This window comes from Trinickia sp., from assembly GCF_051961175.1.
Taxonomy (GTDB): domain Bacteria; phylum Pseudomonadota; class Gammaproteobacteria; order Burkholderiales; family Burkholderiaceae; genus Trinickia.
Genome location: NZ_JBQCDN010000152.1, coordinates 1 through 43,312 on the forward strand (window position 1 = coordinate 1; position 43,312 = coordinate 43,312).

Below are 43,312 nucleotides of genomic sequence, written 5' to 3' on the forward strand. Positions count from 1 at the left end.
AAATCCTGATGCAGGAAGCGGTACGTGAAGGCATCCCGAACCGCGCCGACGTGAAGGCGCAAATCGCCGTGGCTCAGCAAAGCGTCGTGCTGCACACGCTGATCGAAGATTACGCCGCCAAGGCCAAGCCGACCGACGCCGAAGTGAAGGCGCGCTACGACGAACTCATCAAGCAAGCAGGCGGCAAGGAATATCATCTGCACCACATCCTCGTCGACAACGAACAGCAGGCGAAGGATCTGATCGCGAAGATCAAGGGCGGCGCAAAGTTCGAGGATCTGGCCAAGCAATTCTCGAAGGATCCGGGCTCCGGCAAGAACGGCGGCGATCTCGACTGGGCGAATCCGCATACCTACGTGCCCGAATTTGCCGCTGCCGCCGAGAAGCTGCAGAAAGGCCAGATGACGGATACGCCGGTGCACACACAGTTCGGCTGGCACATCATCCGCGTCGACGACATCCGCAACATCACGCCGCCGGGGCTCGACCAGGTCAAGGCGCAGATCGTTCAGCAGATCCAGCAGGAAAAGGTGCAGGCGTTTGAACAGAGCTTGCGCGCGAAAGCAAAGATCCAGTAAATCCCGCGAGTCGTCAGCGCCGCTTGGCGCTGACTTTGGGGTGCTCTTCAAGCACTTCGACGCAAATAACAATGCCACCCTCGGGTGGCATTGTCGTTTCCGGGTTTCGCCAGCGCCGGGCTGGCTCCTTACGTGGCTTAGCCCAGCCAGCGCCGCGCATTGCGGAACACGCGCATCCACGGGCTCGCCTCGCCCCAACCTTCCGGATGCCAGCTCATCTGCACCGTACGATGCACGCGCTCCATGTGCGGCATCAGCACCGAGAAGCGGCCGTCCGGCGTCGTGACCGAGGTGATCCCGGCCGGCGAGCCGTTCGGGTTGAAGGGATAGCGCTCCGTCGCTTCGCCATGATGGTCGATATAGCGCATCGATACCGCCACGCGCGAGGCGTCGCCCTGCTGAGAGAAATCGGCGAAGCCTTCGCCGTGCGCGATAGCCACCGGAATACGCGAGCCTTCCATCCCCGCGAAGAAAATCGACGGCGACGATTCGACGCCAACGAACGAGAACCGTGCTTCGAATTTCTCCGACTTGTTACGCGTGAACTTCGGCCACGCATCGGCACCGGGGATCATCGATGCCAAGCTGCTCATCATCTGGCAGCCGTTGCAGATGCCCAATGCGAACGTGTCGGCACGCCCGAAGAAGGCCGCGAACATATCGGCCAGCTGCGGGTTGAAGCGGATCGTCTTGGCCCAGCCCTCGCCCGCGCCGAGCACATCGCCGTACGAGAAGCCGCCACAGGCCACCGCGCCCTTGAAATCCGCGAGGGTCGCGCGCCCCGAAAGCAAATCGCTCATGTGAACGTCATACGCTTCGAAGCCGGCCCGATCGAACGCGTAGGCCGTTTCCAAATGCGAGTTGACGCCCTGCTCGCGCAAGATCGCCACGCGCGGACGCGCATTGACGTTCAGGAACGGCGCCGCGATATCCTCGCTCGGATCGAACGTCAGATGCGGCGAGAGGCCGGGATCGGCTGCGTCGAGCAAACCGTCGTATTCGGCATCGGCGCAAGCCGGGTTGTCGCGCAGGCGCGCGATACGCCAGCTCACTTCGCTCCACGCGCGTTGCAACTCGGCACGCGGCGCCTCGTAGATCTTTTTCGCGTCGCGATAGATCTCGACGACATCGCGCTCGTTGAGCTTGCCGATGACGTGCGAACACGCACCGAGCCCGTGCTCGCGCAGCGCGCCCAGCACCGTGTCGCGATCGGCCGCCCGTACCTGAATGACTGCGCCCAATTCTTCGGAAAACAGCGCGCGCAGCGTGCGATCGTCACGCCGGCCGCTCGTCTGCTTCGCCCAATCCTTGGCATCGCCGTAGTCGGACTCGTGCGCGCCGTCGAGCGTGAGCATGTCCACGTTCAGCGATACGCCTGCATGACCCGCGAACGCCATCTCGCAAACGGTCGCCCACAGGCCACCGTCCGAGCGATCGTGATACGCCAGCAATTGGCCCGCCGCATTGAGTGCCTGGATGGCCGCGAAAAAGCGCTTCAGGTCTTCCGGATCGTCGACGTCCGGCACGCTATCGCCCACTTGCTGCGTGACTTGCGCGAGGATGCTGCCGCCGAGGCGGTGCTTGCCACGGCCAAGATCGATCGCGATCAGCACCGAATCGCCTGCTTCGTCGTGGCGGCGCAGTTGCGGCGTCAAATGCCGGCGCACGTCTTCCACTGGCGCAAACGCGGAAATGATCAGCGAGACGGGCGCGACAACTTCCTTGGCCACACCGCGCTCGTCCCACTTTGTCTTCATCGACAACGAATCCTTACCGACCGGGATGCTGATTCCCAGCGCGGGGCACAGCTCCATGCCGATTGCCTTGACCGTGTCGAACAATGCGGCATCTTCGCCAGCCGTGCCGCACGCGGCCATCCAGTTCGCCGACAACTTCAGCTTGTCGAGCGAGGCGATCGGCGCACTGGCGATGTTCGTCACGGCTTCGCCCACCGCCATGCGGCCCGAAGCCGGGGCATCGATGACGGCCAGCGGCGTGCGCTCGGCCATCGTCATCGCCTCGCCGCGGAAGCCCGCATAATCGGCTGCGGTAATCGCGCAGTCGGCAACCGGCACTTGCCACGGGCCGACGAGCTGATCGCGCACAGTCGTGCCGCCGACCGAGCGATCGCCGATCGTGATCAGGAACGACTTGCTGGCCACCGTCGGGTGCTTGAGCACCGATACCGCGAGTTCGGACAGCGATAGCCCCGTGACGTCGACTTCCGCGCGCTCGGCCGTCACGCGCTCGACATTCCGGTGCATACGCGGCGCCTTGCCGAGCAGCACGTCCATCGGCATATCGACGGGATACGCTGCCTCGCCTTCGGCGTGCGCATCGATCAATTGCAGCTGACGCTCCTGCGTGGCAACACCCACCACGGCAACCGGGCAACGCTCGCGCGAACAGATCGCCTCGAACGCCGGCAAATCGGCCGGTGCGATCGCCAGGACATAGCGCTCTTGCGCTTCGTTCGACCAGATCTCGCGCGGCGAAAGCCCGCTTTCCTCGAGCTGAACCTGACGCAGCTCGAAGCGCGCGCCTTTGTCTGCGCCGTCGACGAGTTCGGGGAATGCATTCGAAAGGCCGCCCGCACCAACGTCATGGATGCTCAGAATCGGGTTTTTATCGCCAAGCTGCCAGCAGGCATTGATGACTTCCTGCGCCCGCCGCTCGATTTCCGGATTGCCGCGCTGAACCGAGTCGAAATCGAGTTCGGCCGAGTTCGCCCCCGTCGCCATCGAGCTGGCCGCACCGCCGCCCATGCCGATCCGCATGCCGGGGCCGCCGATCTGGATCAGCAGCGTGCCGGCCGGCAGGTCGTGCTTGTGCGTATGCGCATCGGAGATGTTGCCGATCCCGCCGGCGATCATGATCGGCTTGTGATAGCCGCGCACCTGGCCGCCGACGTTTTGTTCGTAGACGCGGAAATAGCCGCCCAGATTGGGCCGGCCGAATTCGTTGTTGAACGCGGCGCCGCCGAGCGGGCCGTCGATCATGATTTGCAGCGGCGAGGCGATCCGGTCCGGACGGCCGTAGGGCGCATGCTGCTCGTTCGGGTTGCGCAGGGACAGCGGTTGAGCGGCGTCGCGCGCGTTTTCCCAGGCCTGCACGGCACCGGGCAGCTCGAGGTTCGACACCGTGAAGCCCGTCAGGCCGGCCTTGGGCCGTGCCCCGCGCCCGGTCGCGCCTTCGTCCCGGATCTCGCCGCCCGCGCCCGTCGCCGCGCCGGCGAACGGGGAAATCGCCGTCGGGTGGTTGTGCGTCTCCACCTTCATCAGCGTGTGCGTGAGCTCGACGTGGCGGCCATAGCGCTCATCGAGCGCGCCGCTCTCGCCCGCCTGGGCCGGACGCGGGAACCAGCGTTCCGCCGGGCCGCCCTCCATGATCGCGGAGTTGTCCGAATAGGCGACGATCGTGCCTTGCGAATGCAGCTTCTCCGTGTTCTTGATCATCTGGAACAGCGAGATGTCCTGCGGCTGCCCATCGATCGTCCATTGTGCATTGAAGATCTTGTGGCGGCAGTGCTCGCTGTTGGCTTGCGCGAACATCATCAGTTCGACATCGGTCGGGTTGCGGCCGAGCTTCGTGAACGCATCGACGAGGTAATCGATTTCGTCGTCGGCCAGCGCCAAGCCGAGTTCGCCGTTCGCGCGCTCGAGCGCCGCGCGACCGTGCGTCCGCACGTCGACACTCGTCAGCGGCTTGGCCGGCAGCTCGTCGAACAAATGCAGCGCGTCGTCGCGCGAGCCGACGACACTTTCGGTCATCCGGTCATGCAACGCGGCCGCCACGGCGGCACGGGCTTCGTCGGAGAGCGCCTTCTTGCCGCCCAGCAAACCTGTCAAACCCGTTTTCAACGTGACCGTGAATTCGATGCCGCGCTCGATCCGGCGCAGATGCTCGAGCCCGCAATGGTGGGCGATGTCGGTTGCCTTGCTCGCCCACGGCGAGACGGTACCGATGCGCGGGACCACGAGGAACGTCTCCTGGGCGCCCCGGGCTTCGCCGGCTGCGAACGGCTCACCGTAGTGCAACAGCGCTTCAATGCGCGCGTTGTCCTGCGCCGAGAGCGGTGTGAGCGCATTGACGAAGTGCAGATACTGGCCGCGCACGCCGACGATGTTGGCGTCGATGCGGGCAAGCGTTTCGAGCAGGCGGGTTTGACGGAAGTCGGAAAGCGCCGAAGCACCGGGGAAGCACGAGAAGTGGGCCATGGAAGGACGTAGGCGTCGATGAGTCGCGCATCGCGCGGGTCGCGCGCGTATGCCACAACGTGAGGCGAAAGGAAGACCGGGATTATACCCGGAACTGGGTCCCCCTCGGTCCCCCATAGGCGGCTGGGCAGCGCGAACCGGACGTCTGCCACGCGTATGCCCCGCCGCCGTGTATTTTGCGCTGCAACGCGAGCCATCCCAATCCGTTTGGCGCTATCATGCGCGGTTTGCCTCATCGGCGCGGTTTGCCATACCGGCGCGGGGCGGCGAGTGGGCAGGACGTCTCGCGCCCGGCGCTTCGCATCCGGCAAGGCGCTTGCCCTGCTCTTGCGCCGTGGCGGCCCGTACGTAGTGCATTACCAGCGCATGACCAGCTCATTCATGGATGTCATCGTCATCGGCGGCGGAATCGTCGGCGTCGCCACCGCCTACCAGCTTCGTGCCGCCGGCCACCGCGTGTGCGTCATCGAACGCCATGCGACGGTTGCCCAGGGGGCGACCTACGGCCACGGCGGCATCGTGTTGCCGACGCCGCTCGACGCCTGGTTCGGCCCTACGTTCCTCGGTAGCCGCCGCGGGGTCGTCTATCGCCCCGGCTTCAATTCGAGCGCGCGCCGTTTCGCCCGCCGTCTCGCCCTGCTGCAAAGCCCCGATGCGTTCCGCCAGCAGTGGCTGCGCCTGCGTCCGCTCGTCGAACTGTCGCGCGAAGCGATTGCGTCGATCGAAGCCGGCTTTCATCTTGAGTTCGAACAGCGGGAAGGCGTGCTGCATGTCACGCGCCAGCCGCGCGAATGGGTGCAGGCACACAGTGCGCTCGAGCTGCTCGGCGAATTCGACATGCTTCATCACGTGCTGTCGGCCGCCGAATGCGCCGAAGCCGAACGTTCCGTGCCGGCCGAGCCGGGGTTTGCCGGCGGCGTCCTGTTCCCGGAGGAACGCACGGCCAACTGCCCGTTGTTCACGAAGCTCGTCAAGCAAGTGCTCGACGAGCAAGGCGACGTCCAATTCCTGTTCGGGCGCGCAGTCGAAGCCATCCGTCTGGAGAACCAGCGCGCGGCCGTCGAACTCGCGCCTGCCGAGGGAGAGCGCAAGCGCCATCGGGAGGTCGACGTCGTCTCCTGCGATGCGATCGTCGTCGCGGCCGGCGCCGGCAGCCAGCCACTGCTCGCGCAACTGGGGCTGTCGCTGCCGCTCCATCCGATCCGGATGCTTTCGCTGACGGCACCGATCGCGTATGAGGAATGCGCGCCGCATTTGACCGTCGTCGATTCGGTGCGGCGCGTCTCGATGACGCGGATGAACCAGCGCATTCGCATGGCCGGCGCCGCCGTGCTGCAACCGGAGCGCGAACTGGCCAAGCCGCTGGCCGAACCAGTTCTGGAAGCCGGTACGGCGCTGCTGGCGCAGTCGACGCACGATTGGATACCCGGCGCGGCAAAAATCTCGGCCGCCCACGCCTGGGAAGGGCTGCGTCTGCTTTCGCCCGACGGCCTGCCCGTCGTCGGCAATGTGCTGCATCCGCGCCTGTTCACGAACTTTGGCCACGGCCCGGCCGGTTGGGGCCTCGCCTGCGGGTCTGCTAAAGTGATTGCGGAACTCGTCTCGGGCGAAACGCCGAGCGTGCCGCCCGACACGCTCGCCGCGCTGCGCGCCGAGCGCTTCGCGAGCTGATTGGCCGGCGTAGTCCGGTGCATCGCGGGGCCACCATCGCGCCCCGCTTCTCATCGTTTCGCCCGCGCCCGCGCCCGCCCGCCCCCCGCCCGCTATCGGGCCGGTGGTCACCGAGGGTTCGATATCGTCCCTGAAAGCGCTCGCCATGACCGATCTCTCCGCCTCTCCTGCGCACTTGCCGCTGCTTGTTTCGCCGGCCGAGCGCCCGTTGCCGGTACTCACCGGCGCCCAATTGCGCTCGCTGGAACAGCAGGGCGGCGCCGGCCTGCCGGAGCACACGCTGATGGCGCGGGCCGGTGCTGCCGCCGCACAGTATCTTCTCGACCGGGGAGCGCACGACGGCTCGCTGGCGAGCGAGCGTCCAGTCTGGATCGCCGCCGGGCCCGGCAACAACGGCGGCGACGCGCTGATCGTCGCCACGCGACTCAGGCAGGCCGGCACAGCCGTCGAAGTGTGCATGCCGATCGAGCCCAAGGCGGCGGACGCTCGCTGGGCGCTCTCGGAAGCGCGCGCGGCCGGTGTGCCGATCTCGCATGTCGCCCCGGCCTCGCTCGACGGTTATGGATGGGTTGTCGACGGGCTGTTCGGCATCGGACTGGCTCGGCCGCTGGACGGCGTCTTCGCCGAGTTGGCGATACGGATCGCCAACCGCGCCGGCACGCACGGACGCGTGCTTGCGCTCGACGTGCCGAGCGGGCTCGACAGCGAGACGGGCAACGTCGTGGAGGGCGGCGTCGCCGTCCGTGCCACCGAAACGGTGACGTTCCTTGCCGCCAAACCAGGGCTGTATATGGCGCACGGCCGCGACCTGGCCGGCACGGTCACGGTCGCTCCGCTCGGCGTTGATCTGCCCGTCGCCGATGACGTCGCCAGGCTGAACGCGCCGTCGCTGTTCGCGGCGCACTTTCCCGCGCGCTCGTTCGCCTCGCATAAAGGGACGTTCGGCAGCCTGGCTGTCGTCGGCGGCGATACGGGCATGTGCGGGGCCCCGATCTTGGCGGCACGCGCGGCGTTGCATGCGGGCGCGGGCAAAGTCCACGTCGCGTTCGTCGGCGAAGGTGCGCCGCCCTACGATCCGCCCTACCCGGAGCTCATGTTGCATCCGCCCGGGGCGCTGGAATGGGAGACCATGGATGCGCTCGCCGTTGGCTGCGGCATGGGGCATGGGCCACAGGCCAAGTCCTCGCTCGCACGTGCGCTCGCCGGGCGCGTAGCGCTATTGCTCGACGCCGACGCGCTCAACTTGATCGCGCGGGAGCCGTCGCTGGCCGATGCACTGACGGCACGGGGCGCCCCTGCCCCTGCGGCGGAAGGCGACGGTACAGCCGGCACTGGCACTGGCACTGGCACTGGCACTGGCACTGGCAATGGCACTCGCGCTTGCGTGTTGACCCCGCACCCGCTTGAAGCGGCTCGGCTGATGGGATGCGACGCCGCGCAGGTACAGCGCAACCGCATCGGTACGGCGCGGGCGCTGGCCGCCCGTTTCGGCGCCGTAGTCGTGCTCAAGGGGGCCGGCACCGTGATCGCGTCGCCCGATGGCCGCGCGGCCGTCAATCCGACCGGAAATGCCGCGCTGGCGAGCGGAGGAACGGGCGATGTTCTGGGCGGGATCGTCGGTGCGTTGCTGGCGCAGCGGCTGCCGAGCTACGAAGCTGCGTTGGCGGGTGTCTATTTACACGGCTGGGCCGCCGACACGCTCAGCGCCAACGGCCTCGGCCCGGCGGGCCTCACAGCCGGCGAGCTCGCGCCGGCCGTCCGCGCGCTCCTGAACCGGCTGATCTACCCCGCACGCGACTGAAACCGCGCGCAGCCACCGCCCACCTCGACGGCGCAGTACCGGTGAAGCACGCTATCGCTATCGCTATCGCTATCGCTATTGCGCGGCCGCTGCGGCTGGCGGGCGCTCGAGAATCTGCTCGTTCATGTAGGCGAAATGGCGTTCGCGCGGCACCGTCGGCGGCACGACCATCGGCTCGTCGGCTTTGCGATCCAGATAGCTGACGACGAGGTCATCGCCGTTGATCGCGATACCGATGGGCTGGATGCGGTCGCCCAGTTGGAACGTCGTCCCGCGCCCGTCGTTGAACGCCAAGGCCACATAGTAGAACGTCCCGCTGCCGCCTCCTTGGCTCGACAGGAACACAGCCACGGCGCTGCGGCCGCCGAGCTTGCCGACGGCATGCGCGGGCGGCTCGATGACGCGCGTCACCTCTTGTTGCGCCGAATCGTCGGCGGCCGGCTGCGAGTGCTGTCCATCGAGAAGCGTCACGTCTTTGCCGTCGATGCGATAGATCGCGTTCTTGTAGTCGATCGACGGCCCCGACGGCTGCGCATGCACCGGCGCGGCCGTTACCGTGAGCCCGAGATGTTCGAGCGCGTTGCCGCGCAGATCTTCGATTCGATGCTGATAGGCGTCGCTCAGGCACGCGACTTGCGCGCCACAGGCGTCGCGCGTGTCGTGTTGCCATTTCTGCCGATCGGCTTGCAGGCCGTCGCGGAAATCTTGATATACCTTGCCCTGCGCGGCGGGCTTGGCCTCGAGCAGCATCGTGTAATACGTGCTCGCCCTGGCCTCGAGTGCGCGCAGTGCAGCATTGTGGCAAACCGCGCGTTCGGCTGGCACATGCGGCTTCGTGCAGTCAAGCTCGGCAACTTGCGCCGACGCGTTCATCGATATGCATGCGAGAAGCGCCGCTGCTGCAGCGCATGGGCCCATTTTTTTCATTGTTTGTCGACTTGCGAGGGGGAAAAACATCGGATGATAGCGCGCGTTGGGTGCCCTCGGCCTGGCATTTCCACCGGCGTCGGCTGCCTGTTGGCTGACTGTCGGCGGACCGTCGGATTGTTGCTTTCGCTATACTGATCCAACTCGGGCCGTGCAAGCGCGCCGCCTGCGCGTCGATGAGACGCAGCCCGCGAGCGCCGCCACCGGCTGCGCTCCGAATAATGTGACGACAGACGACGAGCTCGGCTTGTTCGGCTTGCCCAGGCATCCGAGCTCATGGATCCAAGCCCCTTCGTTAGACCCACGCCCATGACGCACAAGACGCTGAACTCGCTTCCTTCCTGGTCCGCGCTCGCCGCGCATTACGAACAGATCCGCGATGAGCGGCTGCGCGACTGGTTTGCCGCCGACACAGCCCAACCCTCGCGCGCCGAGCGGTTCACGATCGAAGGCGGCGGGCTCACGGCCGACTTCTCGAAAAACCGCATCACCGACGAAACGCTACGCCTGCTCGTTGCGCTCGCCGGCGAAGCCGGCGTCGCGCAACGGCGCGATGCCATGTTCAAGGGCGAAGTCGTCAATCCGACGGAAGGCCGGGCGGCCCTGCATACGGCGTTGCGCGCCACGCAGGCCGACGCGCCGTTTCATGCGCAAGTGGCGGCCGAGCGTGCGAAGATGGCCGAGTTCGCCGAGCGCGTGCGCAGCGGCGCATGGACGGGCCACACGGGCAAGCGCATTCGCCATGTCGTCAATATCGGCATCGGCGGCTCCGATCTCGGGCCGAAGATGGTCGTCCATGCGCTGGACCATCTCGCCCACCCCGACATCTCGACCTACTTCGTCTCGAACGTCGACGGTGCCGATCTCGCCCGCGTGATGGCCCGCATCGATCCCGAGGAAACATTGGCGATCGTCGTCTCCAAGACGTTCACGACACTGGAGACGATGACGAACGCACGTTCGTTGCGCGACTGGTTCGTGCAACAGGGCTGCCCGGAAAGCGCGCTCGCGAAGCACTTCGTTGGCGTATCGGCCAACCCGGCCGAAGTCGTGAAGTTCGGCATCGCCAAAGAGAACGTGTTCGAGATGTGGGATTGGGTGGGCGGACGCTACTCGCTGTGGTCGGCCGTGGGCTTGTCGATCATGATCGCGGTCGGTGCCGCGAACTTCGATGCCCTGCTGGCCGGCGCGCATGACATGGATCGTCATTTCCGCGAAGCCCCGCTCGAGCGCAACCTGCCTGTGCTGCTCGGCCTGATCGGCATTTGGTATCGCAACTTCTTCGGTCTGCAAAGCTACCTGGTGGCCCCGTACTCCGAGGCGTTGCACTTCTTGCCGTCGTACCTGCAACAGCTTGAAATGGAAAGCAACGGCAAGCAGGCGCGGCTCGACGGCGCGTACGTCGACTATGCCACCTCGGCCGTGACCTGGGGCGAACCCGGCACGAACGGACAGCATGCGTTCTTCCAAATGCTGCACCAGGGCCCGACGATCGTGCCGATCGATTTCATCGCCGTACTCAAGCCCGAACATCCGCTCGTCAGCCATCATCCGAAGCTGCTCGCGAATTGCTTTGCACAGAGCGAAGCGCTGATGCTCGGGCGCACCGAAGAGGAAGCACGCAAAGTGGCCGGGGCGGACAAGCCCGAACTCGTGCCCCACCTCGTCTTCCCCGGTAACCGGCCGTCCTCCACGCTGCTGCTCGATTCCCTCGACGCGCGTTCGCTCGGCGCACTGATCGCCCTCTACGAGCACAAGGTGCTTGTCCAAGCCGCGGTGTGGAACATCAACCCGTTCGACCAATGGGGCGTCGAGCTGGGCAAGATCCTGGGCAAAGTGGTAGAAGCCGATCTGACGAGCCCGACGTTCGACGCGCACAAGCACGACTCGTCGACCTCCGCTCTGATCGAGCGCGCGCGCCAGGCCGCGCAGCGCGGCTAGGTTCCGTGCGGGGCGTGTCGGGCGATGCGGCCCGCCTCGATCGTCACCGTCCGCGCGCAGCGGCGAGCCAATTCGGCATCATGTGTGACGAGGATGAGCGTTGCGCCCTGCGCCGCGTTCAGTTCGAACATGAGATCGATCACCGCGTGGCCGGTGGCGGCGTCGAGGCTGCCGGTGGGCTCGTCGGCGAACAAAATCGCCGGGCGCGTGACGAACGCCCGTGCCAAGGCGACGCGTTGCTGCTCCCCGCCCGAAAGCAGCTTGGGGTAATGCTGCATGCGCGCGCCCAGCCCAACGCGTTCAAGCAACGCACGCGCTCGCTCGCTCGCGTCATGCCCATCCACTCCGCCCTGCAATTCGAGCGGCAACCGCACGTTTTCGAGCGCGGTCAGGTGCGGCATCAGTTGAAAGGATTGGAAGACAAAGCCGATCGAGCCGTTTCGGAGCCGCGCGCGCGCGTCTTCCGAGAGCATGGAAAGATCGTGCCCGAGCAGTCGAACCGAACCGGACGTGGCGTTGTCCAAGCCCGCGAGCAAGCTGAGCAGTGTCGACTTGCCAGAACCGGATGCGCCGACGATCGCCACACTCGTGCCGGCGGCGACATCGAACTCGATTTCGTCGAGGATCGTCAGCTCGCCTGTCGCGTCCTTGACCCGCTTGCATAAACTGCGTACTTCGATAATGGCACTGGTGTTTTCTGGCATGAACAAGCGTCGCTGGATGATCGGTACGGCGGCTACGGCCGCACTGGCGGCCTCCGGCCTATTCACACTTTCGTCGTTGACGGCCACGCCCGCGCGCAGCGCGGAATCGACCCGGCCCGTGATCGTCGTGCTCGGCGATAGTATCTCGGCCGAGTACGGTCTGCCTCGCGACACGGGATGGGTCGAGCTATTGCGCAAACGGCTCGCGCAGGAGCGAATCGATTATAGCGTTGCGAACGCAAGCATCAGTGGCGATACGACAAGCGGCGGGCGGGCGCGGATGCCCGAGTTGATGCAGCGGCTGAAACCGTCGGTCGTCATCGTCGAGCTAGGGGCGAACGACGCGCTGCGCGGGGTACCGCTCTCCACGACGCAAGACAACTTGCGTACGATCATCGAGCAAGCGCAGCAAGGCCATGCAAAGGTGGTGCTCGTGGGGATGTACGTACCGTCGAACTACGGCCCTGCGTACACGCAGCGCTTTCACGCGATGTACGACACGATCGCGCACAACATGAACGTGCGCCTTGTGCCGTTCTTGCTGGCCGGTATCGAAAACCGGCCCGAGATGTTCCAGTCGGACCAGATGCATCCGACGCAGGAGGCGCAGCCGGTGCTGCTCGATAACGTCTGGCCGGTGCTGGCCCCGCTGCTGCAGAAAAAGTAGGCTGCCCGCCGGTTATGATCGGCGGGCAGCCCGTTCGTTACTGCGAATCGGCCTGCGACGCATTCAGCGAGCCGAACAGCTTCACTTTCGAGCGCTGCCGCAGCGATGCGACATACGCCTCCAGCTGCGTTTGTGCATCGACTTGCGCGAGCTCGCGCTGGGCGGCCCCAAGCCGGGCCGCGTCGATCGGCGCACCTGGGACCACCGCATTGACGCGATAGATCGCGTAACCGTCGTTGCCGAGATCGACCCCGACGTAGGCCGGCAGCTTGCTGTCGTCGGCCTTGAAGATCGCGCTGAGCGCCAGCGGCGAAACGCCTTGGGCATCCGAGCGCGAAACCTTCTGCTCCGCGCCAAAGCCAGCCGTCGATTTCGATTTTTGCAGGTCGGCCAGCTTCGCCTCACCGTCCTTGCGGGCCAGCTCGGCCGCTTGCTCCGTCACGTACTTCGCGCGCACGGCGTCTTTGATCGAGGCCAGCGGCGGCGTAGCAGCCGGCTTGTATTCAGAGACGTGCGCCGCGATCAGCGTGCTGTTGCCCACGTCGATCGCTTGCGTATTGTTGTGGTTCTTGACCGAATCGTTAGCGAAGACAGCCGCCAGGAACTTCGGATTGTTGATCGGGCTGTTCGGCGGCAACGCGGCGTTCGGCTTCGGTGTGACGGTCGCGGTCTGGATCGTCAACTTGTACTTGTCGGCCGCCGGCTTCAGGCTCTTGGCCTGCTCGTAGACGATGGACGTGAAGCCATCGGCATCGTCGCTGTATGCCTTGGCCGCAACCTGCGTTTTCAGATCCTTGAGAATCGCGTCCTTCACTTCGTCGAACGGCTTGGTCGAGGCAGGCTTGACGTCCGTCGCCTTGATGACGTGATAGCCGTATGACGAGCGCACCACGGCGCTCACTTCATCCTTGTTCAAGCCCATCGCGGCGGCATCGAACGCTTTTTCGCCCGTCAGCACGCCGTTCGTCGACCAGCCCAGATCGCCGCCCCTCGAAGCCGAGGCAGGATCTTGCGATTCCTTTTTCGCGATGTCGGCGAATTGAGCCGGATGCGCCTTGACGTCGGCCAGCACCGCCTCGGCCTTCGCTTTTGCCTTGGCGTCGTCCGCCGGGCTCGCCGACTGCGGCGACGCGATCAGGATCTGGCTCACGCGCACTTCGCGCGGCGTCGTGTAGTGCGCGATGTTATCGTCGTAGTACTTTTTGGCATCGGTGTCGCTGGCCGCGGCGAGCGTCGCCAGCGTGGCAGGCGACAAGACGAGGTAGTCGATCGTCGCCGTGGCAGGTGTCGCGAAGTCGGCGCTATGGGCCGTGTAATAGGCCGTGAGCTGGGCGTCGGACGGCTGAACCTTCGACGCGTAGTCGCTCGCATGCAGGATGAGCCCTTGCACCGTGCGCTGCGCCTCGGCCAGTTGCGCGATGTGCTCGGCCAGCGACTTCGGCGTGAAGGCCGTCGCTTCGATGCTTTGGGGGATTTGCTCCATGGCCAGCATGTAGCGCTCACGCTCGTCGTACTGCTCCGGCGTCATGCCCTGCATCGCGAGCAGTTGCTTGTAGCGCTCGATGTCGATCGAACCGTCGGGCTTGCGCAGCGAGGCGACGACCGGATCGGACAGGAGCGCGCGGCGCACGGCATCGTCCGAGGCCGTCAGATATTCGCGCTGGGTTTCGTCGGCCAGCGCACGCTGTTGAATCAGGTTGTCGAGCAAGTCCTGGCGGCGGGCCGGGGTATCGAACACCTTGGCGTCGAATTGTGCCCCGAGATATTGTCTGGCCTGGTCCACTTGCTGGCGCATCGCGCTGTCGAATTCCGCCCGGGTGATCTTGTGCCCGTTGACGCTCGCGACGTTCGCGCTATCGTCGAAAAAGCCGCGGAAACCTTGTATTCCGAGAACGCCCAGGCCCGGCACGATGACCAGGACGAGCATAAGCATCATCAGGCGCTGATGGTTGCGAAAGAAATCGAGCATGCGTGACCGGTTACGTTGGACAAAAACGTCCAATAGTACAACAGGTGGGGCTCGACTCGGCAATTTGAACCGGAAACGCGGGACCTCGCTTACTATGGGTTGCCAGCCGGTACCGACGGTACTCACAATAGATAAACGACGGCCCGCGCCGCCGTGCGGGGCCGCACTACGCTCCGCCTTATCCGATCCGGCACGCACCAGGCGTCGCCGTGGCGTCGCGAACGGCTCGCGATGCGCCCCTCGGCCGGAGGCGATCATGTTCTACCAATGGCTGGAATCGCAGCGCACGCTCATGCGCTCCCTCGATGCGTGGACGGCGCTGGCCGCTGCTCCCTGGGGGGGCTTGGTTGCCCCTGCAGCCGGCGGCGGAGCCGGGGCGCCCTATGACGGCGACGCCCGCTTGGCGAGCGTCGCGCTGCCGGGATGCGATTGGATCTACCGGCTGCTGCAGACCGCCCCCAAACCGCCGCCGTTTGGGATCGAGTCGGTGAGTATCGCCGGGCGGGCGGTACCGGTGAGCGAAGCCGTCGTCGACCGAACGCCGTTTTGCGCGCTGCGCCGATTCGTTCGGGAGTGGGAACAGGATCGGGCGGCGGGCGGAACGAGAAATGGCGGAGAGGGCGTCGCCGATCAGAATGAAATGACCGCCAAGGGTCCGGTCAGCCGAAACACCTCTCCCGCTTCGCCAGATTCGCGCCCGCTTGGGCCAGCCTGCGTGCTGCTCGTTACGCCGCTTGCCGGGCATCATGCTGTCATGCTGCGGGAGACCGTCGAAACGCTGCTGGAGGATGCCGACGTCTATGTCACCGATTGGGCGGACGCGCGCGATGTGCCGCTTGGCGAAGGACGATTCGGCCTGGACGAGTATGTGCTGACCGTCGAACGCTTCTTAGACGCGCTCGCCGAGCGCGGGGTGCATTTGTTCGCGATCTGTCAAGGCGCCCCGCCGGCGTTGGCGGCATCGGCGTTGGCTGCAGCGGCGGATGGGACACGCGCGCCACTCAGCGTGACGCTGATGGGCGGCCCTATCGATACCCGCTTGCATCCGACGACGATCGACCGCGTTGCGGCAACTCACGACATCGCGTGGTTCCGTCGCACGGTGATCGATACGGTCCCGCCGCACTACGCCGGCGCCGGTCGGCGCATTTACCCCGGTTATCTCCAGCATGCGGCGATCGTCGCCGCCCATCCGCATCGTCAACTCGCACTCGAATCACGTTATTGGATCAGCCGGATGTCGGGTGATGCCAACGCCATCGCGTCCAGCCTGCGCTCGCTCAACGAATATGCGGCGGTGCTCGACATGGATGAAGATTACTTCCTGGATATGCTGCGAATCGTTTTCCAGGAGCATCGTCTGGCACGGGGGGAATGGTCGGTCGGCGCGCGGCGCATCGCACTGGAGGCGTTGACGGCCACGGCGCTATGCACGGTGGAAGGCGACCGCGACGATATCACCGGAGCCGGACAGACGCATGCGGCGCATGACCTCTGCTGCGCTGTTCCCGACGCCACGCGTCTGCGGATGACGGTGGACGACTGCGATCACTACGATCTTTTTACGGGGCCGCGCTGGCAGGAAGCCGTGCATCCCGCGCTGCGCGCGTTTTGGGTGGCGAATACACGCGGGCAGCGGGTGGGTTCGGAACCCGGTGGTGACGGACGCTCGCAGTAGAACGGCGCGCAGGCGATGGTTGAATCGCCTTGTCAGACATGGGTCGCCTCTGCTGGCCTGGTCGTGCGCCGAGACGGGCGCGGGGTTCGCTTGACATAGATCGGCACGGCCCCTGAGGTGCCGCCGCCCGAATCGCTCCGGGATATTCGGGCGTGACGACTACGAATCGATAGCCATCCCTCAAAATCGATCCTTCTCCCCCTCCCCAGCCTCGGGGTTATACCGCACGAGCAGCACCGGCACTTGCGCGGTGCGAAGCAGCGCCTCGGCGACACTGCCCAGGAGCACACGGCGCACCCCGTGCCGGCCCTGCGTCCCCATGACGATGAGGTCGGCCTCGCATTCGTCGGCGGTGCGCGACAGCACTTCGGCGATCCGGTCGCCGTAGGCGTCGACGGCACGCGCCACGCCATTGACACCCTGCTCGCGGAAAAGCGCGCGCGCCTCGTCGAGCGCGGCTGTAGCCGCATCAACCAAGGCCGCATTGGCACCCTGCTCCGACAGATAGACGGCACCGACGTCAACGAGCTGCGGCGCATGTTCGACGACAAACACCGCGACCACCTCCCCACCCGACGCCTTGGCGATCTTGAGCGCTTCATCGAGGGCCAGACGTGCGCCGCGGCTACCGTCGACGGCGGCAAGAATTCTTTGGTACATGGATGTCCTCCTGGGCACGGCGCCCGTCGCTTCAATACGTATGGCATAAGCTTCATGCCCATTGCATCCAGTGTGCGAGCGGCGCCCCTGTTGCTTGTTGACGGCGATCAACGGCGGCCCTGGCCACGCCTTTGCAACTTCGCCATGCGTTGATGTAGGACAAACCTTACAAAGCTTCGTCAACGCTTACCGCACTTTCATACGCCGCCGATTTCTTTATAGTTTCCGGCCTCCGATACTCCAATGACCAAATTGACTTTCCGCGCCCTTGCAGTGATGCGCGGCTCCTTTCTGGGAGGTCGTATGTTCCACGAAACCACCTTCGCCGACGACATTGCAACGGCATCGGCCATCACTGTTTCTCCCTGCGCCACTAGTAAGACGTTTCAAGGCCAGAGCGCGCAGCAATGTGCGACCTGTTCGATGCGTTCGGCCTGTATGCCTCAAGCGCTGAACGACCAGGAACTCAGCCGTTTCAACGCGATCGTCAGCGCGGCTCGCTTGATTAAACGAGGCGATTCCCTGTACCGCACGAACGATACGTTTCAGAGCATCTATGCGATTCGCGCCGGTTCGTTCAAGACGGTCGTCATGCATCGCGACGGGCGGGAACAAGTGACAGGCTTCCATCTGGCCGGAGAAGTGCTCGGGCTCGACGGCGTGTGCACCGAACGCCACAGCAGCGACGCCATCGCCATCGAAGACAGCAGTGTCTGCATCATCCCCTACGCGCTGCTCGAATCGATGTGCGGGGAGTCGAAGCGGCTTCAGCAGCAAGTTCTGCGCATGATGAGCGGTGAAATCGTCCGCGAATCGTCGCTGATGATGCTACTCGGCACGATGAGCGCGGAGCAGCGCGTCGCCTCGTTCTTGCTGAACCTTTCAAGCCGGATGAAAGCGCGGGGCTATTCCCCGGCCGAGTTCAATCTGCGCATGACCCGCGAGGAGATGGGCAGCTTCCTCGGCATGAAGCTCGAGACGGTGAGTCGCATGTTTTCGAAGTTCCAGCGCGACGGCCTCGTGCAAACGCGCGGCAAACAAATTCGCATCGTCAATCTCGACGCGCTGGGGCGTGTATGATCGCCGCCCACCCGATGACCGCCCGTCCCGCCTCGCGCGTCAAGCGCTCACATGCAGCACCGCCGCGCCCGCTAACCGCCCTTCCCGCAGATCGGCCAGCGCGCGGTTCGCCTGTTCAAGCGGGTAGACCGTGGTCGCGATATCGAGCGAGAACGCATCGGCGAGTCGCATGAACGCGTGCCCGTCGTCGCGCGTGAGGTTCGCGACCGAGACGATGCGGCGTTCGCCCCACAACGTCTCGTAGGGAAAAGACGGAATGTCGCTCATGTGAATCCCACCGCATACCACCACCCCGCCTTTGACGACGGCCCGTAACGCGGCCGGCACCAATGCGCCCACCGGGGCGAAGAGGAGCGCGGCATCGAGAGGGACAGGCGCCGGCTCGTCGCTCGCGCCGGCCCATCGCGCGCCAAGTTTGCGGGCAAGCGCTTGGGCTGCCACGTCGCCCGCCCGCGTAAACGCGTAGACCTCCCGGCCTTGATGACGCGCCACCTGTGCGACGATATGCGCCGCTGCGCCGAACCCGTAGAGGCCGATCCGCTCGGCATCTCCTGCCATCGATAGACATCGATAGCCGATCAACCCCGCGCATAGCAACGGCGCCGCCTCGATATCCGTGTAGCGCCTGGGCAGACGAAAGCAATAGTGGCTATCCGCGACCGTTCGCTGCGCGTAGCCGCCGTCGATCGTGTAGCCGGTGAAGCCCGGCGCATCGCACAGGTTTTCCCGTCCGCGCCCACAAAACCTGCACTGTCCGCACGTGTGGCCCAGCCAAGGCACGCCGACGCGCTCCCCAACCACGAAATCGGTCACGCCTTCGCCCAGGCCGCTCACGGTGCCGACCACCTCGTGTCCGGGCACGAGTGGCACCTTCGGTTGCGTCAACTCACCGTCGACGATATGCAGATCGGTGCGGCACACGCCGCAAGCCCGCACGTCGATCAAGAGTTGTCCTGGCCGAGGACGAGGATCAGGAACCTCGCTCCATTGCAGCAGCGGGCTCTTTCCATCGAAAACCATCGCCTTCATGCGGCTGCCTCCTTCGAGAACCGCACACACGGATACGAGCGACGTGCGCGCACGCGCCTCGCGCGACGGCTGCCGGGAGCCGGGTTCGGGCGGCGGTTGCGGTTGCCGCTGCCGGGCAAGCCGCCCGGCTGCGCGCTATGCATCGTGGAAGCGAAAATAACCGCTGTGCAGCAGCACGGGCTTCTGGCCGATTTCGGATAGAAGCTCGCGCGCCGCGCGTTCGATCTCACGGCGATGCCGCTCGAACGCGCTGATCATGTCGCTCTCGCGCAGCGACTCGGCGCCGAAGTGATCCTCGAGCGCTTCGGCGGTGATCGCGCATTGCACCCGCTCGCCGTCGACAAGCGCGGGAAACGCCAGCACAAGATCCCGGCCGCAGTATTCGGCCTGCTCTTGCGGAAAGCTGATCTCCATAACTATCACCTCGAAGAATGGGGTCCGGTGTGCGGCCGCCGTCGAATCCAGGATAGACGATGCCGCGGCCGGGGCTGCTTGACCTGGGTCAACGGTGTCCGTATGCGGTGCGCCTGGACTCGTCTTCAGGATAGACGAGCAACGAGCGATTGGGAGAAGTCTTGATTTCGGCTGGCCGTGTCGATGAAGAACTGGCGCGGCCGGAACACGGCTGGTTCGCCGGAGACGAAGGCGGGTAAGACCGAGCGCCCGGCGCCCCGCTCGGCGGCGCCGGCATACCGTCCATGCCCACCCAATACCGTGGCGGTTACTGCGCCGCAACGGTCCGTTGACGCTGCTCGCCCAGCCCGGCAATGCCGAGCCGCACCGATTGCCCCGCCTTCAGATAGATCGGCGTCGGCTTGATACCGAGCCCAACGCCGGGCGGCGTCCCCGTCGAGATGATGTCGCCGGGCTGCAGGCTCATACAGCGGCTCAGGTAGGCCACCACCTCGGCCACGCTGAAGATCATCGTGCGGGTATTGCCGTTTTGATAGCGATGGCCGTCCACTTCGAGCCACAGATCGAGTTGCTGCGGATCCGCCACTTCGTCGCGCGTGACGAGCCACGGCCCAACCGGCCCGAACGTATCGAAGCCCTTGCCCTTGTCCCATTGCCCGCCGCGTTCGATCTGCCACTCGCGTTCCGAGACGTCGTTGACGACGCAATAGCCGGCGACATAATCGAGCGCATCGGCCGCTTCGACATACTTGCACGCCTTGCCGATGACGACCCCCAACTCGACTTCCCAATCCGTCTTGGACGAACCGCGCGGAATCTCGATGTCGTCGTTGGGCCCGACGATCGAGCTCGTCCACTTGTTGAACACCACGGGCTCGGTCGGGATGGGCAGGTTCGATTCGGCCGCGTGATCGGCGTAATTCAAGCCGATGCACACCATCTTGCCGACACGCCCCACGCAGGCGCCGATACGCACGCCCTCGGGCGCACGCGGCAGCGATGACGGATCCAAGCCCCGCAGTCGCGCAAGACCCGCATCGCCGAGCACGTCGCCTGCGATATCGTCGACCACCGACGACAAATCGCGAATCACACCGGCGGCATCGACAAGCCCGGGCTTTTCCTGGCCCTTGGGGCCGAATCGAAGAAGTTTCATCAGTATTTACTCAATTCCCAAAATAGCTAAGACAGCACCGGCCGCGCCGGTACTCGGTTCGTTCAGTTCGACCATCCACCGTCGATCAAATGAATCTGCCCGGTGGTGAATCCGGCTTCGTCCGACGCGAGGTACGCGGCCAGGGCCGCAATTTCCTCGGGCCGGCCGATGCGTCCCATCGGCTGACGCGCCACGAACGCGGCTTCGACTTCGGCGACGGATTTGCCCTGCGCCTGCGCCTGTTCGGCGATACGCGCCGTCAGCGAGGGCGAAGCCACCGTGCCGGGACAAATCGCGTTGCAGCGCACGCCGCGTGTCACGAAATCGGCCGCCACGGACTTCGTCAGACCGATCACGGCCGCCTTCGTCGTGCCATAGACGAAGCGGTTCGGAACCCCTTTGACGCTCGACGCCGCCGACGCCAGATTGACGATCGAGCCGCGCCCGCGTTCGAGCATGCCAGGGAGAAACGTCCGTATTGTGCGATACATCGACTTCACGTTCACGTCGAACGAAAACTCCCAATCGGCATCTTCGCATTCCAGCACCGTGCCGGCGTGCACGAAGCCCGCGCAGTTGACCAGGATATCGATCGCGCCGATCGTCTCGGCCAATGCAGCGATCGCGGCGCCGTCGCGCACATCGAGCTTGCGCGCCTCGAACGGCGCCTCGGCGAGCAGCTCGAGGCGGATATCGGTGGCGATGACGCGTGCGCCCTCACGCGCCAGACGTTCGGCGCAAGCGCGCCCGATACCTTGGGCGGCGGCCGTGACGAGCGCCGTCTTGCCGGCCAGGCGCGCGGCCGGCGGCTCAGGGAAGTTCGGGGCAAAGGCGGTCATGGTTCACGGGACTCCATAAGAGAGAGACAAAGAGACGAAGATGTTCAAAGCCCGTAGCAGGCGCGTGCGGTACCGGCGAAGAGCGCGGCGCGATCGTCCGGCTTTAAATGTTCGGCGAAACGCTGCGCACACGCATGCCACGCGAGATAGCCGCCATTCATATCGACGACAGGCCAATCGCTGCCCCACATCGTGCGCGCCGCGCCGAAAAGCGCCAGCAGATGCGCGAGGTAAGGCTCGAGCATCGAATCGGTACACGGCGCGGAGGATTCCGTGACCAATCCGGACATTTTGCAGAAGACGTTCGGCAATGCCGCGAGTTCGGCAACGCGCGCGGCCCATGGCTGCCAGCCGGCGGCTCCGTCGGCTATCGGCGGTTTCGCCCCGTGATCCAGCACGATGCGCAAACGTCGATGCCGCTGCGCGAACGGCGTGAAATACGGCAGATGGCGCGTCAAGACGAGCGCATCGAAGACTAGACCATGATCGATCAATGCCTCGATCGCCGGATCGAGCGTCGGGCGCGCGATCCAGTCGTCCTCGGCGAGATCCTGCAACATCGGCCGCACCCCTTTGAACTTCGGCTCGCGTGCGAATTCGGCGATGAGCGCGGGGGCCTCGGGATCGTCGAGCGGCACCCACCCGACCACGCCCGCGACCGCCGGATCGTCGCGTGTCAGATCGAGCAGGAAGCGCGTCTCGGCCAGCGTCGGCGCCGCCTGGACGACAATGCTGCGCGAAACACCGGCAGCCTGCGCCAGCGGGCGCAGGTCGCGCGGCAGGAAATCGCGATAGAGCGGCGCCATAGCAGGCGTCAGCCAGTCGTAGTCCCCGCGTGAAAGCTGCCAGAAGTGCTGATGTGCGTCAATTGTGTCCATCGTATCCATCGTGGGACGTCCTAGGCGATTGGGCGTGGTGAAGGTGAATATCGGTCAGGCATCCGGTGTCGGTGCACGCGAATCGAGCAACCCCTCGCCCCGCAAGTTCTCCCAGAATGCAGCGGGCGCCCGTTCGACGAAGGCAGCGATATTCTGCGAAAGCTCGCTCGCACTGCTTGCGCCTGTCAATACGCTCGCCACCGCGGGGTGCGCATAGGGAAACCGTAAAGCGGCGCTCGGCAGCGGCACGCCGTGCGCATCGCATACCGCTTCGATTCGTTCGACGCGCGCGACGACTTCCGCGGGTGCGTCGCCATAGTTGAACTTCAATCCGCTCGATTGCGCGCCGGGCGCCGCTCGCAAGTGACGGACGCCGCGCGCTAGGATGCCGGAATTGAAGGCTCCGCCGACGAGAATCGACACGCCGCGCCGTTCGCATTCGGGCAGCAGCGCATCGAGCGTGGCCTGTTCGAGCAGCGTATAGCGGCCGGCCAACAGCGCGCAGTCGATCTCGAACTCGCGCATGGCATCGAGCACCACGGCTTCCTCGTTGACGCCGAGCCCCACGGCCCGCACCGCCCCCGAGGCGCGCAATGCATCGAGCGCCTTGAAACCGCCCTCGCTCAACTGGCGCCAGTAGTGCGCGTGGCGCTCCCCATGCGTAAACGTGCCGATGTCATGCACGAGCACGATATCGATGCGGGCGACGCCGAGCCGCTGCAGGCTGTCGTCGAACGAACGCATGATGCCGTCGTAGGTGTAGTCATAGACCGGCGCGAACGGCAACGGATGGGCCCACCCGTCGCGCGGCGCGCGGGCCTGCTCGCCGCGTTCGGGCCGCATGATGCGGCCGGCTTTCGTCGAGAGCACGTACGCATCACGGTCGCGCTCGCGCAGCGCCGCGCCGAGGTAATGCTCGCTTTTCGTATAGCCGTAGTAAGGTGCCGTATCGAATAGCCGGATGCCCGCTTCCCACGCAAGATCGATCGTGGCGCGCGCGTCTTTTTCGTCGACATCGCGGTACAAGCCCCCTAGGCCAGCACCGCCCAGCCCCAGCGCAGTGACTTCGAGCGACGTGCGCCCGACGCGACGACGCACGGCGATGCCGGCGCTCATGCGCCTACCCGCGCCGGCGTTACCGTCACCGGCACGACCGGCAGACAGCCAGGGCCGATCGGATCGAACGCTTTGTAAGTCAAGATGAACTCCTGATGGCCGAGCATTTCCGATTTCGACCGCACGCCCCGCCCGAGCGCGACCGTGAGATCGAAGATTTCCTGACCGACCTCGTCGAGCGTTGCCCCGCCCTCCAGGATTCGGCCAGCGTCGACGTCCATGTCACCCGAGAGATTACGGTAAGTGGCCGGGTTCGCACAGATCTTGACCACCGGCGACACGGCCGATCCCACCACCGACCCGCGTCCCGTCGTAAACAAGATCAGATGGCAGCCGCATGCGATCAGCTCGCCGATTTCGGCGTTGTCGCTGATGTTCGGGAAACCGAAGCGCGGCTCGCCGTCGGGCACGACGTCCAGCAGGTAGAGCCCGCCCGTCGGCGGAATGTCGCCCGGTTTGACGATGCCGACGATCGGCGAGGCACCGCTTTTCGCGTAGGCGCCGAGCGATTTCTCCTCCTGCGTCGTGAGCCCGCCATCGGCGTTGCCGACCGCGAAACTGCCGTGTCCCATGATCGTGTAGTAGCGGGCCGCCTTTTCGACACACGCGACGATCGCCGCACCGAGCTCGGGCCGTGCCGCGCGCGTCCGCATATGATGCTCGCAGCCGACAAGCTCGCCCGTCTCTTCGAAAACGCAAGCGGCGCCCTGCTCGATCAGCGTATCGAAGGCGCGACCGACGGCGGGATTCGCCGTAATCCCGCTCGTACTGTCGGAGCCGCCGCATACGGTGCCGACGATGAGTTCGTCGAGGCGCATCGGGACGGGCCGCATCGCGGCAAGCGTGGCCCGTGCCTGCGCGACCCATTCGACGCCGCGCGCGATCGTACTGCGGGTGCCGCCGCGCTCCTGAATCGTCAGCACTTCCACGGGCCGCCCGCTCTCGCGGACCACATCGACGAGATGATGCTTGTTCATGCTCTCGCAGCCCAGCGAAACGAACAGCACCGCGCCGACATTCGGATGCGTGGCGATGCGGGCCAGCATCTTTTGCGCGTAGGCGTTCGGATAGCAGCCTGGAAACCCGATCAAATGCACTTCGGGCGCGACGTCGTGGGCATTGGGCGCATCGAAGGCGTCGTCGGTCAGACGCGCCGCGAACTGCTGCACGATCGCGCTGGCAACGTGATGCGCGCACTCGACCAGATAGGCCACGGCGACAACGTTACGGATTCCCTTGCGCCCGTCGCGGCGCGGATAGCCGAGCAGCGGCGCGGAATCGGAGTGGATCTCGTTCATGAGCGTTTCGGCGATAAAGTCAGGATTCGTCGCGTTCGACGTAGGCATGGCCCGCATCGAGCGTGTAGGTGGGCAGATAGTCGCTTTCGAGGTTATGCGTATGCAAATGCTCGCCCCTGGCCACGTCGCGGGTGACGTGCCCGATCGGCGCGCCATAGCGGAAGATTTTGTCACCGGCCGAAAGCGCATGCCGGGCCAGCTTGTGGCCGAGCACGACGGTCGCGGTCAGCACCACGCGCTCGCCTTCGAGCGTGAGCGCGGTACCGGCGGCGAGCGTCGTCGTCGCGATGACGCAGTTATCCTCGGGAGACAGCAGCAGCAATCTGGGATCGAGCGGCAAATCGAGCGTCATCTCACATCACTCCTGACTGCCGGCCACGCGCGCGATCATCAGCGAGCCGAGAATGATGGCGCCGTAAATCGCCTGAATCCAGAACGATGGCACCTGAGCCAGCGTCAGCAGGTTCTGCACGACGCCGAGCAGCAGCACGCCGGTGAGCGCACCGAGCATCGTTCCCTTGCCGCCGTCCAACGAAATGCCGCCGATCACGGCTGCCGCGAACACAGTAAAGATCATCCCGTTGCCTTGATTGGCATTGATGGCGCCGACATACCCGGTCACGATGAGTCCGCCGATCGAGGCCAGCGCGCTGCCGAGCACGAATACGCCCCAGACAACGCGCTCGACGCGAATACCGGCCGCCCGCGCCGCCTGTGCGTTACCGCCGATCGCATAGAGCGCGCGGCCGAGGCGGTGATAGCGCAGCATGAAGGCGGCGAACGCGAACGCGGCCGCGGCCAGCCAAACCGACAGCGGCAACCCGAGCACGGTCACGGTAGCGAGCGCGAAGAACGACGGCGGCATGTCGAACAGCGTGCCGCCCTTCGTCGCGCCGACGAGCATGCCGCGCAGCACGATCAGCATCGCCAGCGTGACGATGAACGCGTTCAGGCGCAGCCGCACGACGAGCAGCCCATTGACCCAGCCGATCAGCGCCCCGACGGCGACGATCGCAGCGAGCCCGGCCACCGGCGGCCACTGCCAGCCGAAACCGGCCGACGCCGCCGGCATCACGAGCATGGCACCGAGCGCCGGTGCGAAGCCCACCGTCGATTCGAGCGATAGGTCAAACTTGCCGACGATGACGATCAGCGATTCGGCCAGCACGACGAGTGCGAGCGCGGCCGATGCGCCGAGCACGCTGACGAGATTGGCGCGCGTGAGAAAGCTTGGGCTGACCCAGGCGCCGACGGCGATCAGCAGTGCGAGCGCGGGCAACAGCGCCAGATCGCGCCAGCGGGCCAGATCGAGACGTGCGCCACGCGTGCGGCCGCCGTTCATGACGGCGAAGCCGGCCGCGCGAGCCTGCGGCGCGGGACTGGACAAACTAGGCTTCATTGAGATCGACTCCTTCTATCGATGCGATCAATTCATGGTCAAGCCATCCGGCCGCAAACTCGCGGACGATGCGGCCTCGGAACATGACGAGCACGCGATCGCAGCCGCGCAAATCGTCGAGTTCGCCGCTGGCGACGACAACGGCGCGCCCTTCTTCGCGGGCGCGTTCCGCCATCGCGAGCAGGGCTTCCTTTGATTTGACGTCGACGCCGGCGGTCGGATCGATCAGCACGAGCACATGCGGATCGGTCGCGAGCGCCCGCGCCATCACAACCTTTTGCTGATTGCCGCCCGATAGCCCCGATACCGGCGCGAGCGGCCCTGGTGCGACGATGCCGAGCGAATCGATTGCCTCGTGCGCGAGCCGGGCCTTGGCCGAGGGGCGGACGAACCCGAACCGGGCCAGCTTGCGCACGAGCGTCATCGTGGCGTTTTCGGCGATCGATTGCGTGAGAACGAGCCCTTCGCGATGCCGATCCTTCGGCACACAGCCGACGCCCGCATCGAGCGCGGCAGGCACATCGCCATAGGGCAGCGTCGCCTTCGCTTCCCGGCCCCTTGCCGATACGCGCACAGCACCGGCATTCGGACGACGCAGCCCCGCGATCGCTTCGGCCACACTCGTGCGCCCGCTGCTCGTCGCACCGGTCAAGCCGACGACTTCGCCGCGCCGCACGTTGAACGAGACATCGTCGAAATCCCCGCCGCCAAGCGCATCCACCTCGAGCGCAAGCGGCGCATCGACGAGCGGCGCGCGCCGCGCCGCATCGGCGCAGATCACGCCGCCGGCCTCGCCCGTCATCGCTTCGATCAATGCTTCCCGCGGCAGCCGTTCGACACCGGCCGTCAGAATCCGGCGCGCGTCGCGCAACACGGTGACTGCCTGACAGATCTCGTACACCTCTTGCAGATGATGCGAGATGAACAGGAACGTCACGCCTTCGCGTTGCAACTCTTCGATCCGGCAAAAGAGCCGTTTGATTTCGTCGCCATCCAGTTGCGCCGTGGGCTCGTCGAGGATGATGAAGCGTGCGCCGTGGGACAGCGCACGCGCGATTTCGACGAGTTGCCGCGCTTCGACGCCCAGATCGCCGCAGCGCGCGTCTTCACGCACATCGATACGCCAGTGATCAAGCAGCGCGCGCGCTTCGCTTCGCATCGCACGCCAATCGATCAGGCCGCGGCGGCCAGGCTGCCGATTCACGAACAGATTCTCGGCCACGCTGAGTTCAGGGATCACCGTCGAATGCTGATAGACGCAGGCGACACGCTCACGCCAGGCATCGCGATCGGCGATCGGGGGCGCAGCCTCCCCGCCGAAACGGATCTCGCCTTGATCGGGCTTGCGCAAGCCGGTCAGCAGCGAGACGAGCGTGGACTTGCCCGCCCCGTTGCGGCCGACGAGCGCATGCGACTCGCCCGGCATCACGCGCAACGAGACTTCAGCCAGCGCTGTCGTCGAGCCGAAGCGCTTGGTTGCACCCAACGCCTCGACGACAGGCGTACCCGCGGCCCCAGCTGCTTCACTAAAAAGAGGAACGGCCCCCATATCGGCTCGCGTCAATCGGTGGTTCGTTGGCGAGCGTGCACGGTACGCGCACGCTCGATCGCTTAGCGGGTCACGCCATTACTTCAGCGTGTTGCCCCAAAGATTCTTGTCGTCGACGTTCGCCTTGGTGACGAGCGGCGCCGGCAGTTGATCTTCGAGAATCCCGGGCGCGAGCTGAATGATCGTGCTGTCGTGGTCCGTCGGCCCCGGTTTGAAGGTCTTGCCCGCGAGCGTTTCCTTCATGTACCAGAGGCCGTACTTCGCATAGCTGTCGGCAGGCTGCGATACCGTCGCATCGATCTCGCCCTTTCGAATGGCATCGAACTCTTGCGGAATACCGTCATTGCTGACGATGACGATATGCTTCGGGTCCCCCGCGGGGAAGAGCAAATGCTTGCGGCGCAACGTCTGGAGTGTCGGCGACAAATAAACGCCGCCCGCTTGCATGTAGATACCCTTGACGTCCGGGTTCGCCGTCAAGAGGCTATCGAGTGACGATGCCGCGACGTCGCCCTTCCAGGCAGCCGGAATCTCGAGCACTTGCAGCTTCGGATAGTGGGTCTTCACGCAGGAACGGAACGCTTCGGAGCGATCGCGGCCGTTGACTGATGCAAGATCGCCCATGATTTGCACGACCTTGCCCGCGCTCACGTGATCGCCGATGTACTTACAGGCTTTCTCGCCATACGCGCGGTTATCCGCCCGCACGACCATGGCCACCTTCCCTTGCGTGGGCGCCACGTCGACCGCGACGACCGGCACGTTCTTGGCCGACGCCGCATCGAGCGCACGGCTGATTGCGGCGGAATCGAGTGGGCCCGTCACGATGCCTTTGACACCTTGATTCAACAGATTGTTGATGTCGGTGATTTGCTGTGCCGGATCCCCGTTGGAATTCACGGGGGCGAGCATATCGAGGCCGAGGGTTTTGGCGTATTGCGGCAGGTAGTTGTTGTACGCCTGCCAGAACGGCGAAGTGAGCAACGGCAAATTGGCGCCGATCGCATCGCTCGCGGCGTGCGCCGCGGGCGCCGTCACGCCGATCAGGCCGATCACGCCGAGCGTGGCGGCCAATGCGCAACTCAGCCGCCGTAGCCTCCCGGGCCGCGCCGCGCGCCCCGCTCCATCCACTACACGAACTCCACGAACTGTCCACTGCCCGGCGTCAACCGGTTCGATGCGCGATGTCATAGTCGTCTCCTGGCCCAAATCCGTGCGTCCGCACTGGCTTGAGCTCCATGCTTCGAGGGTGATGCGTCGGCAAGACGCAACGGGATCGGCGGTACGGGCCCGATCTTATGGTCCGCTCTGCGGCGGCTTCGTTATGCTGCTGATTTTCGACAGGGGATGCGACTTGAGTGCATCGCACGCCGCCTGAGATGCGTGTGGGGTCGACCAGCCTATTCGTCGATGCACACATTCATGGATGAACTTATTATTCATATTCGGACGATGCTACGTCAAGCACTGCGTTCGCCCGTGTTTTCCCTTAGTCGTTAGTTCCTATGCCTTGAGGCAGCACCGCCAGTGAAAACCGCCAAATCATCCAGTCCGAGCGACACCGCCCCCGAGTCCCCGCTCGACGAAGCCGATCGCTATCGAGCGCCCGCACTCGACAAGGGGCTCGACATCCTCGAATTGCTGTCCGAGCAAAAGGAAGGCCTCACGCGAGCCGAAATCATGAAGGCGCTCGGGCGCAATGCCAGCGAGATCTATCGAATGCTCGAACGGCTCGTCGCGCGGCAGTACGTCGTGCGTTCGGCGGGCGGCGATCGCTATTCGCTGAGCCTGAAGTTGTTTGCGCTCGCCCATCGTCATCCGCCGATGAACCGCTTCATCTCGGCGGCGATGCCTGTCATGCAAGGCTTCGCCGAAGAAGCGGAACAGTCGTGTCATCTAACCGTCTACGACCGCGGCAATCTGCTTGTCATCGCGCAAGTGGACGGGCCCGGTACCTGGGGCCTCTCGATTCGTCTCGGCTCACGTGTGGGCTTGGTCGACACGGCCTCGGGACAAGTCACGCTTGCGTTTCAAAGCGAGGCCGAGCGCGGGCGCATGCTGGCCGAACATACAAAGGTGAAGGGCGAGATTGCGCTCGGCGATGCGCTGCTTGCCTCGACGTTCGCGGAAATCCGTGCCCGGGGGCACCTGCGCAAGGACAGCGCGCAGACCTTCGGCGTGACCGACGTGACGTTCCCGATTCTCGGGCCGGCGGGCCATGCGATTGCCGCACTGACCACACCGTTTATGCGGCGCATCGACGAATACGTCGCGCCGTCGCTCGAGCAGGTGACGACGATGCTCGAAGACGCCGCGCGCAAGTTATCGATGCACGAGCACGGCTAGCAGGTGTGGTGGATGGCCGGCCGGCGCGGCCGCTGCAAAAAGCGCTTGACTATCTATCTACCAGTAGATAAAGTGCGAGACATGGACACGACGAAACCGGTACGCGAGCAAATCATCGATCATGCGATCACGCTGATGATGCTGCGCGGTTACAACGGCTTCAGCTACCGGGATCTGTCGGAGCTTGTAGGGGTGAAAACCTCGAGCATTCACTACTACTTTCCGTCGAAAGACGATTTAGTGCTCGAAGCTGTTCACGCCTATACGCAGGAAGTGCAAAGCGCCGTTCGAACGATCGATTCCGCGTTACCGGCCGAAGGCAAGCTGGCCATGTTCGCGAAGATGTTCGGGCGCACGCTGGGCGATGGCGATCATATCTGTTTATGCGGCATGCTCGCAGCCGACATCGAAACGTTGCCCGAGCCCGTGCGGTTGGCGGTTCAAGCGTTCTTCAAGGCAAACGAAGCCTGGCTGACGCAAATATTCGCCGAGGGCGCGCATGACGGAACGCTGGCTAACAGCGCCCCACCGGAGCAAGCGGCACGCGCGTTTTTCGCAGCTCTGCAAGGTGCCGGGTTGACCAGCCGGCTCTTTCGCACCGTGAGCCGGCTTCAGGAAGTCGAAGCGTCGTTCAAGTTATCGAAGTAAAGCAGTTCTGGTCGCACCGGGGGCGTCATTGACGCCCGTTTGTCGGCCAAGTTATCTATCTTCCAATAGATAGAATCGGCGTTGATGCATCGAAGTCTCAGTCCAGCAGTTCGTAGCAACCGGCAGTTTCATGTGGATCGCCTATCTTCTACCGGGTAGGTCGATCCACCCTCACTTCATCGTTGATTTTTGACACCCCGATAGGAGCTACACCATGTCGATCGAAAAAGTTCTCTACCGCGCCCACGCCCGTGCCACCGGTGGCCGTGACGGCCGTGCCGTGGTGCCCGACAGCGGTCTCGACCTGCGCTTGACGACGCCGCGCGAGCTGGGCGGCGCGGGCGGCGAAGGCGCCAACCCTGAGCAATTGTTCGCGGCCGGCTACAGCGCCTGCTTCATCGGCGCGATCAAGTTCGTGGCGTCGCGCGACAAAATCGCGCTGCCGCAAGACGTCTCGATCGACGGCAGTGTCGGCATCGGCGCGATTCCGAACGGCTTCGGCATCGAGGTGGAACTGAAGATTTCGCTGCCCGGCATGGATCGCGCGGCCGCGCAAGCGCTGGTTGACAAGGCGCACCAGGTCTGCCCGTATTCGAACGCGACGCGCGGCAACATCGATGTCACGCTGACGCTCGCTTAAAGCACGAAGCGCACGGAAAAAAGCCCAGGCCGCGATGGCCTGGGCAAACACCACCGGGAATCCCAGCGGCTCGGAGACTTTCGGCAATGACTCGCGCGCGTTTGCGCCGGTCTGCCAATTGGGCGATGCGTACGAGACGCATCGCCCAATGATTTCAGTACCCGTTGCCCGGTACCTGGCGGTACTCGGCGGTAATCAGCGGTACTTAGTTGTGCTGATAGATCGGCGGCGAATAGGTGCTGACTGCGCCGGCCGTCGCGCTGCTGCCCGATTGCGACGCACCTTCCACGCTCGGGCCATACCCGCTCGTCTCGGCTTGCGCAATACCCTGTTGCGCGCTGACGCGTTGTTCTGCGGCTTGGATGTTGTCCGGATAGTGGATCCAGTCACGCGGGTTGTAGCCGGCGCGTTCCAGGCGGACCAGATCCGCGCGCACTTGCTCGCGCGTCAAGGGCTGATTCGATTGGGCGAACGAAGAGACCATAGGAGCAACAAGGGCAACGGCCACGACGATTTGCTTAAGGGCATTCATGATGACAACCTCCGACTACTGTTATAAGGAGCTGCGAACAACACGGTTGTGTGCAGCAGGTGAAGGCAGTGTAGGCTTAGGGTCTTCCCGGATAAATACAGAAATCCGGAATTCATTGGTGCCCTACGGATAACAATCGGCGTCAATTGCTGGCACGCAACCTCGCTGCTGCGCCGCTCGGCAGACATTGCGTTGCGATAGAAAAACGATACGGAGGGAGGTGGGTCATGGACCGCTTCTTTGCAATGAAGGTGTTTACGCGCGTCGTCGAGTCGCGCAGCTTCGTCAAAGCCGCTGAATCGCTGCAATTGGCCGCGCCGCAGGTGTCACGCACCGTGCAGGCGCTCGAAGCGCATTTGGGTGCGCGTCTGCTCAATCGCACGACGCGCAGCATCAGCGTCACGGACGACGGCGAAGCTTACTATCAGCGCAGCATCCGCGTGCTGGCCGAAGTCGACGAAATGGAGGCCGAGCTCACGCATGCAAAGCTCAATCCGAAGGGCCGGCTCAAGGTGAACCTGCCGGCACTCGTCGCCAAGATGGTCATTATTCCGGCACTCCCCGATTTCTTCGAACGCTATCCCGACATCGAGATCGAGATGGGGCTCAGCGATCGTCAGGTCGATATCGTCGAAGAAGGCGTCGACTGCGTACTGCGCACGGGCGAACTCGAGGATTCGGGGCTCGTTGCGCGGCGCATCGGCAACATGCGTCGCATTACCTGTGCATCGCCCGCCTATCTCGAGAAATATGGCGAGCCGAAGTCGATCGAGGATTTGCGCAACCATATCGGCGTCAATTACGTGTCGAGCAATACCGGGCGCATGCGCGGTTGGGACTATGTCGTGGATGGCGTGGTCGAAACGATCGATATGCATGGTCTGATCGCCGTGAACGACGTCGATGCCTACGTCTCCTGCGGCCTTCACGGCCTCGGGCTGCTCAAGACCGCGATCTTTCCGATCGCGCATTACCTCGAAACGGGCGAGCTCCAGGAAGTACTCAAGGATTACTGTTCGCCGCCGCGCGCCATTTCGATCATGTATGCGCGCAACCGGCACTTGCCGCGCAAGGTTCGGGTGTTCGCCGATTGGGTGGCCGAGGTGTTCGCGCGCGAGCCGTTGATGCAGACGGTACACCCGACCAAGACGAGCGTGGGGGCCGAAGCGGCGTAGCGATAAGGCCACGCGCTCGATCACTTCCCGCCGCCCGTCGCAACATCGGCCGATCTGCGGCGTGCCGCTTGCAGCCGGCCCGTCTGCGGCCTAATGTTGCTATTGCAGGGAGAAGGTATCGGGCCGGGGAAGGATCGTATGCGCTGCGCACATTGCGGGTTCGACAATACCGCCGGGGCCAGCTTCTGCGAGACCTGCGGCGCGCTACTGCGGCGCGTGTGTTCGCGCTGCGGCCATGAAACCGGGCCCTCCGCGAAGTTCTGCAGCGAATGCGGCGCGGCACTGCCGAGCGGGCCCGCCACGTCGCCCGTCCCCCCTCGAATGGTCGGCGCCGCCCCGCCGGCCCCCGTTCATTACACGCCCCACCACCTGGCCGAGCGCATCCGCGCCGAGCAAGCGGCGATGGAAGCACGAGGCGAAATTGCCGGCGAACGCAAGACCGTGACCGCGCTGTTCGCCGACATGGCTGGCTCGACGGCGCTCGTTCACGACCTCGATCCGGAAGAGGCCCATCGCTTGATCGAACCCGTCGTCGCGCTGATGATGGAGGCCGTCCACTACTACGAAGGCTACATCGCCAAATCGCTCGGCGACGGCATCCTCGCGCTGTTCGGCGCCCCCATCGCGCACGAGGATCATCCACAGCGTGCGCTGTATGCGGCGCTGCGGATGCAACAAGCGATGCGCCGCCATGGCGACCGGCTCCGGCTGGAACAGGGCATTCCTCTACAGATTCGCGTCGGTGTTCATACCGGCGAAGTCGTTGTGCATTCGATCAGAACGGACGACTTGCACACCGATTATGATCCCGTCGGCCACACGGTTCACATCGCATCCCGGATGGAGAGCATTGCGACGCCCTCCTCCATCCTCGTCAGCGAGGCCACGCACAAGCTCGCCGAAGGCTATTTCGAATTCAAGGCGTTGGGGGCCACGCGGCTCAAAGGCATTCCCACGCCGCTGTCTGTCTATGAAGTGCTGGGTCCGGGCGCCTTGCGCACGCGTTTGCAACTCGCGGCGCATCGCGGGCTCGCGCGGTTCGTGGGGCGTCAGAGCGAACTGACGTGCTTGCACGAGGCGTTAGCGCAAGCCGAGGCGGGGCACGGACGGATTGTCGCTGTGGTGGGCGAAGCCGGTGTCGGAAAATCGCGGCTGTTCCATGAATTCAAGGAGCGTTCGCGGCACGGCCGGTTGGTATTGGAGACGTTTTCGGTGTCGCACGGCAAGGCATTCGCCAATCTGCCGCTGATGGAACTCCTGAGAAACTATTTTCAAATCACGGCACAAGACGACGAGCGCCGATGCCGGGAAAAGGTCGTGGGAAAGATGCTGACGCTCGATCGGCACTTCGAAACCGCGGTGCCGTATGTGTTGTATCTGCTCGGCATCGGCGAACCGGACGCGACGCTGGCGGAGATGGACCCCGGTATCCGGCGCGACCGCACGTTCGATGCGATCACGCGGCTGTTAGCGCGCGAAAGCCGCGACCAGCCCGTGGAGCTTCTGTTCGAGGACCTGCAATGGCTGGACCGCGAGACCGAGGCATTTCTCGCGCAGCTGATCGAGCACGTACCGGATACGCGAATCCTGCTGCTCGTGAACTATCGGCCCGAATATCGGCCGCCTTGGCAGTACGCCGATCATTGCAGCGGGTTGAGGCTCGAATCTCTGACGCCAGCCGAGGCAGGCGGGCTACTCACGTGCCTGCTCGGGGATGACGCCGAGCTCGAACCGATCAAGCAGCTCATCTTGGAGAAAACGGAAGGCAATCCATTCTTTATGGAGGAAGTGGTTCAGACGCTGGTCGAGGAGAAATCGCTCGCAGGCGATCCAGGCCGCTACCGGATCGTGCAAACGCCTGCCACGCTGCACATTCCAACGACGGTGCAAGGTGTGCTCGCCGCGCGTATCGACCGGCTTCCTGTCGCGGAAAAGGAACTGCTGCAAACGCTCGCCGTGATCGGCAAGGAGTTCCCCTTCAGCGTCGTTCAGCGCATATGCGGAGGCCATGGGGGCCACAATGACGACGACCTGCGCCACCTTCTTGCCAACCTCGAGGCGGCGGAGTTCATCTACGAGCGGCCCGCTTTTCCGGAAGTGGACTATTCGTTCAAGCACGCGTTGACGCAGGAAGTCGCCGGCCACTCGCTGCTCACCGCGCGGCGCAGCGTATTGCACGAACTCGCCGCACAGGCGCTCGAGGCACTCTTCCCGACGCGCATCGCCGACTACTGCAGTGAACTGGCGCATCACTACAGCTTGAGCGGCAATATCCCCAAGGCGGTCGAGTATCTGCACCGCGCCGCGCAACAGGCCCTTCGCCATGCCTCCCATCCGGAAGCGATGCATCACCTGGGCGCCGCGCTGCATCTGCTCGAACGTCTCCCGGACACCCCCTCTCGCAAGCAACAAGAATTGGCCCTGCTCCTTGCACTCGGCCCGGCATTGATGGACGTGCGAGGCTATGGCGCGCCGGAAGTGGCGGCCGCCTATACCCGCGCCCTCTCGCTGTGCGACGAGATCGGCCAGCCCGAGCAGTTATTCGCCGTGCATCTGGGGCTGAGGATCCACTACATGTCGCGTGCGCAACATGCAAAAGCCAGCGAACTGGGCGAGCGGATGCTGCGCATGGCACACGATGCCAATGATCCCAGTCTGCTCGTCGAGGCGCATGGCGCATTGGGCGTCTGCCGATTCTTCCAAGGCGAGTTCGGCGACGCCCGCGCTCATCAGGAAAAAGCGCTGGCCCTGTACGATCCTGACCGGCATCAAGCACACGTCTTCTCGCATGGCGTTGATCCGGGCATCCGCGCGTTGAACTTCCTGGCGTTGACCTTATGGCTTCAGGGCTATCCCGACCAAGCGCTCGCGCGGATGCAGGAAGCGCTGGTGCTCGCGCGCAAGCTTGCGTATGGCCCGACCTTGGCATTCACATTGGCTTACGCGGCCGAGCTGCATCAACTCCGGCGCGAGTCGTCGCGCACGCGCGAATACGCCGAGGCCGTCATTGAGCTTTCGACCGAACAGGGTCTGCCGTTCTGGCTCGCGTGGGGCACCTTGTTTCGAGGCTGGGCCCTCACGGAATGCGAAAGCGTCCATGAGGGAATCACTCAGATGTGCCGGGGTTTGGCGGCCGATGAAGCCACCGGAAGCGCCGACCAGCGATCGTATTTTCTCGCTCTGCTGGCCGACAACCTGCGGATTGCAGGTGACGTGGAAGCGGGCCAGCGGATGCTCGAACAAGCGCTGACGGTCATGGAACAATCGGGCGAGCATTGCTACGAAGCGGAACTCAGCCGCCTCAAGGCCATCTTGCTGCTCGCCGCTCCGAACGCCGGCACACCTGCGCCCGCGTCGGCGGCCCAAGCCGAAGCCGAGGCGTGCCTGCACAAGGCGATTTCGGTGGCGCGCTTTCAGGGCGCCCGATCGCTGGAATTGCGGGCCGTATCGAGTCTCGCCCGACTTTGGCAGGGCACGGGCAATACTGAGCAGGCACGGCTGGCGCTTTCCGGAATCTATCACTGGTTTTCGGAGGGGTTCGACACGGCCGATTTGCGGGATGCAAGAACGCTGCTCGACGAGTTGGCTGAGTAGGCTGACTGCGTGGGCTGAATGCGCCGTGTTCGTGAATCGAGGAGACAAACGATGTCGACAACGCATGCGAACCCGCCCCGTCATACAGACCGCAAGCGCATCGCGCTGGCGTTGCAAGGCGGCGGCATGCACGGCGCGTTCACCTGGGGCGTGCTCGACCGCCTGCTCGAAGACGGCAGGCTCGAAATCGAGGGCGTGAGTGCGACCAGTGCCGGGGCAATGAACGCTGCGGTGCTGGCCTACGGACTGCTCATCGGTGGCGAAGAAGGCGCACGGCGGGCGCTGCATGATTTCTGGTATGCCGTATCGCAATCAGCCGAGCGCTACAACCCGTTGCGCTGGGCGCCTTGGTTGAAGGGGACGCACAGCTTCGGCCTCGATCATTCGCCGTTGTATGCGTTCGCCGACATGATGCTGCGCGTTTTCTCGCCCTACCAATTCAACCCGCAGAACGTTAATCCGCTGCGAGATGTGCTCGAGAGTCAGGTCGATTTCGCCGAATTGCGGCGGCGGTGCCCCATTCATCTGTATCTGTGCGCGACCAACGTGGAGACGGGAAAAATTCGCCTGTTCAGCGGCGAAAGCCTCAGTTCGGACGCCGTGCTGGCATCCGCTTGCGTGCCGACGCTGTTTCAGGCCGTCGCGATCGACGGCGAGCATTACTGGGACGGCGGCTATATGGGCAACCCCGCCATTTATCCATTGATCTATCACTGCGCCACCCAGGACGTGGTGATCGTTCATATCAACCCGCTGATTCGCCGAGGCGTGCCGACGACGACCGCCGACATCCTCAATCGCATCAACGAAATCAGCTTCAATTCATCGCTGATGCGCGAGATGCGCGCCATCGCCTTCGTCACGGATCTCATTTCGCAAGGCAAGATCGATCGTGGCGAAATGAAGGAGATGATGATTCATTCGATCCGTGCCGACGACGCCATGTGCGCCCTCAGCGTGGCGAGCAAATACAACGCGGATTGGGCATTTCTCGGCGAACTGTTCGATAGAGGGCGGCGCGAGGCCGATGGCTGGCTCTTGCACCACTACCGGGATGTCGGCGAGCGCTCGAGCATCGACATCCGCCGGGAGTTTCTTTGAATTGCGCGACGAGGTCGCCACAGCATCGAGCAATGGAGCGGGCAATGAGCCAGACGCAGGAGCGCTTCGCCACACTATGGCTACGTTGCGGCGGCCTGCACGCACAGGAGGTGTATGCCGACTTGGTGCGCTACTACGCGGAGCCGACCCGCCATTACCATACGATGCGCCACATCCGCCGCTGCCTGCGCGATCTGGATCAGGTGCGCGCCGCAGTACCCGACCCCGACGCCGTGGAATTGGCACTGTGGTGTCACGATGTGATCTATGTCCCCGGCGCACCCGATAACGAGCAACGGAGCGCGGACTGGTTCCGGCAATGGGCAGACGGACGCATCGCCGGAGACGAACGCATTTGCGACATGATCCTGGCAACCAAGCACGCGCAGATACCCGTCGGAACAAATGCTTGCTTTGCCGCCGACATCGATCTCGCGATGCTGGGCGGGCAGCGAGCCCGCTTCCGTGACGACGGCGCGCGCCTGCGGGCCGAACGGCCGGACCTCGACGATCGTACTTACGAACTGCACGAGCGGGCAGTGCTGGAAAACCTGCTGATGCGCGAACGCATTTATCACACCGACGTGTTTCATACGCGTTGCGAGGTGCGAGCACGAAGTAATCTCTCATGGCGGCTCGGCCTGCCGATTGGGGGCGACGGTGAATCCGGCCCCTTCTAAGAGACTCGACGGTTTTCTCGCGCTGGAATCGGTAAAACACCCGCGCGAACCGGGGAACCCACCGCGGCGGGACCGAGTCTTGTCAGACGATACCTACACGGTCGCCGCAGGTCCTACATTCGTCTCCGCATCCGCTGATTTCGCTTGGTCCTCCCATAGACCATAGTGAAATCAACGAACGACGACCCTTCTCAACGCCCTTCCCCAACCGGCGGCCGTCGCGGGAGACAGATCATGAAGACGATTCGCTTTCTGAGCCATCAAGAAATCTTCGACCGCGTCGTCGCGCACCTCACCGAACAACGAGGTGCGGCGCTGCTTCCGCGCGGGGGCGGCGCCTACCGTGGCGCCTGTGGCGGTTGCCCGATCGGGCACTTCATTCGCCCGGCGGACTATTCGAGCGCCATGGAAGGCGTGCCCGTGCGTTATTTGACCGGCTCCGAACTGAGCCATCCGTCGTACATGGACGCCGGCATCGCCGCGCTGCGCAAGGCGCTGGTCAAGGCGAAGATCAACGTCTACGAAGGACGCACCGTCGCCCTGCTGAGCTGCCTGCAAAACGTCCACGATGCGTTCGGCGTCTGGGAGTGGCAAGACCGGCTTCTGTCTATCGCTCGCGAATTCGGTCTCGTTGCCGATCAGCTCAAAGCGGCTGCGTAACGCGCGGCTTTACTCACTCGCTGCCTTCAACTCGATGAGCAGATCCTTCGCCGCAACGCGGTCGCCAGGTTGAACGTGCACCGCCGCGATCTCGCAATCGCGGTCGGCCGCGATATGGGTCTCCATCTTCATCGCCTCCAGCGCAATGAGCGTGCTTCCGGCTGCGACGCGCTGCCCCGGTTGCACCGCCACGGTGACGACCGAGCCCGGCATCGGTGAAGCGATGTGAAGCGGGTTGCCCGGTTCGGCCTGCGAGCGGCCTCGACGCGCCTGGCCTGCCTGAACCGCCGCGCTGCGACGCTCGACCAGCGCGCTGCGCGACTGGCCGTTCAGCTCGAACAGCACCTTGATCATCCCGTCCTCGGTGTCCGCATGCTGCCCCTGCAGCGAGATGAGCAGCGTCTTGCCCGGCGAGATCTCGACCGCCACTTCCTCCTGCGGCTGCGGACCATACAGGAAAGCCGGCGTCGGCAGCACCGACGTATCGCTATAGGTGCGCACGTGTGCGTAATACTCGCCGGTCTGTTTCGGATACATCAAGTACGAAGCGAGCTGCCGGTCGTCCAGCGGCTGCCGGCACTGCGCCTCGCCTTGCGCACGCGCCGCGTCGAGGTCGACCTCGGCGATCTTGTCGCCGGGCCGGTACGGTTCTGGCGGCTCGCTCCTGAGTACCTTGCGTGACAACTCGGCCGGGAAGCCATCGGGCGGAAAACCCAACTCGCCCTTGAACAGCGACACGACGGACTCAGGGAACGCGATCTCCTTGGCGGGGTCGCGGACATCGTCGACGCTCAGATCGTTCGCCACCATCATCAAAGCCATGTCGCCCACGACTTTCGATGTCGGCGTGACCTTCACGATATCGCCGAAGAGTTGATTGACTTGCGCATAGGCCCGCGAGACCTCGGTCCAACGATGATCGATGCCTAGCGAACGCGCTTGCTCGCGCAGGTTCGTGTATTGGCCGCCGGGCATCTCGTGACGATAGACGTCGGCGGTGCCCGCCCGAATGTCGGATTCGAACGGCGCGTAGTAACGGCGCACGCCCTCCCAGTACATCGACGCCTCGTGCAAGTCGTCCTGATCCACGCCAGGGTCTCGTTCGCCACCGGCCAGGGCTGCCGCGATGCTCGACAGATTCGGCTGCGACGTCAGGCCGCTCATCGCATCCAGCGCGCCGTCGATCGCATCGCAGCCCGCGGCAACTGCCGCGAGCGACGATGCCGCGGAAATCCCGCTGGTATCGTGCGTATGGAAATGCACGGGCAAGCCCGTTTCATCCTTCAGTACCCTGACGAGCGTAACGGCTGCTTGCGGACGGCAGATACCCGCCATGTCCTTGATGCCGAGAATATTCACCCCCGCGCGCTGCAACTCACTGGCGATGCCGACGTAGTACTTGAGATCGTATTTCGAGCGCGACGGATCGAGCAGATCGCCGGTGTAGCAGATCGCCCCCTCGCACAGCATGCCGTTCTCGCGCACCGCGTCGATCGCGACCCGCATGTTGCGCACCCAGTTCAGCGAATCGAAAACGCGGAACAGGTCGACGCCGGTGCTTGCCGCCTGCTTGACGAAGAAACGCACGACGTTATCGGCGTAATTCGTATAGCCGACCGCGTTCGAGCCGCGCAGCAGCATCTGGAACAAGATGTTGGGAATGCGCTCTCTCAACTGCGCGAGCCGCTCCCACGGATCCTCCTTCAGGAAGCGCAGCGCGACGTCGAAGGTCGCGCCGCCCCAGCATTCGAGCGAGAACAACTGCGAGAGCCGATGCGCATAGAACGGCGCGATCGGCAACATATCGGCCGTGCGCATGCGCGTCGCGAACAGCGACTGATGCGCATCGCGCATCGTCGTATCGGTGAGCAGCACCTGCTTCTGGTCGAGCATCCACTGCGCGAATTTCTCGGGGCCCAGTTCGCGCAGCCGGTCTCGCGAGCCTTGCGGGATCGCGGATGCCGTATCGATCTCCGGCAAGATCGGTCTGGCCAGCGGCAACTTGGGCATCGTACGGCCATTCATCTCGACGTTGCCGTTCACGGTCAACTCGCCGAGATACCGGAGCAGCTTCGTCGCACGGTCCCGGCGCTTCGTGAATTCGAGCAGCGACGGCGTGAGATCGATGAATCGCGTCGTCACATCGCCGGCGATGAAGCCGGGGTGATTGATCACGTTTTCAAGGAACTGAAGATTGCATGTGACGCCGCGGATGCGGAATTCGCGCAGGGCGCGATCCATCCGATGAATCGACTCTGCCGCGGTCGGCGCCCACGCCGTGACCTTCACGAGCAGCGAATCGTAGTAAGGCGTGATGACCGCACCGCCGTAGGCCGTGCCGCCGTCCAACCGGATGCCGAACCCCGCGGGACTGCGATACGCAGTCAACTGCCCGTAGTCGGGCAGGAAATCGTTTTCGGGATCTTCGGTCGTGATACGGCATTGCAGCGCGTGACCGTTCAACTGAATGTCTTCCTGGCGCGGTACGCCGGCCGCCTTCACGGCGGCTTCAGTATCGGCGTTAGCGTCCGCATCGCCTCTGGGCTCGGCCACGCCGATTCGCCCGCCTTCGGTGATGCGGATCTGTGCCTTCACGATATCGATTCCCGTTACCATCTCCGTCACGGTGTGCTCGACCTGAATGCGCGGGTTCACTTCGATGAAATAGAAGCGACCCGTGTCCGCATCCATCAGAAATTCGACTGTGCCCGCGTGCGTATAGCCGACGGCACGCATCAAACGCAACGCGGATTCGCACAATTCAGTACGCGTCGCCTCGTCCAGGTAGGGCGCCGGTGCGCGTTCGACGACTTTTTGATTACGCCGTTGCACGGTGCAATCGCGTTCGTACAGATGCACGACCGAACCGTGCATGTCGCCGAGCACTTGCACCTCGACGTGGCGCGCGCGGCGCACGAGTTTTTCGACATAGACCTCATCATTGCCGAATGCGGCGAGCGCTTCGCGGCGTGCGGCGGCCAGCGAGGCTTCGAGATCGCGCTCGCTTTCCAGCACGCGCATGCCGCGCCCGCCGCCACCCCAGCTCGCCTTGAGCATTAACGGGTAGCCAACGCCTTCGGCCAAACGCTTGCAGGCATCGAGATCGTACGGCAGCGGATCGGTTGCCGGCATGACCGGCACGCCCGCGGCGATGGCTGCGTTTCGTGCTGCCACTTTATTGCCGAGTGTCCGCATGACCTCGGGCGACGGCCCGATCCAGCGAATACCCGCATCGATCACCGCCTGCGCAAAGTCCGGATTCTCCGAAAGGAAGCCGTATCCGGGATGAATCGCATCGACCTTGGCTTGCCGCGCGACACGCAGGATGTCATCGATGTCGAGGTAGGCCGCGAGCGGCTTCTTCCCCTCGCCCACCAGGTAGCTCTCGTCGGCCTTGAAGCGGTGCAGCGCGAGGCGGTCCTCTTTCGAATAGACGGCCACCGTGCGGATATCCATTTCAGCGGCTGCGCGCATCACACGAATCGCGATCTCGGAGCGGTTGGCAATCAACAAGGATTTGATCGGTGTGTAGTCCATGGTGTGCAAGGGGCAAGTTGAATGGGCAAGCGTGATCGCGGCGCGGCCGCGAACCTCCGACGCACGGGCAGTGCCTTGATATTTTCGCGCCGCAAATAGGAAGCGCCTAGTGTCCTGTCCCGTAAGTTCTTTGATAAATGAAATTGTCCAGTTGGTCGTCAGGCAAGGAGCGAGGAGGCGCCATAGCCGTAGCTATGGCAACGACGAGCGACGCCGCCTGGCGGCCAAATGGGCGATTTCATACCAAAGAACTTACGGGACAGGGCACTAGAACCCCAACGACATTACGCAAGAACACTACGCATACGGCGTGCAAAAACCGACGGCGACGTGCATCTCGCCGACATACCGCTCAATTTCGGGTTCCGCCAACGCCGCAATGGCGTGCGGCTACGATGTACGCTTGCGCGAGACGGATCCGCGTTACGTCAGGTTTTGAACGCTGACCGGATGCCTGCATGGCCATCGCACGGGAAATCGGCGCGAAAGTCGAGGCCCGCGAAATGCAGTAGGAATGATGAAGGACTGCTTGTGCGAACGCTCTAATCGCCGACCACGGATGTCCTTGGACTGTCCACAGACGACAAAAAACCCGCAGAGCGCAATAGCTGTGCGGGTTTTGGGGTACTACGGCAGATCCCTTCGGACCTGCTTGAAAGCTATTCGCGAACGATGGTGGGTGCTGAGAGGCTCGAACTCCCGACCTACGCCTTGTAAGGGCGCCGCTCTACCAACTGAGCTAAGCACCCGTTCGCCAACTCGCTTTGCTTCTTTTCGCTCTGCTTGCCAACGTCACGACATTGTCAGGACATTCACAACCAGCGAGCC

The 43,312-nt window shown here is 64.3% G+C and carries 33 protein-coding genes and 1 tRNA gene; 15 read left to right on the plus strand and 19 right to left on the minus strand.

The window, feature by feature from the left end:
* A partial coding sequence (locus ACTHL0_RS08725; protein ID WP_440566329.1) for a peptidylprolyl isomerase occupies positions 1 to 578 on the plus strand: 578 nt, incomplete at its 5' end.
* A 137-nt stretch (positions 579 to 715) separates the two neighbouring features.
* On the opposite strand, the gene purL is transcribed toward ACTHL0_RS08725, so the two are convergent.
* Positions 716 to 4,795 (minus strand): phosphoribosylformylglycinamidine synthase, encoded by a 4,080-nt coding sequence (purL, locus tag ACTHL0_RS08730; RefSeq protein ID WP_440566330.1) that lies wholly within the window; start codon positions 4,793 to 4,795, stop codon positions 716 to 718.
* Between the two features lie 381 nt (positions 4,796 to 5,176).
* Between purL and ACTHL0_RS08735 the strand changes: the two genes are divergently transcribed.
* Both ACTHL0_RS08735 and ACTHL0_RS08740 read left to right on the plus strand, forming a co-directional pair.
* A complete protein-coding gene (locus ACTHL0_RS08735; RefSeq protein WP_440566358.1) occupies positions 5,177 to 6,466 on the plus strand; it encodes an FAD-dependent oxidoreductase in 1,290 nt (429 codons plus the stop codon).
* Between the two features lie 145 nt (positions 6,467 to 6,611).
* The gene (locus tag ACTHL0_RS08740) at positions 6,612 to 8,267 is read left to right on the plus strand and encodes an NAD(P)H-hydrate dehydratase (protein WP_440566331.1); all 1,656 of its coding nucleotides are present in this window, start codon (positions 6,612 to 6,614) and stop codon (positions 8,265 to 8,267) included.
* A 75-nt stretch (positions 8,268 to 8,342) separates the two neighbouring features.
* Here ACTHL0_RS08740 and ACTHL0_RS08745 read toward each other — a convergent pair whose 3' ends face one another.
* The gene (locus tag ACTHL0_RS08745; protein ID WP_440566332.1) at positions 8,343 to 9,092 is read right to left on the minus strand and encodes a lysozyme inhibitor LprI family protein; all 750 of its coding nucleotides are present in this window, start codon (positions 9,090 to 9,092) and stop codon (positions 8,343 to 8,345) included.
* A 411-nt stretch (positions 9,093 to 9,503) separates the two neighbouring features.
* Between ACTHL0_RS08745 and pgi the strand changes: the two genes are divergently transcribed.
* Positions 9,504 to 11,135 (plus strand): glucose-6-phosphate isomerase, encoded by a 1,632-nt coding sequence (gene pgi / locus ACTHL0_RS08750; protein ID WP_440566333.1) that lies wholly within the window; start codon positions 9,504 to 9,506, stop codon positions 11,133 to 11,135.
* On the opposite strand, the gene ACTHL0_RS08755 is transcribed toward pgi, so the two are convergent.
* Positions 11,132 to 11,839, minus strand: a complete 708-nt coding sequence (locus ACTHL0_RS08755; RefSeq protein WP_440566334.1) for an ABC transporter ATP-binding protein — start codon at positions 11,837 to 11,839, stop codon at positions 11,132 to 11,134. The genes pgi and ACTHL0_RS08755 overlap by 4 nt on opposite strands.
* Between ACTHL0_RS08755 and ACTHL0_RS08760 the strand changes: the two genes are divergently transcribed.
* Positions 11,838 to 12,506: an arylesterase gene (locus tag ACTHL0_RS08760; RefSeq protein ID WP_440566335.1), complete on the plus strand. Its 669-nt coding sequence runs from the start codon at positions 11,838 to 11,840 to the stop codon at positions 12,504 to 12,506. The two genes, ACTHL0_RS08755 and ACTHL0_RS08760, sit on opposite strands and share 2 nt — an antisense overlap.
* A 37-nt stretch (positions 12,507 to 12,543) precedes the next feature.
* On the opposite strand, the gene ACTHL0_RS08765 is transcribed toward ACTHL0_RS08760, so the two are convergent.
* Entirely contained in the window at positions 12,544 to 14,475 is a 1,932-nt protein-coding gene (locus ACTHL0_RS08765; RefSeq protein WP_440566336.1) for a SurA N-terminal domain-containing protein, read from the minus strand.
* Positions 14,476 to 14,731: 256 nt separating this feature from the next.
* Between ACTHL0_RS08765 and phaZ the strand changes: the two genes are divergently transcribed.
* Positions 14,732 to 16,153, plus strand: coding sequence for a polyhydroxyalkanoate depolymerase (phaZ, locus tag ACTHL0_RS08770; RefSeq protein WP_440566337.1), 1,422 nt, complete (start codon positions 14,732 to 14,734; stop codon positions 16,151 to 16,153).
* A gap of 180 nt (positions 16,154 to 16,333) precedes the next feature.
* On the opposite strand, the gene ACTHL0_RS08775 is transcribed toward phaZ, so the two are convergent.
* A complete protein-coding gene (locus ACTHL0_RS08775) occupies positions 16,334 to 16,813 on the minus strand; it encodes a universal stress protein (RefSeq protein WP_440566338.1) in 480 nt (159 codons plus the stop codon).
* A gap of 303 nt (positions 16,814 to 17,116) precedes the next feature.
* Here ACTHL0_RS08775 and fnr point away from each other — a divergent pair, with 303 nt between their 5' ends.
* Positions 17,117 to 17,893 carry a fumarate/nitrate reduction transcriptional regulator Fnr gene (gene fnr / locus ACTHL0_RS08780; RefSeq protein ID WP_440566339.1) on the plus strand — a complete coding sequence of 259 codons (777 nt, stop codon included), beginning with the start codon at positions 17,117 to 17,119 and terminating at the stop codon, positions 17,891 to 17,893.
* A gap of 39 nt (positions 17,894 to 17,932) precedes the next feature.
* Here fnr and ACTHL0_RS08785 read toward each other — a convergent pair whose 3' ends face one another.
* The 11 genes from ACTHL0_RS08785 to ACTHL0_RS08835 form a co-directional block, all read right to left on the minus strand.
* Positions 17,933 to 18,922, minus strand: coding sequence for a zinc-dependent alcohol dehydrogenase family protein (locus ACTHL0_RS08785; protein ID WP_440566340.1), 990 nt, complete (start codon positions 18,920 to 18,922; stop codon positions 17,933 to 17,935).
* A gap of 135 nt (positions 18,923 to 19,057) precedes the next feature.
* Positions 19,058 to 19,345, minus strand: a complete 288-nt coding sequence (locus ACTHL0_RS08790) for a DUF1488 domain-containing protein (RefSeq protein WP_440566341.1) — start codon at positions 19,343 to 19,345, stop codon at positions 19,058 to 19,060.
* A gap of 298 nt (positions 19,346 to 19,643) precedes the next feature.
* The gene (locus ACTHL0_RS08795) at positions 19,644 to 20,492 is read right to left on the minus strand and encodes an ureidoglycolate lyase (RefSeq protein WP_440566342.1); all 849 of its coding nucleotides are present in this window, start codon (positions 20,490 to 20,492) and stop codon (positions 19,644 to 19,646) included.
* Between the two features lie 62 nt (positions 20,493 to 20,554).
* Positions 20,555 to 21,331, minus strand: a complete 777-nt coding sequence (locus tag ACTHL0_RS08800; protein WP_440566343.1) for an SDR family oxidoreductase — start codon at positions 21,329 to 21,331, stop codon at positions 20,555 to 20,557.
* A gap of 44 nt (positions 21,332 to 21,375) precedes the next feature.
* Positions 21,376 to 22,209 (minus strand): amidohydrolase family protein, encoded by an 834-nt coding sequence (locus ACTHL0_RS08805; RefSeq protein ID WP_440566344.1) that lies wholly within the window; start codon positions 22,207 to 22,209, stop codon positions 21,376 to 21,378.
* Positions 22,210 to 22,263: 54 nt separating this feature from the next.
* Positions 22,264 to 23,325: an aldo/keto reductase gene (locus tag ACTHL0_RS08810; RefSeq protein ID WP_440566345.1), complete on the minus strand. Its 1,062-nt coding sequence runs from the start codon at positions 23,323 to 23,325 to the stop codon at positions 22,264 to 22,266.
* The gene (locus tag ACTHL0_RS08815; RefSeq protein ID WP_440566359.1) at positions 23,322 to 24,623 is read right to left on the minus strand and encodes a UxaA family hydrolase; all 1,302 of its coding nucleotides are present in this window, start codon (positions 24,621 to 24,623) and stop codon (positions 23,322 to 23,324) included. The genes ACTHL0_RS08810 and ACTHL0_RS08815 overlap by 4 nt, the downstream gene beginning before the upstream one ends.
* 19 nt (positions 24,624 to 24,642) lie before the next feature.
* Positions 24,643 to 24,975 (minus strand): UxaA family hydrolase, encoded by a 333-nt coding sequence (locus ACTHL0_RS08820; RefSeq protein ID WP_440566346.1) that lies wholly within the window; start codon positions 24,973 to 24,975, stop codon positions 24,643 to 24,645.
* Between the two features lie 6 nt (positions 24,976 to 24,981).
* The gene (locus ACTHL0_RS08825) at positions 24,982 to 25,965 is read right to left on the minus strand and encodes an ABC transporter permease (protein WP_440566360.1); all 984 of its coding nucleotides are present in this window, start codon (positions 25,963 to 25,965) and stop codon (positions 24,982 to 24,984) included.
* Between the two features lie 46 nt (positions 25,966 to 26,011).
* Positions 26,012 to 27,571, minus strand: coding sequence for a sugar ABC transporter ATP-binding protein (locus tag ACTHL0_RS08830; protein ID WP_440566361.1), 1,560 nt, complete (start codon positions 27,569 to 27,571; stop codon positions 26,012 to 26,014).
* A 78-nt stretch (positions 27,572 to 27,649) separates the two neighbouring features.
* Positions 27,650 to 28,762 carry a sugar ABC transporter substrate-binding protein gene (locus tag ACTHL0_RS08835; protein ID WP_440566347.1) on the minus strand — a complete coding sequence of 371 codons (1,113 nt, stop codon included), beginning with the start codon at positions 28,760 to 28,762 and terminating at the stop codon, positions 27,650 to 27,652.
* Between the two features lie 336 nt (positions 28,763 to 29,098).
* Here ACTHL0_RS08835 and ACTHL0_RS08840 point away from each other — a divergent pair, with 336 nt between their 5' ends.
* The 3 genes from ACTHL0_RS08840 (at position 29,099) to ACTHL0_RS08850 (ending at position 31,205) form a co-directional block, all read left to right on the plus strand.
* Entirely contained in the window at positions 29,099 to 29,917 is an 819-nt protein-coding gene (locus ACTHL0_RS08840; protein WP_440566348.1) for an IclR family transcriptional regulator, read from the plus strand.
* Positions 29,918 to 29,998: 81 nt separating this feature from the next.
* Positions 29,999 to 30,565 carry a TetR/AcrR family transcriptional regulator gene (locus tag ACTHL0_RS08845; RefSeq protein ID WP_440566349.1) on the plus strand — a complete coding sequence of 189 codons (567 nt, stop codon included), beginning with the start codon at positions 29,999 to 30,001 and terminating at the stop codon, positions 30,563 to 30,565.
* A gap of 214 nt (positions 30,566 to 30,779) precedes the next feature.
* On the plus strand, positions 30,780 to 31,205 hold the full coding sequence (locus ACTHL0_RS08850) for an organic hydroperoxide resistance protein (RefSeq protein ID WP_440566350.1): 426 nt from the start codon (positions 30,780 to 30,782) through the stop codon (positions 31,203 to 31,205).
* A gap of 205 nt (positions 31,206 to 31,410) precedes the next feature.
* On the opposite strand, the gene ACTHL0_RS08855 is transcribed toward ACTHL0_RS08850, so the two are convergent.
* Positions 31,411 to 31,737, minus strand: coding sequence for a DUF4148 domain-containing protein (locus ACTHL0_RS08855; protein ID WP_440566351.1), 327 nt, complete (start codon positions 31,735 to 31,737; stop codon positions 31,411 to 31,413).
* Between the two features lie 227 nt (positions 31,738 to 31,964).
* Between ACTHL0_RS08855 and ACTHL0_RS08860 the strand changes: the two genes are divergently transcribed.
* The 5 genes from ACTHL0_RS08860 to ACTHL0_RS08880 all read left to right on the plus strand — a co-directional run bounded on the left by ACTHL0_RS08860 (position 31,965) and on the right by ACTHL0_RS08880 (position 38,947).
* Entirely contained in the window at positions 31,965 to 32,912 is a 948-nt protein-coding gene (locus ACTHL0_RS08860; protein ID WP_440566352.1) for a LysR family transcriptional regulator, read from the plus strand.
* Between the two features lie 138 nt (positions 32,913 to 33,050).
* Positions 33,051 to 36,506 (plus strand): adenylate/guanylate cyclase domain-containing protein, encoded by a 3,456-nt coding sequence (locus ACTHL0_RS08865; protein ID WP_440566353.1) that lies wholly within the window; start codon positions 33,051 to 33,053, stop codon positions 36,504 to 36,506.
* Between the two features lie 51 nt (positions 36,507 to 36,557).
* The gene (locus ACTHL0_RS08870; RefSeq protein WP_440566354.1) at positions 36,558 to 37,607 is read left to right on the plus strand and encodes a patatin-like phospholipase family protein; all 1,050 of its coding nucleotides are present in this window, start codon (positions 36,558 to 36,560) and stop codon (positions 37,605 to 37,607) included.
* Positions 37,608 to 37,651: 44 nt separating this feature from the next.
* Positions 37,652 to 38,287, plus strand: coding sequence for an HD domain-containing protein (locus ACTHL0_RS08875; protein ID WP_440566355.1), 636 nt, complete (start codon positions 37,652 to 37,654; stop codon positions 38,285 to 38,287).
* Positions 38,288 to 38,521: 234 nt separating this feature from the next.
* Positions 38,522 to 38,947, plus strand: coding sequence for a hypothetical protein (locus ACTHL0_RS08880; RefSeq protein ID WP_440566356.1), 426 nt, complete (start codon positions 38,522 to 38,524; stop codon positions 38,945 to 38,947).
* A 9-nt stretch (positions 38,948 to 38,956) separates the two neighbouring features.
* On the opposite strand, the gene ACTHL0_RS08885 is transcribed toward ACTHL0_RS08880, so the two are convergent.
* Together ACTHL0_RS08885 and ACTHL0_RS08890 are read right to left on the minus strand one after the other, a co-directional pair.
* Complete coding sequence (locus ACTHL0_RS08885) at positions 38,957 to 42,484, minus strand: pyruvate carboxylase (RefSeq protein ID WP_440566357.1); 3,528 nt, start codon at positions 42,482 to 42,484, stop codon at positions 38,957 to 38,959.
* A 673-nt stretch (positions 42,485 to 43,157) separates the two neighbouring features.
* A tRNA-Val gene (locus ACTHL0_RS08890) sits at positions 43,158 to 43,233 on the minus strand.
* Between the last annotated feature and the right edge of the window lie 79 nt (positions 43,234 to 43,312).

Bases quoted from the DNA above. Each gene is read 5' to 3' on its own strand.
- purL (WP_440566330.1), bottom strand. From the start codon at position 4,795: ATGGCCCACTTCTCGTGCTTCCCCGGTGCTTCGGCGCTTTCCGACTTC.
- ACTHL0_RS08735 (WP_440566358.1), top strand. From the start codon at position 5,177: ATGGATGTCATCGTCATCGGCGGCGGAATCGTCGGCGTCGCCACCGCC.
- ACTHL0_RS08740 (WP_440566331.1), top strand. From the start codon at position 6,612: ATGACCGATCTCTCCGCCTCTCCTGCGCACTTGCCGCTGCTTGTTTCG.
- pgi (WP_440566333.1), top strand. From the start codon at position 9,504: ATGACGCACAAGACGCTGAACTCGCTTCCTTCCTGGTCCGCGCTCGCC.
- ACTHL0_RS08760 (WP_440566335.1), top strand. From the start codon at position 11,838: ATGAACAAGCGTCGCTGGATGATCGGTACGGCGGCTACGGCCGCACTG.
- ACTHL0_RS08755 (WP_440566334.1), bottom strand. From the start codon at position 11,839: ATGCCAGAAAACACCAGTGCCATTATCGAAGTACGCAGTTTATGCAAG.
- ACTHL0_RS08765 (WP_440566336.1), bottom strand. From the start codon at position 14,475: ATGCTCGATTTCTTTCGCAACCATCAGCGCCTGATGATGCTTATGCTC.
- phaZ (WP_440566337.1), top strand. From the start codon at position 14,732: ATGTTCTACCAATGGCTGGAATCGCAGCGCACGCTCATGCGCTCCCTC.
- ACTHL0_RS08775 (WP_440566338.1), bottom strand. From the start codon at position 16,813: ATGTACCAAAGAATTCTTGCCGCCGTCGACGGTAGCCGCGGCGCACGT.
- fnr (WP_440566339.1), top strand. From the start codon at position 17,117: ATGTTCCACGAAACCACCTTCGCCGACGACATTGCAACGGCATCGGCC.
- ACTHL0_RS08785 (WP_440566340.1), bottom strand. From the start codon at position 18,922: ATGAAGGCGATGGTTTTCGATGGAAAGAGCCCGCTGCTGCAATGGAGC.
- ACTHL0_RS08795 (WP_440566342.1), bottom strand. From the start codon at position 20,492: ATGAAACTTCTTCGATTCGGCCCCAAGGGCCAGGAAAAGCCCGGGCTT.
- ACTHL0_RS08800 (WP_440566343.1), bottom strand. From the start codon at position 21,331: ATGACCGCCTTTGCCCCGAACTTCCCTGAGCCGCCGGCCGCGCGCCTG.
- ACTHL0_RS08805 (WP_440566344.1), bottom strand. From the start codon at position 22,209: ATGGACACAATTGACGCACATCAGCACTTCTGGCAGCTTTCACGCGGG.
- ACTHL0_RS08810 (WP_440566345.1), bottom strand. From the start codon at position 23,325: ATGAGCGCCGGCATCGCCGTGCGTCGTCGCGTCGGGCGCACGTCGCTC.
- ACTHL0_RS08815 (WP_440566359.1), bottom strand. From the start codon at position 24,623: ATGAACGAGATCCACTCCGATTCCGCGCCGCTGCTCGGCTATCCGCGC.
- ACTHL0_RS08820 (WP_440566346.1), bottom strand. From the start codon at position 24,975: ATGACGCTCGATTTGCCGCTCGATCCCAGATTGCTGCTGCTGTCTCCC.
- ACTHL0_RS08825 (WP_440566360.1), bottom strand. From the start codon at position 25,965: ATGAACGGCGGCCGCACGCGTGGCGCACGTCTCGATCTGGCCCGCTGG.
- ACTHL0_RS08830 (WP_440566361.1), bottom strand. From the start codon at position 27,571: ATGGGGGCCGTTCCTCTTTTTAGTGAAGCAGCTGGGGCCGCGGGTACG.
- ACTHL0_RS08835 (WP_440566347.1), bottom strand. From the start codon at position 28,762: ATGACATCGCGCATCGAACCGGTTGACGCCGGGCAGTGGACAGTTCGT.
- ACTHL0_RS08845 (WP_440566349.1), top strand. From the start codon at position 29,999: ATGGACACGACGAAACCGGTACGCGAGCAAATCATCGATCATGCGATC.
- ACTHL0_RS08850 (WP_440566350.1), top strand. From the start codon at position 30,780: ATGTCGATCGAAAAAGTTCTCTACCGCGCCCACGCCCGTGCCACCGGT.
- ACTHL0_RS08855 (WP_440566351.1), bottom strand. From the start codon at position 31,737: ATGAATGCCCTTAAGCAAATCGTCGTGGCCGTTGCCCTTGTTGCTCCT.
- ACTHL0_RS08860 (WP_440566352.1), top strand. From the start codon at position 31,965: ATGGACCGCTTCTTTGCAATGAAGGTGTTTACGCGCGTCGTCGAGTCG.
- ACTHL0_RS08865 (WP_440566353.1), top strand. From the start codon at position 33,051: ATGCGCTGCGCACATTGCGGGTTCGACAATACCGCCGGGGCCAGCTTC.
- ACTHL0_RS08870 (WP_440566354.1), top strand. From the start codon at position 36,558: ATGTCGACAACGCATGCGAACCCGCCCCGTCATACAGACCGCAAGCGC.
- ACTHL0_RS08875 (WP_440566355.1), top strand. From the start codon at position 37,652: ATGAGCCAGACGCAGGAGCGCTTCGCCACACTATGGCTACGTTGCGGC.
- ACTHL0_RS08880 (WP_440566356.1), top strand. From the start codon at position 38,522: ATGAAGACGATTCGCTTTCTGAGCCATCAAGAAATCTTCGACCGCGTC.
- ACTHL0_RS08885 (WP_440566357.1), bottom strand. From the start codon at position 42,484: ATGGACTACACACCGATCAAATCCTTGTTGATTGCCAACCGCTCCGAG.